We start from the raw sequence: 41,115 nt of genomic DNA on the forward strand, positions 1-41,115 counted from the left end.
GGCCGCGGCCGCCAGCCGGTCCCGCTCCCGCGCCGCCTCGACGGCGAGCCGCTCGCGTTCCTCCGCCGCGTTGCGCAGCAGCTCCGCGGCCTCGGCGCGGGCGTGCTCGAGGGCAGCCGCGGCCTCGGCCCGCTGCTGCTGAGCGTGCTCGCGGAGCTCGTCGGCGGCGAGGACGGCCATCTGCTTGATCTCGTGCGCCTTGCGCAACCGGGCGTCGGCCTCGCTGCGGGCCTCGGCGACCAGGTGCTCCGCTTCCCGGGCCCCGTTGTCGGTGATCGCGGCGGCTTCCTCCGCGGCCAGCCGCAGCATCTCCTCGACCCGGTCCGAGACGGGGAAGACGACCCGCCCGCGCGGAGCGTCGGCCAGCAGCCGCCGGGAGATCTCGAGCTCGGCGGAGCAGGCACCGAACCGGGCGAGCAGGTCGTCGACCTGGCGGCGCACGGTGGTGAGCTCGTTCTCCGCCCACGCGACGTAGGTGTCGACCTCCATCGGGTCGTAGCCGCGCAGGCGGCTGCGGAAGACGGGAGCCGAGCCGAGGAGCTGGTCCAGCGCACCGGTGAAGGCCGGCGGCACCGCCCCGGACGACGTCGGCGGCCCCTCGACGACCGCCATCCGCTGCTCGCCCAGGACCGCGCCCGGACCCGCTCCCGAGCCGTCCTCCGGGTGGTCCACGACCTCCGGCCTCGTCCGCACCGCCATCGCCGCCCCCTCCCCGGGGTCGCCTCACCGACCGGCACGCCCCTCGTGCGGCGGCGATCGGCAGCGCCCTCACTGGTATCGATCCGGACAGTGCCAGAACCGTGGACGCGGAGCCGCGCGCCGTGACCGGACCGTGAGCACTCCGCGGCGCGATCCGGCGCGTTCTGGCGCGTCGGCTACCCAGCGCGGTCGCTCGATGTACCCGCGGCGGTCGGGCTCGAACGCGCGCCGAGGGTGGGGAATGCTGGACCCGGTCGACGGGTTCTCCCGGGCAGTAGTTGCACATTCAACCAACGACGGAGGCGGCCATGCAGTTCGGCGTTTTCACGGTCAGCGACATCACGCAGGACCCCACCACCGGCCGTACTCCCACCGAGGCGGAGCGGATCAAGGCGGTCCTGGCGATCGCGCAGAAGGCCGAGGAGGTCGGGCTCGACGTCTTCGCCATCGGCGAGCACCACAACCCGCCCTTCTTCTCCTCCTCCCCCACCACCACGCTGGCCTGGATCGCGGCGAAGACCACGAAGCTCCAGCTCTCGACGTCCACGACGCTGATCACCACCAACGACCCGGTGAAGATCGCCGAGGACTACGCGATGCTGCAGCACCTGGCCGACGGCCGGGTGGACCTGATGATGGGCCGCGGCAACACCGGCCCGGTCTACCCCTGGTTCGGCAAGGACATCCGCGACGGCATCGAGCTGGCCGTGGAGAACTACGCGCTGCTGCGCAAGCTGTGGACCGACGACGTCGTCGACTGGCAGGGCAAGCACCGCACCCCGCTGCAGGGCTTCACCTCGACGCCCCGCCCGCTGGACGGCGTCCCGCCCTTCGTGTGGCACGGGTCGATCCGCAGCCCGCAGATCGCCGAGCAGGCCGCCTACTACGGCGACGGCTTCTTCCACAACCACATCTTCTGGCCGCCGGAGCACACCCAGAAGATGGTCGAGTTCTACCGGCGCCGCTTCGAGCACTACGGCCACGGCAGCGCCGACCAGGCCATCGTCGGCCTCGGCGGTCAGGTGTTCATGCGCAAGAACAGCCAGGACGCGGTGAACGAGTTCCGGCCGTACTTCGACAACGCGCCGGTCTACGGCCACGGGCCCTCGCTCGAGGACTTCAGCACCCAGACGCCGCTCACGGTCGGCAGCCCCCAGCAGGTGATCGAGCGGACGCTGGGTTTCCGCGACTACGTGGGCGACTACCAGCGCCAGCTGTTCCTCATCGACCACGCTGGCCTGCCGCTGAAGACGGTGCTCGAGCAGCTCGACATCCTCGGCGAGGAGGTCGTGCCGGTGCTCCGCAAGGAGTTCGCCGCCCTCAAGCCGGCGCACGTCCCGGACGCCCCGACCCACGCCTCCCGGGTGGCCGCCCGGGGCGCGAAGGACTCCACCGTGTACGCCCCGGCCGACGACGTCACCGGCCAGGTCCGCGAGGAGGTCCAGGCCTGATGGGCACCCGCCACCTCGCCGTCGTCAGCGCCGGGTTGAGCAACCCCAGCTCGACCCGGCTGCTGGCCGACCGGCTGACCGCGGCCACGGTCGCGGCGCTGTCCGAGCGGGGCATCACGACGACCGTCGAGCTGGTCGAGCTCCGCGAGCACGCCCGCGACCTCGCCGACAACCTGCTCACCGGGTTCCCGAGCACCTCGTTGCGGCAGGCGGTGGACACCGTGACCGGGGCCGACGCCGTCATCGCCGTCACGCCGATCTTCTCCGCATCGTTCAGCGGCCTGTTCAAGACCTTCTTCGACGTCCTGGACAAGGACGCGCTCGTGGGTACGCCGGTGCTCATGGGCGCCACCGCGGGCACGGCGCGGCACTCGCTGGCGCTCGAGCACGCCCTGCGGCCGCTGTTCGCCTATCTGCGGGCGACCGTCGTCCCCACCGCTGTGTTCGCCGCGTCCGAGGACTGGGCCGGCGGCGCCGAGGCCGGCGGCGGACTGGCCGAGCGGGTCGACCGCGCGGCGGCCGAGCTGGCCGACGTCGTCGCCGGCCGGCCCCCCGCGGCGCCGGTGGACCCGTTCGCCGACCCGGAGACCTCGTTCGAGGACCTCCTCCGCGGCTGATCCCCGCTCTTCCGCGGAGAAGCCGCCTGCTCTTCCGCGGAAAAGCAGATCAGCGGTAGGCCGAACCGCCCCGGAGCCGGGCCCGCACCGCGACGTGCAGCGGGGCGAGCACCACGCCGTCCCGGGCCAGCCGGGACCGCAGCTCGCGCCGGTGCCGCAACACCCCGGCCAGCCCGATCGCCCAGAAGACGTACTGGACGGCGAAGGCGGCCCGGAACGCCCCGAGGTCGTAGTCGGTCGACGTGCCGGGGGTGAGCAGGTCGAGCACGGCGCCGACGGCGAGGATCGTGAGCAGCGAGGCGACGAAGCCGCCCACGTTCACCACCCCGCTGGCGCTGCCCATGCGCTCCACCGGGTTCTCCGTCCGGGCGTAGTCGAACCCGATCATCGACCCCGGACCGTTGGTCCCGAGGACGACGACGAGCGCCACCAGCAGCGGCAGCGGCGCCCGCCCCGGCCAGGCGAGCACGACGGTCCAGGCGGTCACCGTGGCGCCCAGGATGGTGAAGACGAGCACCGAGCGGCGCAGCGGCCAGCGGCCGCACAGCCGGCCGAGCACCGGGCCCACGGCCATCCCCACCAGCACGAGCAGGGTGAGCAGGCCGGCCGCCGTGGCCGGCGAGAGCCCCTGGCCGACGACCAGGAACGGATAGCCCCACAGCAGTGCGAAGACCGTGCCGGAGAACTGGGTGACCAGGTGCGTGTAGAGCCCGATCCGCGTCCCGGGCTCGCGCCAGGTCTCCCCGAGGGTGTGCCGCAGGTCGGCCAGCCTGACGGCCGGGCCGCGCACGGTGCCTCCCGGCGCGTCGCGGAGCGCGACCAGCACGAGCAGCGCCACCAGCAGACCGGTGGCCGCGGCGCCCAGGAACGTCACCTCCCACGACGTGCCGTGCAGCAGCGCGACCAGCGGATAGGCGGCCAGCACCGAGCCGAGCTGGCCGAGGATCCCGGTGAGCTGGGTGATGAGCGGGACGAGCCGGCCGGGGAACCAGAACGACACGACCCGGAGCACGCTGATGAACGTCATGGCGTCACCGGCCCCGACCAGCACCCGCGCGGCCACCGCGGTCGGCACGTCCCCGGCCAGGGCGAGCACCAACTGGCCGGCGGCCATCGTCCCGGCCCCCGCGAGGATCAGCCGGCGCGAGCCGAACCTGTCCAGCGCCACGCCCACGGGCACCTGCAGCCCGGCGTAGACCGCGAGCTGGAGCACGAGGAACAGCGAGACCGCCGAGGCCCCGGCGGAGAACCGCTCCTGGGCGTCGACGGCGGCCACGCCGAGCGACGAGCGGTGGAAGACCGCGACGACGTAGGACAGCAGCGCCACTCCCCACACCGCGTAGGCGCGGGCAGGGGTCGGCGAGGTCACGGGGAGGAGGACGCCGACGAGCCGCCGGATCTTCCGCGCGGCACGGTGAGTTCGCTCACCGGCGGCCTCAGACCAGCGGGACCTCGTGGAAGAGCACCCGCCCGGACTGCGGCCGGTCGTAGAGCTCCTCGATGTCGGTCGTGTTGCGCGAGACCGAGATCAGCAGCGCCCCGGACGCCGTCGGGATGTCGGGGTGGGACAGCGGCGTGTACGTCAGCTGGTCGACGGTGTCCGGGTCGTCGTCGTGACCGCCCGGGGAGTAGACCACCGGGACGGGCTCCGACCACGGGCCGGTCGGCGAGTCGGAGGTCCACATGGTGATGTAGTCGGCGAGGTCGCCGCCGGCCTTCGAGATCGCCACCCACCGGTCGCCGATCCTGTCCACCGACAACGTCTGGGACGTGCCGTCGACGGCGGAGATGACCGGCGCCGCCTTCGTCTGGTCGACCTGCCACTGCGTGCCGTCCCAGAACTGCTGGGCCTCGGCGTTCGTGGGATCGGCCAGCGGCACGCGGGAGACGTAGAGCTCGCGGCCGGTGATGAAGGCCTCGTTGGTGTACCGGGTGCCGTACAGGTGCAGCCACTCGCCGTCCGGCGCGGCCGCGGCGCCCCAGTTGATCTGGTCGAACTCGGCGGTGTCCGGCGTGAGCTCCACGGTCCGCTCCAGGCGCGGGACGCCGTCCTGGCCGACGGTGACGACGGCGACCGACGTGCCGCGGAAGAGGAAGTCCCACTGGCGGTCGCCGCGCTGGATGCGGGAGAGGTAGACCACGACCTTGTCGCGCACCCCCTCGCCGTCGGCCTCGGTCGGGTCCAGCCGGACCACCGACATGGGCCAGTGGGTCAGGTCCCGCTGGGACCGCGGGAAGAACTCGGTCTCCTCGTCGGTGACCACCTGGGAGATGCAGGTCCCGGAGGTGACGAACACCGAGTTGTCCACCAGGCGCGGCTGGTACCCCTTCTCGCGGCCGGTGTCCCCCCAGGCCCAGAACACGCGGCCGTCGCTGAGCATGGCCGTGGCCCCGAGGTCGGCCGACTGCCAGGTCGGGAAGTCGATGCGGTCGAAGGCGCGGTTGAGCTGCGCGGCCGACACCGTGCCCTCCGGGTCCGGTGCCGGGCACGAGGGCTCCAGTCGCGCCGACGCCGCGTCCGGGGGCGGCGGCGTCGACACCAGCGCCGGCTCACCCGCGCGGGGCGGCCCCGGCTCGGGGGCGGGCGCCTGCAACCGGATGCACCCGGTCAGGAGGAGGCAGACCGCCGGCAGGAGGACGGCGAATCGGCGCAGCACTCGTCCATGGTGACTCATCGGCGCCACCTCATGCCCCCGGCGTCGCCGGTCGGGGGCGGAGCCGCTCCAGCAGGCGTCGCACCGGAACCAGGGGCAGCACGCCGGCCACGACGGCCGCCAGCGCGACGACGGCGAGCAGCTGGCCGGTCGAGGTCCCGCCCGGTTCGCCGCGCGAGACCACCGCGGCGGTGAGGAGAGCGCCGGCCGCCACGGCGCCGAGCACGACCGAGGCCCAGCGCCCGGCCAGGTGCCGCAGCACCCACAGGACGCCCAGGGCGGCGAGCCCGACCAGCCCCCCGACCAGGGCGGTGCCGAACAGCGCCCCGCCCACGACCACGGCGAAGGCCACCGCGGCGGAGACCGCCGCGGCGAGCCGGGGCAGCCGCGGGGTCCGCTCGCGCACGGGCCGCAGCACCGGCACGGCGGCGAGGACCACGAGCAGTGCGATCGCCCCGGCCCCGACGGCCAGCGCCGTCCGGTAGACCGGCCCCGGCCGGAAGACCAGCTCGACGTCGCCGGCCATACCGGCGGGCACGACGAAGCCCTGCTGCCAGCCATCGACCGTCACCGGGCCGAGCGGTGTCCCGTCCAGGGTCGCCCGCCACCCGGGGTTGGTGTTCTCGGGGATCGCGAGCAGCGTGTCGCCCTCGGTGGCGTCGACCCGCACGGTCCGGTGCTCGGCGTCCCAGCGGACGATCTCCGCCGCCGCCCGGGTGCCGGGCGCGGTGTCGGCCGGTGAGCCCACCCGGCGCAGCGTGACGGTGTCGATGCTCACGAGCTCGCTGCTGCGGGCCAGCATCCGGTGCTCGCCGCCCGGGATCTTGAGGGTCGGGATGGCGTCGCAGAACTCCAGCGTCATCGGTGCGAGCGTCTGCAGCGCACCCACCGAGGTGCGGACGGCGGTGAGCATGACCGCGCCGTCGATCTGCACGTCCGGGCCCTGGCCGCAGGCGAGCTCGACCTCGGTGTCGGCGGGCAGGGCCGCGTTCGGCCCGCCCACCTCCAGCTCGCTCACGCCGACGCCCACCTGCTGCTCCCAGCGGGTGAACGGGTCGATCGACCGCACGTCCTCGGGCAGCTCGAAGGTGACCGACAGCGTGTCGGTCACCACCGGCGCGAACTGCACGCTGCCGTCCTCGGCCAGCCGCATCGTGCGGGGCAGGCCGCCGGCGTCGATGGTGACCGCGGTGGGGCGGGCGGCGACCAGGTCGGGCGCGGTGACCACCCGCAGCGAGTCCACGGTGCGCGGCTCGGGCCAGGTGAGCGTCAGGGTGGGCTGCCGGTCGTCGCCGGCCGCCAGCCAGGCGGTCTCCGGATCACCGTCGAGCGCGGCGACGGCGCTGGCCCGCGGGTCGGCCACCGGCGCGCTGGTCGCCTCGACGTGCGGGGTTCCCCGCAGCTCGGTGAGCAGCTCGTCGAGCGCCCGGCCGGGACGGGCCGACATCGTCCCGAAGACCTCGTAGTCGGCCCAGGTCGGCGTGGTGAAGGTGCGGTCGAGCCACACGGCCTCCTCGGAGGCGCTGACGAGGGCCGGGGCGCACAGGGGCGTGCCGTCCGCGCTGGTGACGCACCCGGTCCGGCCGCGCAGGGCGTCGAAGGAGAAGAGGCTGACGCCGTCCTCCGCCTCCGGCGTCACCACCGACCTGTGCACGCTCAGCCCCAGGACGCGGACCTCGGCCAGGGCGAGGGCGGGCGCGTTCGGGTCGTCGCCGGGCACCGTCGAGCTGATCGTCACCTGCGAGGTGTAGCCCTCGGGCAGCTCGAGGACCTGCTCCTCGCCGGTGTCGGCCACCGGCACGACCAGCTCACCGGCGTCCGTGCTGATCCTCAGCTCGGCCGGCCGGGCGACGCCCGGCTCCTCGCCCAGGGAGACGACGAGCTCGCGGGGCAGGAACAGCCGCTCGGCCGTGAGCCGCCACCACGGCGGCTCGGAGCTCTCGTCCCAGGGCGCGGGACGCCACGCCGTCGTCGGGTCGACGTCGACCGCCGACCACGGCTGGGTGTCCATCCGGGTCCCGTTGAACCCGTCGACGTCGGAGGCGGAGCTGGAGGCCGACGGCGTGCCGCCGATGTACCGGACCACGCTCTCGGCCTTGGCGAGGTGCGGCAGCACGTAGTCGCGCACCGGGGCGTTCAGGCGCAGCGGATCGTCCTCGGACAGGCCGCCCGAGGTGGCGTCGTTCAGCCGGCCGAAGGCCCGCTCCCTGCGCAGCAGCGCGTCGGTCACCATCGCCGGCTCGGCCGGCGTCCCGGGGGTGCCGGCCATGACCGTGGGGCGCCCGGTGATCGCGCCCCGGTCCTCCAGCGGGAGCAGCGCCTCGGGCCCGCCGTGCACGGCGATCAGGGACGACGTCGGCGCGGTCCAGGCCCGGGGCACGGTGTCGGCGACGCCGTAGATCTCGATCGCCGGGGCGGGCTCGTCGAGGCCGGAGTCCCTGACGACGCCGTCGGTGATCACGTCGGGCTCGGAGACCGCGCCGAACGAGCCGATCGGGGTGATGCCGGGTGAGTCCCGGAGCGCCTCGCGCACCAGCACGGACCGGGTGGACCGCGCGTCACCGGTGGCCAGGTCGTTGCGGAGCACGAGGTGGGAGATGCCCGCCCGGGCGAGGTACCGGGCCAGGCCCGCCGACCCCTCGCCGTCGGCGAGCCGGGCCTCGACGGCGTCGAGCATGCGGATGTGGCCCTCGGGGGTCAGCGGGATGGCGTTGCGGATGTCCCACGGCGAGTCGGCCACGGCCTGCAGCGGCTCGTCGGTCGGCGAGCCCCACTCGTAGGTCGGGAAGGACGACCCCGGCAGCACCAGCGCGCGCCCGCTCGGCTGCTGGGCGGCCAGGAAGGCGGCCGTCTCGCCCCAGTGGTCGGGGATCTCGGTGAAGCCGCCGGGCGGGGCGAGCCGCCCGGCCAGTGCCGGGCTGATCCCGGCGACCAGCGCGACGAGCAGCACCCCGAGGACCGTCCGCGACAGCGCGGTGGTCACCCACCGCCGGCGGCCGGCCGGGGCGTCGGCACCCCGCCGGCGGCGGGCCCGCTCGAGCAGGACCGCCCCGAGATGGGCCAGGCCCAGGGCCAGCGGCAGCCGCAGCACGGGGTCGAACTTGTGCACGTTGCGGATCGGGGCGAGGAAGCCGTCGAGCTCCTCGTGGAGCCGGTCGGCCCACAGGCCCTGGACGTCGGCGAGGTGCCCGACGGTGACCAGCCCGACGCCGGCCAGGACCCCGAGGACGAGCCAGGTGCGCTCGGGCAGGTCGCGCCGGCACAGCGCCACCAGTCCGGCCGCGGCGAGCAGCACCGTCGCGGTGATCGGGACGGCGTCGCGGACCAGCGACCACCCGGCCGGCCACGTCGGCCCGGCGGGCGAGGCCAGCGTCGCCACCCAGTGCGACGTCCCCCGCAGCACGCTGAGGACGTCGGTCGGGCCGGTCGTGGCCGCGGCGTTCTCGATGTAGAAGAGGAACGGCGGGCTGAACCTGCCCAGGAGGAACAGCGGCCCGGCCCACCAGGCGGTCGCGAGCGCGACGCAGACGCCCCACCAGATGATCAGCCGCCGACGGAACGGCCCGGCCGGCCGGGTCAGCAGGTACAGCACGGCCAGGGGCAGGACGGCCGCCGTCGCCACGGCGTTGACGCCACCGACGCAGAAGACCGCCAGGGCCGAGAGCGCCGCGGCCCGGCGGGCCGATCCGCGCTCCCTGGCGCCGACCAGCGGGATGAGCACCCAGGGCGCCAGCGCCATGGGCACGAGCTCGACCGAGGTGGTGCCGATCGCGGTGATCATGCGGGGGGCGAGCGCGTACGCGATGCCGGCCACGATCGCCGTCTCGGCCGTGCCGATCCGCAGCCGGCGGGCGAGCACCACGACGCCGAGGAACGCGACGCTCATGAGGCCGGCGAACCAGAGCCGCTGCACCACCCAGACGGGCAGCCCGGCGAGCTGGCCGAGGGCGAAGAACGGGCCCATCGGGAAGAAGTAGCCGTACGCCTGGTTCTGCAGCTGGCCCGCGGCGCCCTCCGGCTCCCACAGGGTGAGCGCCCGGCCGAGGAAGGCCAGCGGGTCGACGGCGAGGTCGAGCTTGGTGTCGCCGATGATCCGGCCGGGCGACTGGAGCAACGCCAGGACGAGGAACCCGACGCAGACCAGCGCCAGCCGGCCGCGCGCGAGCAGGCCGACGACCCGCCTGGTCAGCGGCTCGCGGGATCCCTTCGACTCCGGCGCGTCCACGGAGGACGGCGCGTCGGTCGTGCCGGTGACCATCGTCGCCATGCGCAGCGGACCCGACGGCTCAGGCGCTCGGGACGGCGACCCGGGCGGGCTCGTCGTCCTGCACGTGGTCGGTCCCGGCCGGCCGGCGGCGGATGGTCAGCAGCACGCCGAGGGCGAGGAGCGCCGCACCGACGCCGCCCGCGGTCCAGCGGCCGACCTCCCGCAGCTGCGACCGCTCCGCCCGGATCTCCTCGGCCCGGTCGACCGCGTCGGCGATCGACTCGTCGGTCCAGGTGAACGTGCCGGCCAGCAGGGTGGCGCCCGGCCGTCCCTCGGGGCCCGGGAGCACCGTCACCGGACTCTCCTCGGCGGAGACGACGACGCCGCTGATCGGCTCCACCAGCAGGGTGCGCGCGGCGCTATGCGCGACGGAGGCGCCCAGCTCGCTGCCGGGCGCGCCGAGCAGCTCCCCGGGGACGGTAACCGAGCTGATCACCGTGACGGGAACCTCCTGCTCGAAGCGGTACACCTGCGTGCCGTCGAGGCTCTCGGTGCCCACGAAGCGGGCGGGGAAGGACTGCCGCACCGTGGAGTCCCAGAGAGCGTAGTCGCGCTGCTCGGTGTCGGCGGGGAACACGACCGCGAGCCCGGTGACGTCGACGCGCTCCCCGTCGATCGACTCGGCGACGCAGTCGACGGCCTCGGCGCTGCGGCGGTCCAGGCAGGCAACGGTCGTCCCGGTCGAGATCAGCGTCCCGTCCGCGTCGTCGACAGTCGTCCGGTACTCCCAGACCGCGACGTCGTCACCGGCGTCGCCGGTGTCCTCGTCCCCCCGCACCCGGACCGACAGCGACGCCTCGTCGCTCGTGACGCTGGTGAGGGTGACCGGGTCCAGGTAGGTGACCCCTGCCCCCCGGGCCTCGATCTCGAAGCTCTCGTCGAGGCGGAGGTCGACAGGTGTCAGCGGGATCACGCCCGAGCCGGCGACCGCGACGACGAGGGCCAGACACCCCAGGCCGATCACGGCCGGCCCGACGACTCGCGCCCGCATGCACTCCTCCTCGCCGCAGCGGCTCGCGCGGCACGAACCCCGACGGTACGGGACAGCGGGACCCCGACGAGCACGACGCCCCGGGCGCCGCGGCGGAAGATCACCCGCCGCGTTCGACACTCCGCGACACGCCCGGGAGGCTGCCGGTTCGCACGGGTCGGACGAGGTGCCGGCGCTGTCGAGCGGCCCCCGGGGCGCTCGTGGCTCCGGGGCGGGGTGTGACCTGTGTCACGTGTGGGGTCTCGGTCAGCCCTTCTTGCGGAGCACGAGGACGACGTTCCACGACACGAACTCGCGCAGCCCGGGCACCCGCAGCACCCACGCCGCCCACCAGGGGTGGTAGCGGGGCAGCGCGGCGACCAGATCGGCGTCGCGGCAGGTGCGGGCCCAGCGCAGCGCGGCGCCGGCGGAGGGGGCGAAGAGCGTCTCGCCGTACCTGTTCTTCGGCTCGAACCCGTTCTTCCGCACGAAGCGGCGGCGGGCCCGGTAGCCGCCGAGGTAGTGCCAGGGCGAGGTCTCGTGCCCGCCCCAGGGCCCGAACCACGGCGGGAAGGAGAGGTAGACGATGCCGCCGGGCTTGGTCACCCGCACCATCTCGTCGGCCATCGTCCACGGTCGGCGCACGTGTTCCAGCACGTTGGACGAGAAGCAGACGTCCAGCACCCCGGTCCGGATCGGCAGCTCCTCGCCGCTGGCCCGGAGCGTGCCCGGCTCCGGTTCCCCCCGCGCGGTCATCTCGCCGGCGTCCGGCTCCAGCCCGACGTAGGTCGCCCCGGCGCCCCGGAACGCGTCGGCGAAGTACCCCGCACCGCCACCGACGTCGAGGACCGTGGCCCCGTCGAGGTCGGCCCACCGGGACAGTTGCGCCACGGTGTCGGCAGCGAGGACGCTGTAGAAGCCTTCGGGGTCGTCCTGCTCGTGCAGGAAGGCCCGGAACAACGTGACCGACCGGGAGAAGGTGGCCGATCGGTTCATCTGTGTGCACTCCAAAGGGGTCGCGGGGCTCATCGCTGGTCGATGCCAGGGCGCAGGTGCATTAGTGTGCCGCTGGTGTCACAACGAATGACGGACATCGACGTTCTCTTCGTGAACTGGCGTGACGTCAGCCACCCGGAGGGCGGCGGTTCCGAACGTTACGTGCAGCGGATCGCGGAGGGTCTGGCCGCCGCGGGCCTCCGCGTGGCTCTGTTCTGCGCCGAGCACGGCCGGGCCCCGGCCGAAGAGGTCGTCAACGGCGTGCGGATCATCCGCCGCGGCCGCCGGCTCAGCGTCTACCCGCGTGCGTTCGGCTTCGTCCGCCGGCACCGGCCGCGCGTCGTCGTCGACGTGCAGAACGGCATCCCCTTCTGCAGCACCCTGGCCACCCGCGGCCCCGTCGCCACCGTCGTGCACCACGTGCACAAGGAGCAGTGGCCGATGGTGTTCGGCCGGATCGGCGGCCGCCTCGGCTGGTGGCTCGAGTCGAAGGTGGCGCCGAAGGTCTACCGCCGGGTGCCTTACGTGACGATCTCCGAGGCCACCCGCACCGAGATGACCGGGCTGGGCATCGCCCGGGAGCGGATCACCCTGGTCCCCGTGGGCACCGAGCCGATCGTGGACGTCGACACCCCACGCTCCCCCAGCCCCCGGCTGGTCGTGCTGGGCCGGCTCGTGCCGCACAAGCGGGTCGAGCACGCCATCCAGATCCTCGCTCGCCTCAGCGACCGCTGGCCCGACCTGTCCCTCGCCGTCGTCGGCGAGGGATGGTGGGAGGAGCAGCTGCGTGCCGAGGCCGAGCGGCTCGGCGTCGCCGACCGCGTCGAGTTCACCGGCTTCGTCGACGAGCGGGCCAAGCACGAGCAGCTCGCCGCTGCGTGGGTGCACCTGTGCCCGTCGGTGAAGGAGGGCTGGGGCATGGTGGTGATCGAGGCCGGCGGCCACGGCGTCCCCACCGTCGGCTACCACGCCTCCGGTGGCCTGCAGGAATCCGTGGTCGACGGCGTGAGCGGGGTGCTCGTGGACGACCTGGAGCAGATGACGGCCGCCGTGGCCCGGCTGCTCGAGGACGAGCCGACCCGCCGCGCCATGGGCGAGGCCGCCGCCCGCCACGCGGCGAACTTCGAGTGGCCCGTGAGCGTCGCCACCTTCGCGGGCGTCCTGGCCCGCGCCGTGCGCGAGTCGGGCCGCGAGGAGTCGCGGACCGACGCCGAGGGCCGCGACCTGGTCGCGCTGCTGGAGTCCGCCGGGACGGGATCCGCCCGCGACGTCCGTCTGACGCTGGACGTCCTGCCGGGCGGGGCGGCGACGACCGCGGGGTCCGCCGCCTCCGGGCGAGCATGAGCACGAGCGGCCACCGGGGAGACCGGCGACGCTGGGGCCCGTCCGGCTCCCGCCGCGGGGTGCCCGGATGACCGCTCTGGGAGCCCCTCCCGCCCCCAGCGCGGTCCGGCGGCGGCGCGAGGCCGCCGTGCCGGCCGCGCTGGTGTCCCTGGCGCTGTTGGGCATCAACGCGCTGGCCTACCTCTTCACCGTCTTCGCCGCCCGCCTGCTCGTGCCGGAGGCCTACGGCGAGCTCGCCGCCCTGCTGGGCGTCATGTTCATCGGCGTCGTCCCGGCGACCGGCCTGCAGACCGCGGCGGCCCTCACCCTGGGGCGCTCGACCCCCGAGGAGCGGCCGCTGCTCGTACGGCGACTGCACGCCGCCAGCTGGGTCGGCGCCGCGGGCGTCGGGATCCTGGGGCTGCTCGCCGTCGGTCCGCTGGTCGCCCTCCTGCACCTGTCGAGCGCCACGACGGTCCTGTGGCTGCTCGCCGCCCTGGTGCCGCACACGCTGATCGGCGGCTACGACGGCCTGCTGCAGGGGACCCGCCGGTACGGGCGGCTCGCCGTCGTCATCAGCACGCTCGGCGTGCTGAAGTCCGGCGGCGGCATCGCCGGCCTGCTGATCGGCGGCACCCCCGAGTCCGGGCTGATGGGCATGGCGCTGGGCGTCACCACGAGCGCGACGGTGAGCTGGCTGGTCACCGGCCGCCCCGGCTTCGCGCGCGGGGTGCGCCCCCACATCTTCGCGGCGGCCCGCGCCTCCAGCGCGCTGCTCGGCCTGGTCCTGCTGGTCAACCTCGACCTGCTGCTCGCCCGCCACCACCTCTCCCCCGACCTGGCCGGCGAGTACGCCGTGGCCTCGATCTTCGCGAAGGTCGCCTTCTGGCTCCCGCAGGGCGTCAGCGTCGTGCTGCTGCCCCGCTTGGTGCACCAGGGCGCCCGCCGCCGGATGCTGCCCGCGGCGATCGCGCTGGTCGCGGCGGTGGGCATCGTGCTCACCAGCGCCACGGCCGTCCTGGGCGCCCGCGCCCTGCCACTGGTGGGCGGCGCCGAGTACGGGGCCGCCCTGGGCGGGGCGACCTGGATCTTCGCCATGCTGGGCAGCCTCTTCGCGCTGGCCCAGCTCCTGCTCTACTCGGGCATCGCCGCGGCCGACCGGATCGCGGCGGTCGCCGTGTGGTGCGCCGTCGCCCTCGAGGTCGTGGCGGTCGAGGTGCTCGCCGCCGGCGCCGGCCTGACGGTGCTCACGGTGGCCTGGATCGCGCTGGGCACCAGCCTGCTGCTGGTCGGCACCGGGCTGCTGCGGATGTGGCTGGCGCACACGAGCTCCGCGCGCGAGACCCTGCCCGTCTGACGCGGCAGGCCCGGCCCCCCGTGAGGGGTCCGGGCCTGCCGCGCGTCCGACCGGATCGAGCCGGTCGGGGCTCAGTACACGTCGTAGGGCGAGTCGTGGCCGAAGACCACCCGGGCCACCCCGCGCAGCCGCAGCCGCAGGAGGCCCTTGATGACCTGGGCGCGGACGAACCACGGCAGCTCGCGGAGGATGCGCAGCCGGTCGGCCCGGCTCGGCTTCTCGACGCGGAACAGCGCCATCGAGCCCGCGCGGCGCACGTAGCGGAGATCCTTCGCCGGCAGGACCTTCGCCAGGGTGCCGAGGGTGACCCCGAAGGACGCGAAGCAGTCGTGGACCAGGACCGGCGCACCCGGCGGCAGGTGCACCCGCCACTTGAGGTCGTCGGTGTAGGTCCAGTAGTCGTGCTTGCCGTCGATGTAGAGCATCTGGAACGGCTTGTCCCAGGACTTCCGGATCTTCGTCGAGTAGTCGCAGACCAGCTCCACGGTGTCCTCGACACCCGCGTTCCTGATGTTCGCCTCGAACGCGTCCCGGGTCTTGCGGCCACCGAAGAGCTTGCCGTCGATGAAGGGGTCGACCGCGTACACGCGGCCCTTCTTCTCCCGCATCACCCGGCCGAGGACCACCGTCGACCGGCCCTGGTGCGAGCCGATCTCGAGCACCGCGGACCCGTCGGGCAGGCTCCGGGCGTGCTCGTCGAGCATCTCGGCCTGCGCCTTGGTCATCCACCCGGGGATCTGGTCCGCGGCGGTCCAGACCTCCTCGAAGGTCTGACCCGAGGGCGTCAGGGAAGAGTCCGGCACCTTGCCTCCATCACAGGACAGTCACGATCGCGGAGACGCTACATGCCGGAGACGTCCGCTCCGCACTGCGGGCGTGTCGGCGCGGCGGAGGACGCCGGCCGGTGACCCGACCGCCCGGTGGTCGGTCATCCGGGGGAATCCAGGACTACTCGACCGGTTCGAGGGGCAGGAGCAGCCCAGATGCCCGCCGGTCGCCCGGTGGGCGGCCGTACCAGCCGAGACGAGAGGAGCGCCGTCCATGGCGTCCGTCATCCACTACACGATCGAGACCGAGGCGGAGAAGAGCGGCGACTTCCGCCGGGTGCTCTGGACCGGGAAGCACACCCAGCTGGTGATCATGACGATCCCCCCGGGTGGCGAGATCGGCGAGGAGGTGCACGACGACATCGACCAGATCCTCAGCTTCGTCGGCGGCACCGGGAAGGCGATCGTCTCGGGCTCGGAGAAGAACGTCGCCTCCGGCGACCTGGTTGTCGTGCCGGCCGGCGCGAAGCACAACTTCGTCAACACCGGCCCGAACCCGCTCATCCTCTACACGGTGTACGGCCCGCCCGAGCACGCCGACGGCGCGGTGCACGCGACCAAGGAGGAGGCCGACCGGCTCGAGGAGGAGGGCAAGGACGAGCCGCCGTCCTCGAGCTGACCTCCGGTCATTCCCCGGCAGCCGCCCCGTCGCGGCTGCCGGGGACGACCAGCACGGGGCACGGCCCGGACACCACGCAGTGCAGGGCCACCGAGCCCATGAGCATCCCCCGGACCCGGCCCTGCCCGTGGCCGCCCACGACCAGCAGCTCGGCGTCCCGGGCGGCGGCCACGAGGACGTCGCCCGCCGGCCCCTCCCGGGACTCCGTGCGCACCGGGACGTCCTCGGGCAGCTGCGCGGCCGCCACCTGCCGCTGCGCCCCGGCCAGCACCTCGGCGGCCATCTCCTCGGGCCGCGGGAGCACCACGGCGTAGGCGTCGCTCCAGTAGGCCGCCGCCGAGTACGCGGCGACGGCGAGCACCTCGCCACCGAGGAGGCGGGCCTCCTCGGCCGCACGCTCCAGGGCGGCCGACGAGGCCGCGGAGCCGTCGAGGCCGACCACCACGCGAGCGGGTCCGGCCGCGGACTCCTCCCGGGGATGGACGACGACCACCGGGATCCGGGAATGGGTCACGCAGCTCAGCGCGACCGACCCGAGCAGCAGGCTGCGCACGGCGCCGCGGCCCCGGCTGCCGACGACGAGCAGCCCGGCGTCCTCCGACGCCGCGAGCAGCATCGGGGCCGGCGTGCCGGCCACGGCGAGGACGTCGACCGGCACGTCGGTGCACCCGGTCTCCGCCCGCACCTCCTCGACCAGCGCCTCGCTGCGGGCCAGGGTGTCCGCCCGCACCGCCTCCACCTGCGCCTCGTCGAGCAGGAGCGGGTCGGACAGGATCAACTGCAGCGGGAAGGCGCTCACCACCTCCAGCCGCACGCCGCGCCGCGCGGCGTCCGTCAGCGCCCACGCCAGTGCTGCGCGCCCGCCGGGCGATCCGTCCACCCCGACGACGGTCCGATCCCGGTCCCGCTGCTCCGCCACGCCCGCTCCTCACCCTCGACGTCCGTCCTGCGCTGCGCAGGCTGCCCACATCGTGCCCGGGCGCACAAGAGCTGTGTTCCAGAGGCCGTGGTCCGGAGGCTTGTGCTCAGCGGGCCAGCAGCTCCAGGACCTGCCGCCGGATCTCCAGGTCCTCCCGTGACGTGACCACCACCGTGCGCGCGACGGCCCCGTCGGCGGAGACGTCGGCGTCCCCCGTAGCGGAGTCGTTCCGCTCCGCGTCCACCGCGAGGCCCAGGTGGCCCAGTGCGGCGGCGACGGCCGCGCGCACCGCCGGGTGGTGCTCCCCCACCCCGCCGGTCATCACCAGCAGGTCCAGGCCGCCGGTGGCGGCGGTCATCGCCGCCACCTCGCGGGCCAGCCGGTGCAGGTAGATGTCGACGGCCAGGGCGCAGTCCGCGTCCCCCTCGGCCCGCCGGGCGAGCACCTCCCGCAGGTCGCCGGAGGTGCCGGAGAGCCCCTTGAGCCCGGAATGGTGCTCGAGCACGTCGCCGAGCTCGGCCACCGGCACGTGCCCGTGCTCGAGCAGCCACAGCAGCAGCCCCGGGTCGAGGGTGCCCGGCCGGGTGTTCATCACCAGCCCGGCCAGCGGCGTGAAGCCCATCGTCGTGTCCACCGAGACACCGTCGCGGACCGCGGCCAGCGAGGCGCCCGCGCCCAGGTGGCAGGTGACGATCCGCAGCCGGTCGACCGGGCGACCGACCAGCTCCGCGCCGCGCCGGGCGGCCCAGGCGTGCGAGAGGCCGTGGAAGCCGTACCGGCGCAGCCCCCACCGCTCGTTCCACTCCCGCGGCACGGCGTACGTGGCGGCCGCCGGCGGCAGCGTGGTGTGGAAGGTGGTGTCGAAGCAGGCCACGGCCGGGACGCCGGGCAGCAGCTCGCCGGCCGCGGCGATGCCGGCCAGCGCACGCGGGTTGTGCAGGGGTGCCAGATGGCTGATCGACCAGAGGTGGGCGACGACCAGCGGGTCGACCAGCACCGGCCCGGTGTGCCGGGGGCCGCCGTGCACGACCCGGTGCCCGACGGCGTCGACCCGGCCGCAGCCGGCGAGGAACTCCTCCAGCGGGGTCAGGTCGCCCTCCCCGCGCCACGCCTCCACGGTGGTGGCCGCGGCGACGGCGCCGTCGTCGTCGAGGACCGCCAGCTTCAGGCTGCTGGAGCCCGCGTTGACGACGAGGAGCCTCACGCCTCCGGCTCCCGCAGCGGATTCCCGCCCTCGGTCGCCGGCCCCGGGCCGGCTCCCCACTGCCAGTCGCGGATCTGCGGGAGGTCCTCGCCGTGGGTCCGCACGTACTGGCGGTGCTCGATGATCATGTCGCGCAGGCGGTCGCGGGCGTGGGCGCCCACGGTGCGCAGCCGCGGCACCCGGTCGATGACGTCGATGGCCAGGTTGTAGCGGTCGATGCGGTTCATCACGCAGATGTCGAAGGGCGTCGTCGTGGTGCCCTCCTCGACGTAGCCGCGCACGTGGAAGTTGTCGTGGTTGGTGCGCCGGTAGGTCAGCCGGTGGATCAGCCACGGGTAGCCGTGGTAGGCGAAGATCACCGGCCGGTCCTGCGTGAAGTAGGCGTCGAACTCCCGGTCGGACAGCCCGTGCGGGTGCTCCCTGTCGTCCTGCAGCCGCATCAGGTCCACGACGTTGACCACCCGGATGCGCAGGTCCGGGAACCAGCCGCGGAGCAGCTCGGCGGCCGCGAGGGTCTCCATGGTCGGGACGTCGCCGGCGCAGCCCAGCACCACGTCGGGCTCCTCCCCCGCGTCGGTGCTGGCCCAGGTCCAGATCCCGATGCCCTTGGTGCAGTGCTCGATCGCCGCGTCGATGTCGAGGTACTGCAGGGCCGGCTGCTTGCCCGCGACGATGATGTTCACGTACTGGCGGGTGCGCAGGCAGTGGTCGGCCACCGAGAGCAGGGTGTTCGCGTCCGGCGGTAGGTAGACCCGGATGACATCGGCCTTCTTGTTCACGGCGTGGTCGATGAAGCCCGGGTCCTGGTGGGAGAAGCCGTTGTGGTCCTGCCGCCACACGTGCGAGGTGAGCAGGTAGTTCAGCGAGGCGATCGGCCGGCGCCACGCGATCTCGTTCGTCGTCTTCAGCCACTTGGCGTGCTGGTTGAACATCGAGTCGACGACATGCACGAACGCCTCGTAGCAGGAGAAGAAGCCGTGCCGGCCGGTGAGCAGGTAGCCCTCCAGCCAGCCCTGGCAGAGGTGCTCGGAGAGGACCTCCATCACCCGGCCGTCCGGGGCCAGCGCGTCGTCGCCGGGCTCCCGCTCGGCCATCCAGGTGCGGTCGGTGACCTCGAGGACGGCGTCCAGCCGGTTGGAGTTGTTCTCGTCGGGGGCGAAGACGCGGAACGTGTCCATGTTCTCGCGCATGACCTCGCGCAGGAACTGCCCGAGCACGCGGGTCGCCTCCACCGCGCCGGTACCGGGCGAGTCCACGGGGACCGCCTGGTCGCGGAAGTCGGGCATCCGCAGGGGCTGCAGCAGCTTGCCGCCGTTCGCGTGCGGGTTGGCGCTCATCCGCCGCCCGTGGGCGGGATGCAGGTCCCGGACGGCGGGCACGGGGGCGCCGTCGTCGTCGAACAGCTCCTCGGGGCGGTAGCTGCGCAGCCAGCGCTCGAGGACCTCGCGGTGCCCGTCGTCCCCGCGCGCGTCCTTGAACGGCACCTGGTGGGACCGCCAGCTGCCCTCGACCTGCACGCCGTCGACGACGTCGGGCCCGGTCCAGCCCTTGGGCGAGACCAGGACGATCATCGGCCAGCTCGGCCGCTCGGTCGCGCCGTCCTCCCGCGCGCGGCGCTGGATCCCGGCGATCTCGTCCAGGCAGGCGTCGAGGGCGGCGGCGAACCGCTGGTGCATGTGGGCGGGATCGTCGCCCTCCACGACGTAGGGCGTGTGGCCGTAGCCTCGCAGCAGGTCCAGCAGCTCCTCGCGCGGGATCCGCGCCAGGACCGTCGGGCTGGCGATCTTGTAGCCGTTCAGGTGCAGGATCGGCAGCACGGCGCCGTCCCGGGTGGGGTCGAGGAACTTGTTCGAGTGCCAGCTCGCGGCGAGCGGACCGGTCTCGGCCTCGCCGTCGCCCACGATCGCGGCCACCACGAGCTCGGGGTTGTCGAACGCGGCGCCGTAGGCGTGGACGAGGGCGTAGCCGAGCTCGCCGCCCTCGTGGATCGAGCCCGGGGTCTCCGGGGCGACGTGGCTGGGGATCCCGCCGGGGAACGAGAACTGGGTGAACAGCCGGCGCATGCCGACCTCGTCCTGGGAGACGTCCGGGTAGTAGTGGCTGTACGTGCCCTCCAGCCAGGCCGCGGCGACCGGACCCGGGCCGCCGTGACCGGGCCCCATCACGTAGATCATGTCCAGGTCGCGAGCGGAGATGGCCCGGTTGAGGTGGGCGTAGACGAAGTTCAGCCCGGGTGTGGTCCCCCAGTGGCCGAGCAGCCGGGGCTTGATGTGCTCCGGGCGCAGCGGTTCCCGCAGCAGCGGGTTGTCCATGAGGTAGATCTGGCCCACCGACAGGTAGTTCGCCGCCCGCCACCAGGCGTCCAGTGCCGCGAGCTCCTCGGCGGAGAGAGGCGCTGGCGATGCCGTCCGGGGATCCGCGTGGGCGTCCATCGCCCGATCCCAGCCGATACCGCCCACCGCAGGCAACCCGGGCCGCGTTCACTAGCCTGACCGGACAGGCCGGGACGACCCATCGCACCGGCGCCGGTGCACGAGGAGCGCCGATGACCACCGCTGTCCGGGACATCACCGAGTCCGTCCCCCGGCCTGCCCTGGTCGCGGTCGGTGTTCCTGGGGGCGGACGGGCGGTGCCCCGATGACCGTGCAGAACGGCAACGCCGCGCCGCGCCCGGTGGTCGCCGGGATCGACGGTTCCGAGATCTCCGTCCGCGCCGGGCGGTTCGCGGCCGACACCGCCCGCCTGTGCGGTGCGCCGCTGCGGCTGGTGCACGCCTCGCTGGACGTGGCCGACCTCCTCGGCACCCGGGCCGGCCCCACGCTGCGGTCGGTGGCGTCGTCCCTCATGGCCACGTGCGCGCCGATGCGGGTGGACTGGAGCGTGGAGCAGGGCGACCCGGTGGACGTCCTCCGCGCCGCCTCGACGGGCGCGCAGCTGGTCGTCGTGGGTGGCCAGGGCGCGGGGGGACGGAAGCCACCGCGGGTCGGCTCGACCGCGGCGGACCTCGCCGCCTCCGCCCGCAGCCCCGTCATCGTCCTGCCTGACAACACGACCTCCCTCGTGGTGCGCGGGCGCCGGTCGGTGGTCGTGGGTGTCGACGGCGGCCCCGGCACGGACGCGCTGCTCGCGTTCGCGTTCCGGGAGGCCGCCAACCGCCACACCGATCTGGTCGCGGTGCACGCGTGGCGGGCGGTCTCACCGGCCCGCCTGGAGTCCGACGGTCCCGCCATCGACTGGGCGGCCGTGAGCGCAGATGAGGAGAAGCTCCTGACCGACACGCTGGAGAGCTGGCAGCAGGCCTGGCCCACGGTGGACGTCCGCGAGGTCGTGGCCCGCGGCAAGCCCGCGAACAGCCTGCTCGCCGCCGGGATGACCGCGGAGCTGCTCGTCATCGGGCACCGGCAGCGGGGGCCGTTCTCGTCCCGCCGGTCGACGACGACCCACGCCGTCCTCCGCCGGGCGACCGGCCCGGTGGCCGTGGTCCCGCTCGAGTCGGGCCGCTCCCGATGACCGCGACCGTGGACGGCGCTCCGGACACCGCGGAGCTGGGCGCCGCCCTGCGCCGCGCCGGGCTGACCGACGTCGACGACTCGGGGCTCGCCCGCGCGCTCTACTCCTCCGACGGGTCGTTGTACCGGGTGCTCCCGCGAGCCGTCGTCAAGCCCCGCTCGGCCGACGAGATCGAGGCGACGCTCGCCGTGTGCCGCGAGCTGGGCGTGCCGCTCACCGCTCGGGGGGCCGGCACCTCGATCGCGGGCAACGCCGTCGGGCCCGGCGTCGTCCTGGACACCAGCCGGTACCTGCACCGGGTGCACTCGATCGACGCCGAGGCGCGCACCGCCGTCATCGACCCGGGGGTCGTGCAGGCGTCGCTGCAGGCGGCGGCCCGCCCGCACGGGCTCCGCTTCGGCCCCGACCCGAGCACGCACAACCGCTGCACCGTCGGCGGGATGATCGGCAACAACGCCTGCGGCTCGCGCGCGCTGGGCTACGGCCGGACGTCGGACAACGTCGTCGGCCTGGACGTCGTCACCGGCTCCGGCGCGCGGCTGGACCTGCCCGGCGCTTCCGGCCCCGTGCTCGACGACCTGCGGGCGCTCGTCGACGGCGCGCTGGCGCCGATCCGCACCGAGCTGGGCCGCTTCGGCCGCCAGGTCTCGGGCTACTCCCTGGAGCACCTGCTGCCCGAGCACGGCTTCGACGTCGCCCGCGCGCTGGTCGGCAGCGAGGGGACGCTCGCGCTGGTGCGCCGCGCGACGGTCCGGCTGGTCGCCGACGCGCCGTACCGCGGGCTCGTCGTCCTCGGCTACCCGTCGATGGCCGAGGCCGCGGATGCCACCCCGGCGCTGCTCCGGCACTCCCCCACCGCCGTCGAGGGCCTGGACTCGCGGATCGTGCAGCGGCTGCGCGACGTGCCGGCCGCCGTCGTCCCGGACCTGCCGCGCGGTGAGGGCTGGCTGATGGTCGAGCTGACCGGCGACTCGGTGGCCGAGATCGAGGCCACGGCCGCGCGCGTCGTCGCCGACTCCGGGGCGCTGGACACCCTGGTCGTCACCTCCGTCGCCGAGGCCGCGGCGCTGTGGCGGATCCGCGAGGACGGCGCCGGGCTGGCCGCGCGCACGTCCGACGGCCGCCCGGCGCACGCGGGGTGGGAGGACGCCGCCGTCCCGGTGGAGCACCTGGGCGACTACCTGCGCGGGTTCGAGGCGCTCCTGGCCGGGCACGGCCTGCAGGGCGTGCCTTACGGGCACTTCGGCGACGGCTGCGTGCACGTGCGGATCGACTTCCCGCTGGGCACCGGACCCGACTCCGGCCGGGGGCGCTACCGGGCGTTCGTCGAGGAGGCGGCCGCGCTGGTGGCTTCCTACGGCGGATCGATCTCCGGCGAGCACGGAGACGGTCGGGCCCGCAGCGAGCTGCTGCGGCACATGTACTCCCCCGAGGTGCTGGCCCTGTTCGGCCGGGTCAAGGCGCTGTTCGACCCCGACGACGTCCTCAACCCGGGCGTGCTGGTGCGTCCGGCGCCGGTCGACGCGGACATCCGGGTGGCGGCCGCTCCCCCGCTGCGCCGCGACGGCGCGCGGCCGACCCTGGCGCTGGCGTACCGGCACGACGGGGGCGACTTCTCCGCGGCGGTGCACCGCTGCACCGGCGTCGGCAAGTGCCGGGCGGACCTGCAGTCCTCCGGCGGGGTGATGTGCCCGTCGTGGCCGGCCACCCGCGAGGAGAAGGACACCACCCGCGGCCGCGCGCGGGTCCTGCAGGAGATGCTCGCGCCGGGCGGCCCGGTGCGGGACTGGCGCTCCCCCGAGGTGCACGAGGCCCTGGACCTCTGCCTGTCCTGCAAGGGCTGCTCGCGCGACTGCCCGACCGGTGTCGACATGGCGACCTACAAGGCCGAGGTGCTGCACCAGTCCTACCGACGGCGGCTGCGCCCGCGTCCGCACTACACGCTGGGCTGGTTGCCGCGGTGGGCCGACCTCGCGGCCCGCGCCCCGCGGCTGGTCAACGGGGTGCTGGGCTCGCGGCTGGGCGGGCGGCTGGCCAAGTGGGGCGCCGGGATGGACCAGCGCCGGGAGGTGCCCGCCTTCGCGGCCCGGACCTTCCGCGCGCAGTGGGCGGCGCGGCCCCACTCCGGCACGGGGCCGCCGGTCGCGCTCTGGGTCGACTCGTTCACCGACCACTTCGACCCCGCCGTCGCCCTCGCCACGGCCGAGGTGCTCGAGGCGGCCGGCTACCAGGTGCAGGTGCCGGGCTCGGACACCTGCTGCGGGCTGACCTGGATCACCACCGGCCAGCTCGACGCCGCCCGCCGCATCCTCGGGCACACCGTGGCGGAGCTCGCGCCGGTGGTGGACGCCGGGATCCCCGTGGTGGGGGTGGAGCCGTCCTGCACCGCGGTGCTGCGCGCCGAGGCGCTGGAGGTGGTCGGCGGGCCGGAGGCGGAGCGGGTCGCTCGCGGCACCCGCACGCTCGCCGAGCTGCTCGCGGAGACCTCGGGATGGGAGCCGCCCTCGCTGGCCGGGCTCCAGGTCGTCGCGCAGCCGCACTGCCACCACGCCTCGGTGCTGGGCTGGTCGGCCGACGCGGAGCTGCTGCGCCGCGCCGGCGCCGAGGTCACCCGGTTGGGCGGCTGCTGCGGGCTGGCCGGGAACTGGGGTGTGGAGAAGGGGCACCACGACGTGTCGGTGGCGGTCGCCCAGCAGCAGCTGCTGCCGGCCGTCGAGGGGTTGCCCGACGACGCCGTCGTCCTGGCCGACGGCTTCTCCTGCCGCACGCAGCTGGACCAGCTGGCCGGCCGTCGCGGCCTGCACCTCGCCCAGCTGCTGGCCGGCCGGACCGGCTGAGCGGCGTCCTCCCTCGCGGTGCGGCGTCCTCCCTCGCGGTTCATCGTGAGGGAGGACGCCCGATGATCAGGTTCCCTGATCATCGCCGAGGGGTCAGTGCAGCGGGGCCTGCGCCTGCTCCTGGACCAGGCGCTCGGCACCGGAGGTGGTCTTGAGCGCCTTCTCCTTGATGAAGAGGACGGTGACCAGCGCCAGCGCGGCCAGCGGGGTGGCGATGAGGAACAGGTGCGCGGTGGCGTCGCCGTAGGCGTTCTCCACGATGGTGCGCACCTGCTCCGGCAGGGTGCTGACGTCGGGGACGGCCCCCTCGCTCGCGCCCTCGCCGCCGCCGCCGAGGACGCTCAGGTCGTCGGCGACCCGGGTGGCCAGCACCGCGCCCAGCGCGCTGACGCCGATCGTGCCGCCGAGGCTGCGGAAGAACGAGACCACCGAGGTGGCCGCGCCGAGCTCCGCAGCGGGGACGTCGTTCTGCGCGGCCAGCACCAGGTTCTGCATGAGCGCGCCGACGCCGGCACCCAGGACCGCCATGTACAGGCCGAGCAGCCACGGGGAGGTCTGCGCGTCGATGGTGGCGAACAGGCCGAACCCGATGGTCATGGCGATGCCGCCGCCGATCAGCCAGCCCTTCCAGCGGCCGGTCTTGGTGATCAGCGCGCCGGCGACCGTCGAGGACACCAGCAGGCCGCCGACCAGCGGCAGGGTGAGCAGGCCGGCCTCGGTCGGCGAGTAGCCCTGGGAGATCTGCAGGTACTGCGCCAGGAAGACGGTGCCGCCGAACATCGCGACGCCGACCAGCGCGCTGGCGGTGACCGACAGGGTGACCGTCCGGCTGCGGAAGATCCCCAGCGGGATGATCGGCTCGCGGACCCGGCTCTCGACCAGCACGGTCGCGACGAGCAGCAGCACGCTCGCGCCGACCATGAGCACCGTCTCGACCGACAGCCAGTCGTAGCGGTCGCCGGCGAAGGTGATCCACACCAGCAGCAGGCTCACCCCGCTGGTGAGCAGCAGCGCGCCCCACCAGTCGATGGAGACCTCGCGGCGCGGGACGGCGGGCAGCTTGAGCGTCCGCTGCACCAGGACCATGGCGAGCAGGGTGAACGGCACGCCGAGCAGGAAGCACCAGCGCCAGCCCAGCCACGAGGTGTCCACGATGACGCCGCCGATCAGCGGCCCGCCGACGGTGGCGACGGCGAAGATGCCGCCGAACACACCGGCGTAGCGACCCAGCTCGCGCGGCGGGATCATCGCCGCCATCACGATCTGCACCAGGGCGGTGAGACCACCGGCACCCATGCCCTGGAACACGCGGGCGACGATGAGCATCGTCGTGTCCTGCGCCAAGCCGGCCAGCAACGAGCCGACGACGAACAGCGCGAACGAGATCTGCAGCAGCAGCTTCTGGCTGAAGAGGTCGGCGAGCTTGCCCCACAGCGGGACCGTCGCGGTCATCGCGAGCAGCTCGGCGGTGATCACCCAGGTGTAGACCGACTGGCTGCCGCCGATCTCCGGGATGATCACGGGCAGGGCGTTGGACACGATCGTCGCGGCCAGGATGGCCACGAACATGCCCATGAAGAGGCCGTACAGCGCCTGGAGCACCTCCCGGCGGCTCATCGGCGCGAGCCCCGTCTCCGGTCCCGGCGGCGGTGACGCCGGGGCGGCGGGCTCGATGGTGGTGGACACAGGTCTCCTCGGAGTGCGGTGGTCGAACGGGTGCGGAGTGGGGTTCAGGCGGGCGGACCGGGCAGGCCCGCAGCGAGCTCGTCGACGGCCTCGTCGAAGAGCCGGTCGAGCGGCTCCTGCCCGCCGCGGCGGTGCCAGCGCTGCAGGGTCACGCGCAGGGCACAGCCGAGGACGGCGGCCAGCAGCGCGGGGTAGAGATCGGCGTCGACGTCGAGACCGGTGCGCGCGGCGATCGCCTCGGCCATGGCCCGCTCGTCGGCAGTGCCCAGCTCGACCAGCCGCGGCAGCAGGTCGGGCTCGGCGGCGATGACGGTGAACCGCTGCTGCCAGGCCTCCCGGTCGGCGTCCAGGGCCGCCACGACCGAGCGCAGTGCTCCGCGGGCCGCGAACAGCGGCGGCAGGTGCTCGGCCTGCTCGGCCAGGTGCTCGGCGAAGCCGCGCTCGTCGCCCTCGGGCCGCAGCAGCGCCTCCTCCTTGACGGAGAAGTGGTTGAAGAACGTGCGGTAGGAGACGCCGGCGGCCGCGGCGATCTGCTCGACGGTGACCGCGGAGAGCCCGTGCTCCGCGGCGAGCCGGAGCGTGGCGGCGGCGAGAGCTGCGCGGGTGTCCTGCTTCTTGCGCTCGCGCAGGCCCGGGGTCACGTCGTCCAGTGCAGCACTTTCGTTGCACTCTGTGCAATCTTGCACGGTGTGCAGTGACTCACAGGCCGATCTCGCCCGTCCCACGCACCCCGGCAGACGTCGGGGCCGGGCAGCCTCTGCGGCTGCCCGGCCCCGGTCGTGCTCACCCCGCCGTGCGGGGGTCCTACGTCACGCCTTGGGACCACCCGCGGCGTAGACGACCTGGCCGGAGATGAACCCGGCACCCTCGCTCACGAAGAAGGAGACGAGGTGGGCGATGTCCTCGGGCTGGCCGACCCGCTGGACCGGGATCTGCGAACCGGCGCCCTTGATGAAGTCGTCGAACGGGATGCCCATGCGGTCGGCGGTCGCCTTGGTCATCTCGGTCTGGATGAAGCCGGGGGCGATGGCGTTGGCGGTGACGCCGAACTTGCCGAGCTCGATGGCGAGGGTCTTGGTGAAGCCCTGCAGACCGGCCTTGGCCGTCGAGTAGTTGGCCTGGCCGCGGTTGCCCAGCGCCGAGGTGCTCGAGAGGTTGACGATCCGACCCCACTTGGCCTCGATCATGTGCTTCTGCGCGGCCCGGGACATGAGGAAGGCGCCCCGCAGGTGCACGTTCATCACGATGTCCCAGTCGGAGTCCGACATCTTGAACAGCATGTTGTCGCGCAGCACGCCGGCGTTGTTCACCAGGACGACCGGCGGGCCGAGCTCGGCGGCGATCCGGTCGACGGCGGCCTGCACCTGCTCGGAGTCGCTGACGTCGGCCCCGACGGCGAGCCCCTTGCCACCGGCTGCCTGGATGGCGTCCACGGTGCCCTGGGCCGACGACTCGTCGAGGTCCAGGACCGCGACGGCGAAGCCGTCCTCGGCCAGCCGCTTCGCCGTCGCGGCACCGATGCCGCGCGCGCCGCCGGTCACGATGGCCACACGGGCGTTGTTGACTGCCTCGCTCATGAACTTTCCTCTCGTCAGGTCTGCTGCGCGCCGTCGCTCCTCGATCGAGGGGACCCCGCGCTCCCCGGCACCTTACGGGTGGCCCGTGAGGCCACCGTCACAAGGTGTCGGGCCCGGTCGGTCAGGGCCAGATGGAGGCGACGATGATCGCGGCCACCGCCAACTGCCCCGCGGCGCTGACCAGGCTCGCCGGGTGGAACTGCACCTGCACGAGCGCCTCGCCGAGCCGCCCCGGGGTGATCAGGTTGAGCACCAGGAACGCGACGGCCTGCAGCAGTACGCCCAGGACGCCGAAGACCACCGTCCACCACAGGGCCCGACCGAACCCGTCGGTCGCGTTGGTCCAGATCGTGGTGAACGCGATCGCCCCCTGTCCGAGGAAGCCGGCGGACAGCACGATGCCCGCGTTGACCGACCGCTCCTGGTAGATGTGCCGGCCCAGGTGGCCGGGGGTGAGCAGGTCGAGCGCGAGGAAGCCGAGCACCAGGAGGGCGATGCCCACACCCGTGTACGCGACGGCATAGCCGATGCTGGCCAGCACGGGCGGGACCTCCGGGGTCGGGAGAAGCGGCAGCCGTGTCTACCGCACGGGCGGGACCGGCGCATCCGTCGCGGCGGGCTGCTGGGGCCCCGGCGGCGTGGCCGTCGGGTCGATCGCCTCCGGGGGCGGCGTCGCCGTCCGCCGCGGGTGGTGCCGCGGGTGGTAGAGCCGCTGCGCCGCCGCGCGCGCCGCCTGCCGGGCGTGCACGCGCTCCCGGGCCCGGGAGGTGCGCGGGGCGCGCGGCTCCTCGCGGAGGAAGGCGTCCAGCCAGTGCCCGCGCGGATCGACGTCGACGAGCAGTGCCTTGACCAGCAGCGTGAGCGGGATGGCCAGGAAGGCTCCGAGGGCGCCCAGCACCCAGCCCCAGAACAGCACGGCCACGAACGTCACCGTCGTCGACAGACCCACCGAGTCACCCACGAAGCGTGGCTGGATCAACGTCTGGACGACGAAGTTGAGGCCGGCGTAGACCGCGACGATGGCCGCGAACTCGCCCCAGCCGCCCTCGAGCAACCCCAGGAGCGCGGGCGGGGCGAGGCCGAGGACGAAGCCGATGTTGGGGATGTAGTTGGTCACGAACGCCAGCAGTCCCCAGAGCACCGGTAGCGGGACACCGAGCAGCCACAGCGCCACCCCGTCCCCGACCGCCACGATCGCGCCGAAGAGGGTGCTCACCCACAGGTAGCTGCGGGTGCCGCGGATGAACAGGCCGAGCGCGATGCTCAGGTGCGGCCGCTCGTCCGCCACGAGCCGCAGCCGCGTGCTGAACCCGCCGGACTCGATCACGAGGAAGACCAGCGCCAGCAGGAGCAGCAGCAGGGTGCTGCCGGCGTCGGTGAGCGTGGCGAACAGGCCGGTCGCGATGCTCACCACCTGGCTGTAGTCGATCTGCTCGACGAGGTCGGAGAGCTGGCCGGAGACGATCCCGGCGTCGTTCAGGTCGGTGACGACGCCGTCGATGAGCTCCTCGGCCCGGTCGGCGTAGTCCGGCAGCCGGCCCGCCAGCTGGCCCGCCGACACGATCAGCAGGACGACGAAGCCGAGCAGGACCGCCCAGACGAGGACGAGCAGGATCGTCGCCGCCAGCCAGCGGGGCACCCCGCGCCGGCGGAGCCAGCTCTGCACCGGGGTCAGCGCGGTGACCACCACCAGGGCGAGCAGCAGGGGCGCGACCAGCCAGGAGAGCGCGCGGATGCCGGAGATCGCGATGGTCGCGGCGGCCAGCCCGCCCAGCAGGAGCAGCCAGCGCGGGATGCCGGACGACGATCCCTCCAGGCTCCCGAGGGCCGGGGCGGCGGGTAGGGACGACGGCGTCCCCTCGACCACTGCTGTCTCCTCGGCGGCTGCTGTCTGCTCGGCGGCTGCTGTTCGCTCGGCGGCGCCCGGCTCGTCGGGCACGTCAGCGGTCGCCGCGCCGTCGCCCGCAGACGCCTCGGAAGACCGCAGCACGGGCGGCTGCTCGCGATCGCCGCCCGTCACCTCCGGTCGCACCATCCCGTCCGCTCCTCCCTGGTCCGCGCGCCTCGTACCCGCGAAGATCCACCCGAACCGGGGCACCGCGCCAGGGCCGGCCGCACCCGCGAGGGAAGCGCGGCCAGACATGCTCGCGAGGTCGGCCGGACGACGCACAGAATTGTCGTAGCCCGAAAGTATGTTCGGTTCATGCAGCGGATCACGGCTTCCTCCCGGGTGGAGTCGCTGCTGGCCGACTGGCTGGCGGTGCTGCCGGAGTCGGATGCGCGGTTGCCGGTGAGCCGGTTGGGTGCCGGGGAGGTGGCGGCGGAGCTGGGTCGGATCCAGCGGAACCGGGCGCGGGAGGCCGCGCGGGAGGCGGAGCTGATCCTGCGGCTGGCCGAGTTGCGCCCTGACGTCGACGATCCGCCGGAGCGCGGGCCCGGTGGCCGGCGGCGTCGGTCGTGGCGGAAGACGGCGCCGGAGTTTCCGGGGGTGAGCGAGTTCTTCCCCGATGAGGTGGCGCACGCGATCAACCTGGGCCGGGGGACGGCGGCGTTCCGGGCGCGGCGGGCGTTCGCGTGGCGGGAGAACCTGCCGGCCACGTTCGCCGCGCTGCGCCGCGGGCAGCTCGACGAGCGCCGCGCGGATGTGCTGGCCGACGTGCTGCAGCACACCACCCCGGAGCTGGCCCGCGCCGTGGAGGCCGCCCTGCTCGGCGAGGCCGCCGACCTGTCGTTGGCCGCGTTGCGCCGGCGGGCGCTGGAGCTGCTGGCCGAGCTGGACGCCGACGCGGTGGAGCAGCGGCGCGAGCAAGCCGAGCAGGCCGCCGACGTGCGCGCCTATCCCACCGCCGACGGGATGGCGGCGTTGACCACGGACATGACCGCGGAGGATGCGGCGGCCTGCTTCGCGGTGATCGACGCGCTGGCGGCGATGGCGAAGGCCGACGGTGACCCGCGCCCGATCGGGGCGATCCGCTCCAGCATCCATTCGATGCTGATCCTGCGCCCGGCCGACCACGGGCTGGGTGGGGTGACGGTCAACCTCACGGTCACCGCCGCCCTGGACGGGCTAGAAGGCGCCAGTGCGCGGGGTGGTGAAGTGAACGGGTTCCCGGTCACCGCCGCCCACCTGCGCGACCTGCTCGCCCGGGTCCGGGCGCTCGGACTGACCGCACCGGAGGGCGGGTCGCTGACGTTCGCGCTCACCGACCCGCACGGGCGGCTGCTGGCCACCGTCACCGCCGCCGAACTGGCCCGACTCGCCGCACAGGGCTGCCCCGACCACCCCGACCACCCCGACACCCAGCCGGCAGCCGGGCAGTCGGACGCCGGGCAGTCGGACGCCGAGCAGTCGGACGCCACGCAGTCGGGCGCAGAGCAGTCGGCCGGCGGCGAGTCGGGCGCGGAGCAGTCACCTTCGTGTGACTGTCCGGTCGCGGGCATGCCGGCCGACACCGACGCCTACGAGCCCCGCGCCGCGCAGCGGCGCTTCGTCACGACCCGCGACCGCCGGTGCCGCGCCCCCAACTGCGGACAGCGGGTCGGGATGGCTGATCTGGACCACGTCGTGCCGCACGGCCAGGGCGGCCGGACGACCTGCGCGAACCTCTGTTGCCTGTGCCGCTCCCACCACCGGCTCAAGACCTTCGCCCGCGGCTGGACCTTCCGCATGGACCCCGACGGCACGCTGCACGTGACCAGCCCCTCCGGCATCACCCGGACCACCCGCCCACCGGGCCTGCGGCGGCCGGAACCCGAACCGCCGCCCTACGAGCCCGAGAGCGACCCGCCACCCTTCTGACCCCAAGGAGCAGACATGCCCGAGTCAGCGCGGTGCGTCGAGCAGCTCTGCCATCTCGGTGAGGCCGAAGAACTGGGCGGTCATCCGCGCGTTCATGTCGCCGAGGTCGGGATCCGCACCGGCGGCCAGCAGGTGCCGCACCACGTCGGTGGCCTGCTTGAAGACCCCGGCCGCCAGAGCGGTCTGCCCCTTGTCGTTCACCCGGGCGTGGTCCGCGCCGCGGGCGAGCAGGGCGGCGACGGTGTCCGCGTGGGCGTAGTAGGCGGCGAGCACCAGGAGCGTGTCCCCGGCGGTGTTAGTGAGGTCCACCGGGACACCGGCGTCGACGTAGGCCGCCAGCTCCTCGGTGGCGCCGTTGCGCGCCAGGTCGAACAGGTGACCGGCCGGGACCGTGCCGGTGGACGAGTTCTCTCCGCTGCTCATGGAGGGCACCCTAGGAGGCCGCCGCAGACCGGCGGTAGAGGCGGCAGCTGGTCAGCGCTCGGCGTCGAGCAGCTCGGTCATCGCGGTGAGCCCGAAGAACTGCGCCGTCGCCCGCGCGCTCTGGCCACCCAGGTCGGGATCGGCGCCGGCCTCGAGGAGGTGGGCGACCGCATCGGCCGCCTGCTTGAAGACGGCGGCGGCGAGCGGGGTCTGGCCGCGGTCGTTGGCGCGGGAGTGGTCGGCGCCCCGGGCCAGCAGGGCCGCGACGGTGTCGCCGTGGCCGTAGTAGGCGGCCAGCAGCAGGAGCGTGTCGCCCTTGTCGTTGGTCAGGTTCACCGGGGCGCCCGCGTCGACGTAGGCCATCAGCTCGTCGGTGTGGCCGAACCGGGCCAGGTCGAACAACCGCCCGGCCAGCTCGATGACGCCGGGATCGATCGGTCCGCTGCTCACCCCCACGAGCCTAGGAGCCCGCGCCGGTGGGGGCGCGGCGCCGGCAGCCGGCACCGCTCCCCCACCGGGACGTCAGCCGGACGTCGACGGGCGGACACCGCGCTGGTCGGCGTTCGGCGCCGCCTTGGCGACCAGCCCGGGCAGGACGTCGTCGAGCTCCTCGACGGTCCAGCGCGCATCCCGGTCGACACCGGGCCCGGCCGCCCACCCCTCGGCCACGCTGATCGCGCCGCCCCGGACGTTGAACACCCGTCCGGTGACGTCGCGCGCCGACGGCCCGGCCAGCCAGACGACCAGCGGGGCGATGTTGTCCGGCGCCGACGGGTCGAAGGCGTCGGGGGCGACCGTGGGCCGGTCCGGCCGGAGGTTCTCGGTCATCCGCGTGAGCGCGGCCGGCGCGACGGCGTTGACGGTCACCCCGTAGCGGCCGAGCTCCATCGCGGTGATGACGGTGAACGCCGCGATCCCGGCCTTGGCCGCGCCGTAGTTCGACTGCCCCGGGTTGCCGTAGATCCCCGACGACGACGTCGTGTTGATGACCCGGGCGTCCACCGGACGGCCCGCCTTGTGCTCCTCGCGCCAGTACGCCGCGGCATGGCGGGTGGGCGCGAAGGTGCCCTTCAGGTGCACCTTGATGACCGCGTCCCACTCCTCCTCGGACATGTTCACCAGCATCCGGTCGCGCAGGATGCCCGCGTTGTTCACGAGGACGTCCAGCCGGCCGAAGTGGTCGATCGCCGAACGCACGAGCCGCTCCGCACCCGCGAAGTCCGAGACGTCGTCCCCGTTGGCGACGGCCTGCCCGCCCATCCCCCGGATCTCGTCGACCACCTCACCCGCCGGCCCCGTGGACCCGCCCGTCCCGTCGACCTCCGCGCCGAGGTCGTTCACGACCACGGCGTAGCCCTGCCGGGCGAACTCCAGCGCGTGCCCGCGACCGATCCCCCGCGCCGCACCCGTCACGATCGCCACGCGCTGCTCGTCCGACTGCATCTGGCAGCCTCCTTCCGTAGGTGGCCCTAGAATCGAGTTCTGGGATTTCGACGTCAACCAGGCCGAGCGCCGCGTCGGACCGGTCGACCAACGGGAGAACAGTGGCTGCGGACGCGCGAACCAGCGCAGACGGGGCCTCCGGAACCCGTCAGGCGGTCGACGAGACGCCTCGGACCGACCCCGTACCGGGGAGCGAAGCCGAGCGCACGCAGATGCGGGAGGCCTGGCGGGCGCTCTCGGTCGTCAGCCTGGCCAGCATCTTCTCGGGGATGGCCGGCAGCGCGCTCAACGTCGCCCTCCCGACCGTCGTCCGGCACTTCGACGCCAGCGCGACGGCGGCCAGCTGGATCCTGCTGGCGTTCATGCTGGCCAACACGGTCCTGATGATCTTCTTCGGCCGGCTCGCCGACATGTTCGGACGCCGCTCGATGTACCTGATGGGGCTGGCGACCTTCACGCTCGCGAGCTTCCTCAGCGGTCTGGCCCCGAACGCGTGGACCCTCGTGGGGCTGCGCGTCCTGCAGGCTGCCGGCGCGGCGATGCTGCTGACCAACAGCGCGGCGATCGTGACCGCCGCCTTCCCCCGGCACCGGCTCGGCCAGGGCATGGGCATCTACCTGGCGTCGTTCTCCGTCGCCCAGCTGCTCGGGCCGACGGTCGGCGGAGTGCTCGCCGAGCACGCCGGCTGGCGCTGGGTGTTCTGGTACAACGTGCCGATCGGGCTGATCTGCCTGGCCTGGGGCGCCTGGGCCCTTCCCCGCGTCGCCCGGACCGGCGAGCGCCAGGGCATCGACATCCCGGGCAACCTGCTCGTCCTGGTCTCCCTCGGCAGCGGCTTGGCCGCGCTCTCCCAAGCGACCACGCTGGGCTGGACCAGCTGGCTGGTCATCGGCGGCCTCGCGGTCTTCCTCCTGGGCATGCCGCTGTTCGTGCTCTTCGAGCGCCGGGTCGCCCATCCCCTGGTCGACATGACGCTGTTCCGCAGCCGGCCGTTCGCCCTGGGCCTGCTCGCGTCGTTCCTGAACGCGACGTCCGCGGCCGGCGTGCTGCTGCTCTTCTCGCTCTACTTCCAGGCGGTCAAGGGCGACGACGCGTTCTCGGCCGGCATCCGCGTCCTCCCGCTGGCGGTGGCGACGCTGATCTTCTCGTCCACCTCGGGGCTGTTCCAGCGCCGGGTCTCACCGCGGGGGCTGGCCGTGGTGGGCAACCTCTGCACCGGCGCGGGCCTGATCGTCCTCGGCTGGGCGGTGGCCGCGGACGCCGGCTACGTCGCGATCGCCTCGGGCCTCGTGCTGGCCGGCGCCGGATCCGGGCTGTTCATGCCGTCGAACACCACGGCGCTCATGGGCGAGATCCCGCACGAACGCCTCGGCATCGCCAACGCCATGCGGCTGATGCTGCAGCAGAGCGGGTTCGTCGTCGGTACCGCGATCGTGCTCTCCGTCCTCACCGCCCCGCTCGCACCCGAACTGCGGCAGTACGCGTTCGCCGGCACGCTGTCCGACATCTCGGGCTCCGCGCTGGACGATCTCCTGCTCGGCTACCGGTACACCCTGCTCACCATGCTCACGCTCAGCGTGGCGACGACGGTGACCTCGCTGGCCGCCCGGCACGCGACGATCAACCGGCGCCGCCGCGGAGCCGCTCAGGCGGGAGCTCCGTCAGCCGACGGATGATCGACAGCGCGCTGTCGGTCACCGCGGACGCCTGCTCCTCGGACTCGCAGCCGATGATCTGCCGTCCCACCTCCCCCATCGCGGCGGTCAGGATCGACACCAGCAGCCGATCGGTCGGACCGGTGCCGACGGCGAGCAGGACGGCGTTCTGGCGCACCCAGTCGTTGCGCCGGCGGCTGCGCACCAGGAAGAACCCCGGTGGCCCGTCGCCGTCGAGGAACAGCCGGGCCAGCCGGCGGCGCTCCCACGTCGTCTCCAGGTAGGCCCGCGCGCCGACGACGAACAGTTCCTGCGTCGAGACGGTCCCGCCGCTGCGGGCGTCGGCCACGGCCTGGGCCGCCCGCTCCTCGTAGGCCGCCTGGTGGTCCTCCCAGACGGCCAGGAACAGCTCGGACTTGCCGCCGTAGTGGTGGTAGAGGCTGCCCACGCTCAGGCCGGCGCGCTCGACGACGTCGGCGACGCTGCACTCGGCGAAGCCCTTCTCGGCGAAGACCTCGCCGGCGGCGGCGATGAGCGTGCGACGCGTCTCGGCCGTGCGGCTCCACTGCCAGGCGTTGCCCTGCGCCTGCTCGCTCGCGCGCACCGGCTCCCACCCCTCGACCCGACGTCACGCCGACCTCGGGTGACACTACTGACGGCCGGGCAGGCTGCCCAGCCTCGAGAACGCAGCAGTCGCGGCCGTCGGCCGCCGAGGTCGGGAGGCGCGATGAGGAACATGGACCGCTGGCTGGGCGACGGCGGGATGCCGCTCCTGGCGGCCGTCGGCGTGACGTTCGAGCGCTACGGGGCGACCGAGGACCCGGTCACCGGCTGGGCGGAGGCGAGCTGGACCCCGGTGCCCCTGGCCGGCAACCCCCACGGGCTCGTGCAGGGCGGCGTGCACTCCGTCGTCCTGGACGCCGCGATGAACTTCGCGGTCAACGCGGCCCTGCCCGGACGCGACCGCACCCAGGCCTCCCTGGAGATGAAGACAGAGTGGCTCCGCCCGGCCCGGCCGGGGGACGCTCTGCTGGTCCGCGGCGAGCTCGTCCGGGCCGCCCGGCAGGTCGCGTTCGCCGAGGGCCGGGTCCTCTCCTCCGACGGCACCCTGCTCAGCCGCTCGACGTCCACGTTCCTCCTGCACCGCGAGCAGTCCGCGACCGCCTGACCCGGCGAGCCCCTTGCCAAAGAACTTCGAACCCTGAATTGTTAGCGATGTGCTCGAAGCCACTCCCACCGGTGCGCGGACCGTTGCCCGCCTCGCCCGGCACGTCGAGGTGGCGCTGGCCGGCTGCGAGCTGACGGTTCCCCAGTACCGGCTGCTGGCGCTGCTGTCGGAGGGCTCGATCAACGCCTCCACGCTCGCCGAGCGGCTGGTGGTGAGCCGCCCCAGCGTGACGGCGCTCGTCGACGGCCTGGTGGCCCGCGGCATGGTCGAGCGCGGCAGCGACCCGTCGGACCGGCGGCACGTGACGCACCTGGTGACCGAGCTGGGCCAGTCGGTGCTCGACCGCGCCGACCGGACCGCCGCGGCTCGCCTCCAGGACCTCTCGCGGTTCCTCTCCGAGGAGGACGTGCCGGTGGCGCGCGAGGGGCTCGCCGCGTGGGAGCGGGCGCTGGACTGCTACCGGGAGGCCGCCTCGCGCACGCCGCACTGGCCGCCCTCGCCCGGCTCCGGAGACACCGATCGCGACGCCCCCGCCGAGAGGACGCCCAGGTGACCGACACCGCCACTCCCGACCGCCAGGCACTCGCCGAGCGCGCCGCCGCCGCCACCGGCATGCTCACCTCGCTGTGGGCCTCGGTCCAGCCCGAGGTCATCGCCGTCCGCTCCGCCCAGCGCGACCTGACCTGGGCCGAGCTGAACGCGCGCACCAACCAGCTGGCCCGGGCGCTGCGCACCCGCGGCGTCGGCGCCGGCGACTCGATCGCGCTCGTCTGCTCGAACCGGCCGGAGTTCGTCGAGACCCTGTACGCCAGCCAGCGGTCGGGCACCCGGCTCACCCCGATCAACTGGCACCTCACCGCCGACGAGATCAACTACATCCTGCGGGACTGCGCCGCGACCGCCGTCGTCGTCGACGGCCGCTTCGCGGAGACCGTCGCCCAGGCCCTGGACGGCGTGGACGCCCGCGCGCTGCTGGTGGTCGACGGCGCCGCCCCCGGCTTCGAGGACTACGACCAGGCGCTCGCCGCCGAGTCCGGCGAGGACCTCGCGGACCCGGTCCTCGGCAGCACGATGGCCTACACCTCGGGCACGACCGGCCGCCCCAAGGGCGTGCACCGTCCCCCCGCCACCACCTCGGGCGCCTCCGCCTCCGAGCTGGCCACCCTGGTCGCCGAGGCATCGGCCTACGTGCCCGGCCAGGACGTCAACCTGGTCACCGGCCCGCTGTACCACTCCGCGCCGCTGCTGTTCTCGCTGAGCATGCCCATGTCCCGGGGCGCCGGCGTGGTGCTCATGGACAAGTGGGACGCCGAGGAGACGCTCCGGCTGATCGAGCAGCACCGGATCACCCACACGCACCTGGTGCCCACGATGTTCCACCGGATGATCTCCCTGCCCCAGGAGGTCAAGGACCGCTACGACCTGAGCAGCCTGCGCAACATCTGGCACGGGGCGGCGCCGTGCCCGGTGCCGGTCAAGCAGGCCGTCATGGACTGGCTGGGCCCGATCGTGTGGGAGTACTACGCCGCGACCGAAGGCTTCGGCTCCGTCGTCGGCCCACAGGAGTGGCTGGCCCGCCCCGGCACCGTCGGGCGCCCCTCCCCCGGCCACGTCCGGATCCTCGACGACGACGGCGAGGAGCTGCCCAGCGGCGTCCCGGGCACGATCTACCTCCGCGCGCCGGAGACGGGGCGGTTCGTCTACCTGGGCGACGAGGCGAAGACCGCGTCGTCCTACCGCGGCGACTACTACACGCTGGGCGACGTCGGGCTGCTCGACGACGACGGCTGGCTGTTCCTGACCGACCGCAGCGTCGACCTGATCATCTCCGGCGGGGTCAACGTCTACCCCGCGGAGGTCGAGGCCGTCCTCATCACCCACCCGGCCGTCGGCGACGTCGGCGTCATCGGCGTCCCGGACCCCGAGTGGGGCGAGTCGGTGAAGGCCGTCGTCGAGCTCCAGCCGGGCCGCGAGCCCTCCGACGAGCTCGCCGCCGAGATGCTGGCCTGGTGCCGCGACCGGCTGGCCCACTTCAAGTGCCCGCGCACCGTGGACTTCGTCGACGAGCTCCCCCGGACGCCGTCCGGCAAGTTGTCCAAGCGCACCCTGCGCGAACGATTCCGTCAGCGCGCGGCCGGCGCGGACGGCTGACCGGTGCGAGGTTCCCGATGACACTCACCGTCCGACCGATCCCCACGCTCGACGAGCGCATCAACGACATCCGGATGCGCACCGCCGAGATCGTGAACGAGGACATCCTGCCCCGCGAGAGCGAGCTGTGGCGCTCCCCGCGCGGCGGCTCCGCCGAGACCGAGCCCGCGGTCATCGAGGCCCGCAAGGCGCGCGAGGAGATCAAGCAGAAGGTCAAGGCCGCCGGCCTCTGGGCGCCGCACCTGCCCCGGGAGTACGGCGGCATGGGCCTGGACTTCCTGGCCCACGCCTACATGAACGAGGTGCTGGCCTACGCCATGGGCGCGGCCTCGCTGTTCGGCGTCGTGGCGCCCAACTCGGGCAACCAGAAGATCCTGCTCAAGTACGGCACCGACGAGCAGAAGGAGCAGTGGCTGCGCCCGCTCGTCGAGGGCGAGATGGAGTCGGGCTTCTCGATGACCGAGCCGGAGAACCCCGGCTCGGACCCCCGCTCGCTCACCACGACCGCCGTGCGCGACGGTGACGAACTGGTGCTCAACGGCCACAAGTGGTTCACGTCCAACGGCATGGCCGCCGACTTCTTCATCGTCATGACCCGCGTGGTCGAGCCCGACCACGACCCCGCCTCCGGTCGGGGTCAGATGGCCCAACTCATCGTGCCCACCGACGCCCCGGGCGTGAACATCGTCCGCGGGGTGGGCATCTGGGGCCGGCCGTCCTCGGACCACGTCGAGGTCCGCTACGAGGACGTGCGGGTGCCGGTGACCAACCTGCTGGGCGCCGTCGGCCAGGGCCACCAGGCCGCGCAGGACCGCCTCGGCGCCGGCCGCGTCTTCCACTGCATGAACTCCATCGGGCAGATGTGGCGCGCCTTCGACCTCATGGTCGAGCGGGCGAGCACCCGGCAGGTGCACGGTGGCCCGCTCAAGGACAAGCAGTTCGTCCAGGGCTTCATCGCCGACAGCTACATGGACATCACCGCCGCCCGGCTGATGACCATCCAGGCCGCCGAGCGGGTCGAGCGCGGCGACCGCGGAGCCCGCACCGACATCTCCTCGATCAAGGTGTTCGTGCCCAACGCCTACCACCGCGTGGTGGACCGGGCGATCCAGGTATGGGGCGCTGCGGGCGTGTCCAGCGACCTGCCCCTGTCGGGCATGTACCTCGGCGCCCGCACGCTCCGGCTCGCCGACGGGCCCGACGAGGTGCACAAGGTGCTCATCGCCAAGCACGTCCTCGACCGGTTCGCCCACGAGGGCGGCTGGGACTTCGGCAACTGATGACCCCACCACCCACCCGGGCGTATCCACGCCCGCAAACCTGTTCCGTCCGCTCGAATCCTGAGAGGTTGTTCCCGTGCTGATGCAGTTCGACAAGGAGCAGGAGGAGCTGCGGCGGACGCTGCGGCGCTTCCTGGAGGACAAGGCGTCGTCGGAGGAGGTGCGCCGGCTGATGGAGACGGAGGAGGGCTACGACCCCGCCGTCTGGACCCAGATGGCCACGCAGCTCGGGCTGCAGGGCCTTGCCATCCCCGAGGAGTACGGCGGCTCGGGCTTCGGCATCCTCGAGACGGCGCTCGTGCTCGAGGAGTCCGGCCGCGCGCTGCTGCCCGCGCCCTACCTGGCGACGGTCCTGGCCGCGAACCTCCTGCAGCTCTCCAGCGACGACCAGGCGAAGAGCGACCTGCTGCCCGGGATCGCCGAGGGCGAGACGATCGCGACGGTCGCCCTCGCCGAGGCCGACGGGAAGTGGACCACCGACGGCCTGCAGACGCGGGCCACCGCCTCCGGTGACGCCTGGACGCTCGACGGCACGAAGAACTTCGTCCTCGACGGCCACACCGCGGGCCTCCTGCTCGTGGTCGCCCAGGCCCCCGGCGGCCCCAGCGTGTTCGCCGTCGAGGCCGGCGCCACCGGCGTCGAGCGTCGCGCGCTCACCACCCTGGACATGACCCGCAAGCTCGCCGACGTCACGTTCGCCGGCACGCCGGCACGCCTCGTCGGGGCCGAGGGCGACGCCACCGCGCTGGTTCCCCAGCTCATGCGGATCGCGTCGGTCCTGCTCGCCGTCGAGCAGGTGGGCGGCGCGCAGCTGTGCCTGGAGCGCACCGTCGAGTACGTGAACATGCGCTACCAGTTCGGCCGGCCGGTCGGCAGCTTCCAGGCGGTCAAGCACCGCTGCGCCGACATGCTGCTCGAGGTGGAGTCCGCGCGGTCGGCGGCCTACTACGCCCTGTGGGCCCTGGCCGAGAACGCCGAGGACGCGGAGATCTCCGCCGACCTGGCGAAGGCGTTCTGCTCGGAGGCGTACTGGCTGGCGGCGTCGGACTCGATCCAGCTGCACGGCGGCATCGCCTTCACCTGGGAGCACGACGCGCACCTGTACTACCGGCGCGCCAAGTCCTCCAGCCTGCTGTTCGGCACGCCGAACGAGCACTGGGACGCCGTCGCCGAGCAGCTGCTCGCCGACGCCTGAGCCCGCACCGCGACCCCCGTGCCGCCCCTCCGGGGGCGGCACGGGGGTCGCGCCGTTCCCGGCCGCGCCCCGCCCGGGCGGCCCCTGGCGGGACCGGCTAGAACAGGGGCATGTGCCACGACCACGACAGCAGACCACCCGCCCCGCCGCGCAGCGGTGACGTCGTCGAACGCGCATCCTTGACGCTCACCGCGGCGGACGGGACGGAGCTCGCCGCCGCCTACGCCGCGCCGGCAGGCACCCCCGGCGCCGGCGTCGTCGTCCTCCCCGACGTCCGCGGGCTGCACCCGTACTACGTGGCCCTGGCCGAGCGCTTCGCCGAGGCCGGCCTCGCCGCCGTGGCGATCGACTGGTTCGGCCGCACCGCGGGCGTCCCCGAGGAGGGCACGCGCGGCGAGGACTTCGCCTGGCACGAGCACATCCCGCGGACGACGCCGGAGGAGATCGACGCCGACATCGTCGCCGCGATGGCGGAGCTGCGGCGGCGC

Annotated in this window: 34 protein-coding genes; 15 read left to right on the top strand and 19 right to left on the bottom strand. The window is 73.8% G+C overall.

The genetic code is table 11. The features are described from left to right. The coding region (locus A6V29_RS09975) for a DivIVA domain-containing protein (RefSeq protein ID WP_212719208.1) at nucleotides 1-699 on the bottom strand (699 nt) is incomplete at its 3' end. A gap of 308 nt (nucleotides 700-1,007) precedes the next feature. Between A6V29_RS09975 and A6V29_RS09980 the strand changes: the two genes are divergently transcribed. Together A6V29_RS09980 and A6V29_RS09985 are read left to right on the top strand one after the other, a co-directional pair. Then, the gene (locus A6V29_RS09980; RefSeq protein WP_137160145.1) at nucleotides 1,008-2,150 is read left to right on the top strand and encodes an LLM class flavin-dependent oxidoreductase; all 1,143 of its coding nucleotides are present in this window, start codon (nucleotides 1,008-1,010) and stop codon (nucleotides 2,148-2,150) included. Continuing rightward, nucleotides 2,150-2,767, top strand: coding sequence for an FMN reductase (locus A6V29_RS09985; protein WP_137160146.1), 618 nt, complete (start codon nucleotides 2,150-2,152; stop codon nucleotides 2,765-2,767). Before A6V29_RS09980 ends, A6V29_RS09985 begins: the two co-directional genes overlap by 1 nt. 49 nt (nucleotides 2,768-2,816) lie before the next feature. On the opposite strand, the gene A6V29_RS09990 is transcribed toward A6V29_RS09985, so the two are convergent. The 5 genes from A6V29_RS09990 to A6V29_RS10010 all read right to left on the bottom strand — a co-directional run bounded on the left by A6V29_RS09990 (nucleotide 2,817) and on the right by A6V29_RS10010 (nucleotide 11,654). After that, on the bottom strand, nucleotides 2,817-4,136 hold the full coding sequence (locus tag A6V29_RS09990; RefSeq protein ID WP_137160147.1) for an MFS transporter: 1,320 nt from the start codon (nucleotides 4,134-4,136) through the stop codon (nucleotides 2,817-2,819). Nucleotides 4,137-4,203: 67 nt separating this feature from the next. Next, nucleotides 4,204-5,424, bottom strand: a complete 1,221-nt coding sequence (locus A6V29_RS09995) for a DUF5005 domain-containing protein (protein WP_170977812.1) — start codon at nucleotides 5,422-5,424, stop codon at nucleotides 4,204-4,206. Nucleotides 5,425-5,452: 28 nt separating this feature from the next. Next, entirely contained in the window at nucleotides 5,453-9,688 is a 4,236-nt protein-coding gene (locus A6V29_RS10000) for an alpha-(1->3)-arabinofuranosyltransferase (protein WP_137160149.1), read from the bottom strand. 19 nt (nucleotides 9,689-9,707) lie between these two features. Beyond that, a complete protein-coding gene (pgfA, locus tag A6V29_RS10005; RefSeq protein WP_137160150.1) occupies nucleotides 9,708-10,679 on the bottom strand; it encodes a cell envelope lipid trafficking protein PgfA in 972 nt (323 codons plus the stop codon). A 246-nt stretch (nucleotides 10,680-10,925) separates the two neighbouring features. Next, complete coding sequence (locus A6V29_RS10010) at nucleotides 10,926-11,654, bottom strand: class I SAM-dependent methyltransferase (protein ID WP_137160151.1); 729 nt, start codon at nucleotides 11,652-11,654, stop codon at nucleotides 10,926-10,928. A gap of 75 nt (nucleotides 11,655-11,729) precedes the next feature. Here A6V29_RS10010 and A6V29_RS10015 point away from each other — a divergent pair, with 75 nt between their 5' ends. Both A6V29_RS10015 and A6V29_RS10020 read left to right on the top strand, forming a co-directional pair. Further along, nucleotides 11,730-12,998, top strand: a complete 1,269-nt coding sequence (locus A6V29_RS10015; protein ID WP_212719210.1) for a glycosyltransferase family 4 protein — start codon at nucleotides 11,730-11,732, stop codon at nucleotides 12,996-12,998. 67 nt (nucleotides 12,999-13,065) lie between these two features. Next, nucleotides 13,066-14,334, top strand: a complete 1,269-nt coding sequence (locus tag A6V29_RS10020) for a lipopolysaccharide biosynthesis protein (RefSeq protein ID WP_137160152.1) — start codon at nucleotides 13,066-13,068, stop codon at nucleotides 14,332-14,334. 71 nt (nucleotides 14,335-14,405) lie between these two features. Here A6V29_RS10020 and A6V29_RS10025 read toward each other — a convergent pair whose 3' ends face one another. Next, nucleotides 14,406-15,137: a class I SAM-dependent methyltransferase gene (locus A6V29_RS10025; RefSeq protein WP_212719212.1), complete on the bottom strand. Its 732-nt coding sequence runs from the start codon at nucleotides 15,135-15,137 to the stop codon at nucleotides 14,406-14,408. A gap of 238 nt (nucleotides 15,138-15,375) precedes the next feature. Between A6V29_RS10025 and A6V29_RS10030 the strand changes: the two genes are divergently transcribed. Next, entirely contained in the window at nucleotides 15,376-15,780 is a 405-nt protein-coding gene (locus tag A6V29_RS10030; RefSeq protein ID WP_137160153.1) for a cupin domain-containing protein, read from the top strand. Between the two features lie 7 nt (nucleotides 15,781-15,787). On the opposite strand, the gene A6V29_RS10035 is transcribed toward A6V29_RS10030, so the two are convergent. The 3 genes from A6V29_RS10035 to A6V29_RS10045 form a co-directional block, all read right to left on the bottom strand. After that, complete coding sequence (locus A6V29_RS10035) at nucleotides 15,788-16,699, bottom strand: universal stress protein (protein WP_137160154.1); 912 nt, start codon at nucleotides 16,697-16,699, stop codon at nucleotides 15,788-15,790. Between the two features lie 106 nt (nucleotides 16,700-16,805). Further along, entirely contained in the window at nucleotides 16,806-17,903 is a 1,098-nt protein-coding gene (locus A6V29_RS10040; RefSeq protein ID WP_137160155.1) for an acetate/propionate family kinase, read from the bottom strand. Then, the gene (locus tag A6V29_RS10045; protein WP_137160156.1) at nucleotides 17,900-20,335 is read right to left on the bottom strand and encodes a phosphoketolase family protein; all 2,436 of its coding nucleotides are present in this window, start codon (nucleotides 20,333-20,335) and stop codon (nucleotides 17,900-17,902) included. The genes A6V29_RS10040 and A6V29_RS10045 overlap by 4 nt, the downstream gene beginning before the upstream one ends. Before the next feature lie 205 nt (nucleotides 20,336-20,540). On the opposite strand from A6V29_RS10045, the gene A6V29_RS10050 reads away from it, so the two are divergent. Both A6V29_RS10050 and A6V29_RS10055 read left to right on the top strand, forming a co-directional pair. Continuing rightward, nucleotides 20,541-21,413, top strand: coding sequence for a universal stress protein (locus tag A6V29_RS10050; protein WP_137160157.1), 873 nt, complete (start codon nucleotides 20,541-20,543; stop codon nucleotides 21,411-21,413). Next, nucleotides 21,410-24,250: an FAD-binding and (Fe-S)-binding domain-containing protein gene (locus A6V29_RS10055; RefSeq protein WP_137160158.1), complete on the top strand. Its 2,841-nt coding sequence runs from the start codon at nucleotides 21,410-21,412 to the stop codon at nucleotides 24,248-24,250. The genes A6V29_RS10050 and A6V29_RS10055 overlap by 4 nt, the downstream gene beginning before the upstream one ends. 93 nt (nucleotides 24,251-24,343) lie before the next feature. Here A6V29_RS10055 and A6V29_RS10060 read toward each other — a convergent pair whose 3' ends face one another. The 5 genes from A6V29_RS10060 to A6V29_RS10080 form a co-directional block, all read right to left on the bottom strand. After that, complete coding sequence (locus tag A6V29_RS10060; RefSeq protein WP_249933150.1) at nucleotides 24,344-25,936, bottom strand: MDR family MFS transporter; 1,593 nt, start codon at nucleotides 25,934-25,936, stop codon at nucleotides 24,344-24,346. Nucleotides 25,937-25,980: 44 nt separating this feature from the next. Next, nucleotides 25,981-26,577 carry an acyl-CoA-like ligand-binding transcription factor gene (locus A6V29_RS10065; RefSeq protein ID WP_212719214.1) on the bottom strand — a complete coding sequence of 199 codons (597 nt, stop codon included), beginning with the start codon at nucleotides 26,575-26,577 and terminating at the stop codon, nucleotides 25,981-25,983. Nucleotides 26,578-26,745: 168 nt separating this feature from the next. Continuing rightward, on the bottom strand, nucleotides 26,746-27,513 hold the full coding sequence (fabG, locus tag A6V29_RS10070; RefSeq protein ID WP_137160159.1) for a 3-oxoacyl-ACP reductase FabG: 768 nt from the start codon (nucleotides 27,511-27,513) through the stop codon (nucleotides 26,746-26,748). A 121-nt stretch (nucleotides 27,514-27,634) separates the two neighbouring features. Further along, the gene (locus tag A6V29_RS10075) at nucleotides 27,635-28,054 is read right to left on the bottom strand and encodes a DUF350 domain-containing protein (RefSeq protein WP_137160160.1); all 420 of its coding nucleotides are present in this window, start codon (nucleotides 28,052-28,054) and stop codon (nucleotides 27,635-27,637) included. Nucleotides 28,055-28,093: 39 nt separating this feature from the next. Next, nucleotides 28,094-29,503, bottom strand: a complete 1,410-nt coding sequence (locus A6V29_RS10080) for an AI-2E family transporter (RefSeq protein WP_249933151.1) — start codon at nucleotides 29,501-29,503, stop codon at nucleotides 28,094-28,096. A 213-nt stretch (nucleotides 29,504-29,716) separates the two neighbouring features. Here A6V29_RS10080 and A6V29_RS10085 point away from each other — a divergent pair, with 213 nt between their 5' ends. Beyond that, on the top strand, nucleotides 29,717-31,312 hold the full coding sequence (locus A6V29_RS10085) for an HNH endonuclease signature motif containing protein (protein ID WP_137160162.1): 1,596 nt from the start codon (nucleotides 29,717-29,719) through the stop codon (nucleotides 31,310-31,312). Nucleotides 31,313-31,336: 24 nt separating this feature from the next. On the opposite strand, the gene A6V29_RS10090 is transcribed toward A6V29_RS10085, so the two are convergent. From A6V29_RS10090 to A6V29_RS10100, 3 genes are all read right to left on the bottom strand, one after another. Beyond that, complete coding sequence (locus A6V29_RS10090) at nucleotides 31,337-31,735, bottom strand: ankyrin repeat domain-containing protein (RefSeq protein ID WP_137160163.1); 399 nt, start codon at nucleotides 31,733-31,735, stop codon at nucleotides 31,337-31,339. A 51-nt stretch (nucleotides 31,736-31,786) separates the two neighbouring features. Next, nucleotides 31,787-32,185 (bottom strand): ankyrin repeat domain-containing protein, encoded by a 399-nt coding sequence (locus A6V29_RS10095; protein ID WP_137160164.1) that lies wholly within the window; start codon nucleotides 32,183-32,185, stop codon nucleotides 31,787-31,789. Between the two features lie 72 nt (nucleotides 32,186-32,257). Continuing rightward, nucleotides 32,258-33,178, bottom strand: a complete 921-nt coding sequence (locus A6V29_RS10100; RefSeq protein WP_137160165.1) for an SDR family oxidoreductase — start codon at nucleotides 33,176-33,178, stop codon at nucleotides 32,258-32,260. 212 nt (nucleotides 33,179-33,390) lie between these two features. On the opposite strand from A6V29_RS10100, the gene A6V29_RS10105 reads away from it, so the two are divergent. Next, nucleotides 33,391-34,854, top strand: coding sequence for a DHA2 family efflux MFS transporter permease subunit (locus A6V29_RS10105; RefSeq protein ID WP_137160166.1), 1,464 nt, complete (start codon nucleotides 33,391-33,393; stop codon nucleotides 34,852-34,854). Here A6V29_RS10105 and A6V29_RS10110 read toward each other — a convergent pair. Next, nucleotides 34,799-35,437 (bottom strand): TetR/AcrR family transcriptional regulator, encoded by a 639-nt coding sequence (locus A6V29_RS10110; protein ID WP_137160167.1) that lies wholly within the window; start codon nucleotides 35,435-35,437, stop codon nucleotides 34,799-34,801. The genes A6V29_RS10105 and A6V29_RS10110 overlap by 56 nt on opposite strands. 123 nt (nucleotides 35,438-35,560) lie before the next feature. Between A6V29_RS10110 and A6V29_RS10115 the strand changes: the two genes are divergently transcribed. The 6 genes from A6V29_RS10115 to A6V29_RS10140 all read left to right on the top strand — a co-directional run. Next, the gene (locus A6V29_RS10115) at nucleotides 35,561-36,001 is read left to right on the top strand and encodes a PaaI family thioesterase (RefSeq protein ID WP_137160168.1); all 441 of its coding nucleotides are present in this window, start codon (nucleotides 35,561-35,563) and stop codon (nucleotides 35,999-36,001) included. A gap of 49 nt (nucleotides 36,002-36,050) precedes the next feature. After that, a complete protein-coding gene (locus A6V29_RS10120; RefSeq protein ID WP_170977813.1) occupies nucleotides 36,051-36,554 on the top strand; it encodes a MarR family winged helix-turn-helix transcriptional regulator in 504 nt (167 codons plus the stop codon). Then, nucleotides 36,551-38,152 (top strand): AMP-binding protein, encoded by a 1,602-nt coding sequence (locus tag A6V29_RS10125; RefSeq protein ID WP_212719217.1) that lies wholly within the window; start codon nucleotides 36,551-36,553, stop codon nucleotides 38,150-38,152. Before A6V29_RS10120 ends, A6V29_RS10125 begins: the two co-directional genes overlap by 4 nt. A gap of 17 nt (nucleotides 38,153-38,169) precedes the next feature. Continuing rightward, complete coding sequence (locus A6V29_RS10130) at nucleotides 38,170-39,432, top strand: acyl-CoA dehydrogenase family protein (protein WP_137160170.1); 1,263 nt, start codon at nucleotides 38,170-38,172, stop codon at nucleotides 39,430-39,432. A gap of 82 nt (nucleotides 39,433-39,514) precedes the next feature. Beyond that, nucleotides 39,515-40,627, top strand: coding sequence for an acyl-CoA dehydrogenase family protein (locus A6V29_RS10135; protein WP_137160186.1), 1,113 nt, complete (start codon nucleotides 39,515-39,517; stop codon nucleotides 40,625-40,627). A 110-nt stretch (nucleotides 40,628-40,737) separates the two neighbouring features. Beyond that, nucleotides 40,738-41,115 (top strand): dienelactone hydrolase family protein (locus A6V29_RS10140; RefSeq protein ID WP_170977814.1); only part of this gene is annotated, 378 nt, incomplete at its 3' end.

The sequence above is a fragment of the Blastococcus sp. CCUG 61487 genome, assembly GCF_005222955.1.
Taxonomy (GTDB): Bacteria; Actinomycetota; Actinomycetes; order Mycobacteriales; family Geodermatophilaceae; genus Blastococcus.

What these genes read in the sequence shown, in the direction of transcription:
- A6V29_RS10055 (WP_137160158.1), top strand. Translation starts at nt 21,410, where the DNA reads ATGACCGCGACCGTGGACGGCGCTCCGGACACCGCGGAGCTGGGCGCC.
- A6V29_RS10130 (WP_137160170.1), top strand. Translation starts at nt 38,170, where the DNA reads ATGACACTCACCGTCCGACCGATCCCCACGCTCGACGAGCGCATCAAC.
- pgfA (WP_137160150.1), bottom strand. Translation starts at nt 10,679, where the DNA reads ATGCGGGCGCGAGTCGTCGGGCCGGCCGTGATCGGCCTGGGGTGTCTG.
- A6V29_RS10085 (WP_137160162.1), top strand. Translation starts at nt 29,717, where the DNA reads ATGCAGCGGATCACGGCTTCCTCCCGGGTGGAGTCGCTGCTGGCCGAC.
- A6V29_RS10045 (WP_137160156.1), bottom strand. Translation starts at nt 20,335, where the DNA reads ATGGACGCCCACGCGGATCCCCGGACGGCATCGCCAGCGCCTCTCTCC.
- A6V29_RS10105 (WP_137160166.1), top strand. Translation starts at nt 33,391, where the DNA reads ATGCGGGAGGCCTGGCGGGCGCTCTCGGTCGTCAGCCTGGCCAGCATC.
- A6V29_RS10000 (WP_137160149.1), bottom strand. Translation starts at nt 9,688, where the DNA reads ATGGCGACGATGGTCACCGGCACGACCGACGCGCCGTCCTCCGTGGAC.
- A6V29_RS10020 (WP_137160152.1), top strand. Translation starts at nt 13,066, where the DNA reads ATGACCGCTCTGGGAGCCCCTCCCGCCCCCAGCGCGGTCCGGCGGCGG.
- A6V29_RS09980 (WP_137160145.1), top strand. Translation starts at nt 1,008, where the DNA reads ATGCAGTTCGGCGTTTTCACGGTCAGCGACATCACGCAGGACCCCACC.
- fabG (WP_137160159.1), bottom strand. Translation starts at nt 27,513, where the DNA reads ATGAGCGAGGCAGTCAACAACGCCCGTGTGGCCATCGTGACCGGCGGC.
- A6V29_RS10030 (WP_137160153.1), top strand. Translation starts at nt 15,376, where the DNA reads ATGGCGTCCGTCATCCACTACACGATCGAGACCGAGGCGGAGAAGAGC.
- A6V29_RS10090 (WP_137160163.1), bottom strand. Translation starts at nt 31,735, where the DNA reads ATGAGCAGCGGAGAGAACTCGTCCACCGGCACGGTCCCGGCCGGTCAC.
- A6V29_RS10135 (WP_137160186.1), top strand. Translation starts at nt 39,515, where the DNA reads ATGCAGTTCGACAAGGAGCAGGAGGAGCTGCGGCGGACGCTGCGGCGC.
- A6V29_RS10010 (WP_137160151.1), bottom strand. Translation starts at nt 11,654, where the DNA reads ATGAACCGATCGGCCACCTTCTCCCGGTCGGTCACGTTGTTCCGGGCC.
- A6V29_RS10050 (WP_137160157.1), top strand. Translation starts at nt 20,541, where the DNA reads ATGACCGTGCAGAACGGCAACGCCGCGCCGCGCCCGGTGGTCGCCGGG.
- A6V29_RS10100 (WP_137160165.1), bottom strand. Translation starts at nt 33,178, where the DNA reads ATGCAGTCGGACGAGCAGCGCGTGGCGATCGTGACGGGTGCGGCGCGG.
- A6V29_RS10115 (WP_137160168.1), top strand. Translation starts at nt 35,561, where the DNA reads ATGAGGAACATGGACCGCTGGCTGGGCGACGGCGGGATGCCGCTCCTG.
- A6V29_RS09985 (WP_137160146.1), top strand. Translation starts at nt 2,150, where the DNA reads ATGGGCACCCGCCACCTCGCCGTCGTCAGCGCCGGGTTGAGCAACCCC.